Here is a 56,691-nt window from a genome sequence, read left to right as displayed (position 1 = left end):
TTCAAAAATCATTTCAAATTTTTGTTTTTCTAGGGAGAACTCATTGACAACAAATTGTCTTTCTAAAAATGATCCCGCCCACCTAGAGAGAAGTTTCATAAATTCGTCATCTATTTTGTCATATTCCAAGTGCCTTGCTTGCGCTGAAGAAAAATTTATAGTACCGTATACCTTAGAATTTACTCTAATGGGTGCACCGATATAAGATACAAGATTAAAATCTCTATGGCATGGATGACCAACATATTTTGATTTTGTAACATCGGTAATTGCTAAAACATCATCTATTTCTATGGTGGTTTTACAATATGTTGAACCAAGTACAAACAGCTGTCCATCAAATAGTGTTTCTGTGGGTGATGATTGGACATCTACCGTATAATCTTCCCCTACGATATGACTGACAATTCCAAACTCTAAGCCAAAATATTTCTTCCCAATTTCCAAAGCTTTTCTAAGAGTCTCTTTGGGGTTTATATCTGATATTGCTGCAATTTCGTTAAGTTCATGAAGTGCACTATTCTGGCGTTTAATTATTTGTAGTTTATTGGGCAACACACATCCTTCATTTACTGTTATATTGTTAGGATAGCAATATTTATCTTCTGCCTTTATAAAAATCAGTAAGGTTTGGTTCTTTTATTTACATTTAGAAGCAAGAGTACACCTTTTACTTTTTGATTAAAGTTTATGAATTTGTTTTGAAGTCCGCAGGTAGCTTAAAAGATTTCTATTGTAAAATAACATTGACTAATCTTGGAATTTTTAGGAGTCCATTATGTATGGTATCGAGTACTCTAAGCCCGAAGTAATTTTAATGCAACAAAGTGGTATTGGTGTGGCTGAGGTCGCGGCTAGAACCTGCTACGACTCGTTTGCTAATAGCGAAAATGAGGCTATTAAGTGTATTCAAAAGAGTATGCCAGATAATTCTGCGTGCCATGAGATAAATAATATAGATGAATCCTCACTTTTAGAGGATTTGGCTTGGACACATTTTCATCACTCTATTTTGGAGCATGCAACTCTTAGCTTTTTAATTCGTGGAACTTCAAGAGGTGTGTTACAAGAGCACGCCAGACACCGCATACAGGCCATCTCTGTGCGAAGTACTCGTTATACTATGAGCTCACTTATAAATGCTTTTGTTGCTTCTGGAGCAACTGGTAACAAAGAGTTTTTTGTAAATAAAGTCTTAGGGTTTGATATGCTGGTGACCACTGATGAGGAGTATAACAAGATAGAGCTAGGTGCGATTTACGATAAGCTTGCCTATCAATCAAAAATTATTGATGATTTCTATGAGATTGCAGTTGCAAAAAGTTCTTTGATATTTTTAGATGAGTATATTAACGACGAAGAGGGGCTATTTTTAGCGCTTGAGTCTGGTAAGAAAAAGCGGAATGTCGGCGATGCCTTTAAGCACATAGTAACCGATAATTGGAAAGTTGATATGGTCGTAACATTTAATCTTAGAAGCTTAAAGAACTACTTCACACTAAGATACAATGGGGCTGCATTTTTTCAAATCAGATGGTTAGCCGAAGAGATGATGAGAGTTACTCCAAAAAAATATTTAGATTTGATTATAAAACAAAGGTAGGCAAATATGTCAAAGTATCTCTTGGTAGCTATTTTTTTATTTAGTGGATGTTCGCAGTTTGAGTTTAATGTTGGAATGTGTGATAGAGATTTCACAGACCAGCAGTCAATTCCTCAAGAGTGCAGAAACTATAAAGAAGCAGAGGCGCAAAAAGCGTTTGATAAAGTTAAAGACAAAACTAAAGTTAGTGATCAAGAGCTTTTAAAAGTAAAAAAAGAGAATGAATAGGAGATTTAAATGAATACAGAAAAAGAGTTAATGGCAAGAAGTGGTGGGATTTGTGAGCTTTGTGGCTCTAGTGAAGGACTTAGTGTTTTTGAGGTTGAACCGTCAGAAGAAGGCGTTCTTGTCTGCTGTGTATGTAAAGGCCAAATTGAAAATTTAGACAGTATGGATGAAAACCATTTTAATTGTCTAAACGATAGTATGTGGAGTGAAATCCCTGCTGTTAAGGTTCTTTCATATAGACTTTTAAACATTTTAGGTCGCCAAGATTTATCAGAGATGATTTACCTTGAAGATAGCGAGAAAATCTGGGCAGACGCCTTGGTGAACAGTAGTTCATCTAGCGCAACAGTAAGAGATTCCAATGGTGTTTTACTTAGTGCTGGCGATAGCGTTGTTATTATCAAAGACCTAGAAGTAAAAGGCGCTGGTTTTACTGCAAAAAGAGGCACAATCGTTAAAAATATCTCTATACCATCAGATGTTGATGGTCATATAGAGGGTCGCGTAAATGGAACAAAAATCTACTTAAAAACAGAATTTCTTAAAAAAGCATAGGCAAAATATGAATCCATCTGATAGATTTCATAAAATAGATGCAGATTTTAGAAATCCTTATGCAAGAGATAGAGACAGGATTATTCACTCTGGAAGTTTTAGAAAACTTGAGTATAAGACGCAGGTTTTTTTAAATCAAGAGGGTGATTTTTTCCGCACTCGTCTTACTCACTCTATAGAGGTCTCTCAAATCGCACGCTCCATTACCTCGCATCTAGGACTTAATGAATCTTTAGCGGAGGCTATCGCACTGGCTCATGATCTAGGACATACACCTTTTGGTCATATTGGCGGAGATGCGCTTGATGAGTGTCTAAAACATGATGGGCATACAAATGGCTTTGAGCATAATTTCCAGAGTTTTAGAGTTGTCTCATCCATCGAGAAGAGATACAAAAACTTTAGTGGATTAAACCTTACATTTGCAACGCTTGAGGGGATTTTAAAACACTCATATCCATACAAAAAAAGCTTTTTACCGCCTATCATTGATGAGCAGTTTAATTTTGGGACTCATCCCTCCATTGAGGCGATGGTTGTTGACCGTGCTGATGAGATTGCTTACATGAGCCATGATATTGATGATGGCATAAATTCTGGGCTTATTAGTTTTGATGATCTACGAGAGAGTGAGTTGATTCAAGAGATTTTAGAGAAGGTAAAAAACGAGGAAATATCTGAAAATGAAGATGAGATGTTTCGTTATCGCTTTAGCTCGCATCTCATAAATCATCTAATCTACTCTCTTTTGGAGCATTCAAGTGATAAAGTTGACAACAGCAGGATTTTTAGTGCTTGCATTGACAGCAAAAGTGAACTCCCTATAGGTTTTGATGATGTGTTAGAGACAAAAATAAAAAAGTTGAAGAAAATACTATATATAAAACTTTATCAGCATAAAAAGATTGTTATAAAGATGTATGCTGGTAAACAGTCTATTAAGGGGATATATAAAGGGCTAATAGAGGAAGAGAAGATGCTTCCGAAGTTTTACTATGAACAGTTGGGTAGTAGAGAAAAACATAGGATAATAGCTGATTATATAGCTTCTATGAGTGATAGATATGCATTTAGTTTTCATAATGAAATGTACGGTAGATAAATAATTAGAAGCAAGGAAAAGATGATATAACCAAAAGGCTATATCATTTGTTACTAGAGGCGAGACTCATAGCGTCTCATCATATAAAGACGCTTAAGCATTTTTTTGCGAGAAGCAATTTTGAATTTTTTGCGTTTGTCTGTTTCAGTTTCGTGATAACGACGAGCACGAGCTTCAGTAACTGTTAGGTTACGGTCAGTCTGCTTTTTGAAACGACGGTATGATGCTTCAAAATTGTCATCACTGCGTAGTATAATACCAGGCATAATAAATCACCCACTTTCTTTTATAAATAAGCCGAAATCATATCATAACTAGCTTAAGTTGACTAATTTATGCTCTTTTTTATAATAAACATAAAAAAATTGTGTAAAATTGACTTATATCAATAATTATTATTCTAAATCGGATAAAATTCCTCTGATTTAAAAATATAGAGCGTAATGCGTTCTTACCAAAGGAAACAAAATGAAAAAGATCATTTTAATGGCTATGTTAACAATAGGTGCTCTTCAAGCTGATAATACTGTTCACTACGATGTAAGAGATGCTCAGAGTCCAATTAGTAAACCTAACCACCCAAGCACAGATTTATATTAATCATAAAGTTTTCTTTCTCCTTCTAAAACTTTATAGCGGGCTTTTGCCCGTTGTGCTATAACTAAAACTCCCCTTAACTAACAATTTAGTATAATCCACTATGATTACCCAAGACTCCATAGAAGCCCTAAGAGCACGCCTTGATATTGTTGATGTTGTTGGTTCCTATATTGAGCTTAGAAAAGCTGGAGTAAATTATAAGGCAAACTGTCCATTTCATAGTGAAAAAACTCCCTCATTTGTAGTTAGTCCATCCAAGCAAATATACCACTGTTTTAGTTGTGGTGCCGGTGGTGATAGCGTAAAATTTGTGATGGAGTATGAAAAGCTAAACTACCCTGAAGCACTTGAAAAACTAGCACTAACAAACAACTTTTCGCTCGGTTATACCGAGAACAAACAAAATAAACCAGCTTCCAAACTTATGCAAAAGCTCAACGATTGGTACAAAAACCAACTAACAACAAAACAAACAGCACTAGCATATTTAAAAGAGCGAGGAGTTTATGAGAGCGCATTGGAGAAATTTGGTATAGGTTATGCACCAGATACAAACGCGACAATAGATTTCATAAAAAATGGTCTTTTTAATATGAACGAAGCCATAGAAATGGGTGTTATTGGATATGATAATGGAAGATATTTTGCAAGATTTATAGAGCGAATAACTTTTCCGATCCACTCTGCAAATGGAGTGATTGTCGGTTTTGGCGGAAGAACCATAACTGGGCATCAAGCAAAGTATGTAAACTCTCCAGAGACTCCATTTTTTAACAAATCTCGCCTTCTTTACGCCTACCATCATGCCAAGCAGAGTATCCATAAAACAAAAGAGATAATCATAACAGAGGGTTATCTGGATGTTGTCATGCTTCATCAAGCAGGTTTTACTAATGCTGTTGCAACCCTAGGAACGGCTTTAACGCTAGAGCATCTGCCACTTCTTAGAAAAGGAGAGCCAAAAATTATCATGGCTTATGATGGTGACAATGCGGGACGAGCGGCAGCCCTAAAGGCATCAAGGCTTCTAAGTGTTAGTGGGTTTAGTGGCGGAGTTGTGATTTTTAAAGGTGGTAAAGACCCAGCGGATATGGTAAATGCTAACGCTGTTGAGGAGCTAGCATCTATGTTTAGGACTCCTCTTCCGTTTATAGAGTTTGTTATAGATGAGACTCTCTCGCTTTATGATTTAAGAGATCCAAAGGCAAAAGAGGGTGCTATGCACGAAGCAGTTGGTTATCTTAAAACTCTCTCGCCACTTTTAGCAGAGGAGTATAAATCATATCTCGCATCAAGGCTAGGCGTTAGCCAATCGTTCATTCGAGTGGGCGTTCAAACAAACACTAACCAAAACAAACCAATAACACAAAATAGCCGTTATAGAGATATGTGGGAGCTAACACTAATTAAAACTGTTTTAGAAAAACCGCAGTTTATTGATTGGATTTTGGATGTTTTGGATCCATCACTTTTACAATTTCACTCATCTGAATTTTTACTTGCACTTCAAGGTGAATATAATGAACCAAGTCTTATGGCTATTTTGGTAGATGAGCAGATAAGGGCATTAGAAGACGAAGAGGCACTAAAGAATGAGTTAATTACTTTTTTGGTGAAGTACTACGAAAGAGAGTTAAAAAAGATAAATAGTCACTCAGCAATCTCATTTGAAGAGAAAGCTTTTCATATTCGTAAGTATCGTGGGAAGATTTTAAGACTAAAACAGGGTGAACTGGTAGCTTTTAAGAGCTAGATTTATCTTCTTTTGGTTTTAGCGCTTTGATATTTATTTTTCTTCCAACTTTTTGCACGGTCTCTGGTGCTTCTTTGGCGCTTCCATCATAGCGATGATTTCTATCTTTACTCTTTCCTGAAAATATAGCTTTACCATTTTCATCTTTACCTAAAAATTTATTTTGTGGTCTATTTTTATCATCCCATTTTTTTGGTTTATTATCTGAAAAAGTACCTTGCTTTGCCTTGTCATAAGGTTTTTTATCGGATTTGAAATCATCTCTTTTTGTTTTGCCATAAGGCTTCTTTTCAGAATTAAAGTCAGCCTTTTTTGCTTTGTCGTAAGGCTTTTTTTCTGATGTTGAATCATCCCTCTTTGCCCTATCGTAAGGTTTTTTCTCAGATTTAAAACCATCTCTTTTTGGCTTATCATATTTTGGTTTTTCACCAGATGAAGCGTTAAATGCATACTCTTTTTTCGGCTTTTTGCTCTCTTGGATAACTTTAAATTTCTCTATATTCTGATACTCAAAACCAGTAATAATCTCTTGTTTGATGGCTCTTCCAAGAAGCGTCTCTATTGGGTACAGCTCTTTTTGCTCACTTGAATCTAGCAAGACAAGTGCCGTCTGAGTTGCCTTTGCCAATCTCGCCATATAGATAATTGCTCTATCTGGTAAGTCATAACTGATAAGAAGTTCGCTGATTAAATCGTTTGATTTTATAAGTTCATTGTCATCTACAACAGTGATATTCTCTTCATAAATGGCACCCTTTAACAGCTCAAGACTATTTGCTGTAACAATTGTGATCTTTGTTTTACTATTTTTTGCAATAAGCAGGTTAAGTAGTTCTAGTTTTTTTTCGTTTGGGCAAGGATGAACACGATGATTGTTGTGTTTTATGTTGATTTGAGTAGTTGACATGTGAAAATCCTAGTGAAGTGATATGGTCGATCTCTCAAAAAAAGAAGTCTAGGAATTGTATCTTATATCTAATAAATTATGCTACCATAGGCAAAAAATTAGGATAAACATTGTCATTTACCACATTAGGACTATCGGAACCACTACTAAAAGCTATTAAAGACCAAGGTTACACAGAACCAACGCCTATACAGCAACAAGCTATACCAGTTATATTAAGCAAAAGAGATATTTTAGCAGGTGCTCAAACAGGAACTGGAAAAACAGCAGGTTTTACTCTACCACTGTTAGAGTTGCTCACAAAAGTTAAGCCAACTAGAAATAAGTACGCAGTAAAAGCTCTTATTCTCACACCTACAAGAGAGCTAGCTGCACAGGTTGGCGAGAGTGTTGATACATACGGAAAATATCTTCCGTATAAATCAGCGGTTATTTTTGGTGGAGTAAAGATAAACCCACAAATAGCGCAACTTCGCAAAGGTGTGGACATAGTTATTGCTACTCCTGGGCGACTTTTGGATCTTATATCTCAAGATTGTATTGATTTGAAGGAAGTTAAATTTCTTGTTCTTGATGAAGCGGACAGAATGCTCGATATGGGTTTTATAAATGACATCAAAAAAGTGCTTGTACTTCTGCCAAAAGATAGACAAAATCTACTCTTTTCAGCAACATACTCTGATGAGATTAAAAGGCTCTCGGAAACTCTTTTAAACTCCCCAGTTCTCATAGAGGTCGCTCGTCGCAATACTGCATCAGAGAGTGTTAAGCAAGCCGTTTATCCAGTTGACTGCACTCGTAAAAAAGAGTTGTTATTGCATCTTATTGTGGATGGAAAGTGGAAGCAAGTTCTTGTTTTTACAAGAACAAAACATGGAGCAAATCGTTTAAGTGCACAGCTTGAAAAAGATGGTATAACATCTGTTGCAATCCATGGAAACAAGAGTCAAAATGCTAGAACGAAGGCATTGGCAGACTTTAAAGCCGGGGAAGTTAGAGTCTTAGTTGCTACAGACATCGCAGCAAGGGGGATAGATATAGACCAGCTTCCTCATGTTGTAAATTTTGAACTGCCAAATGTTCCAGAGGATTATGTTCATAGAATAGGGCGAACTGGGCGAGCTGGTAATGAAGGCGAGGCAATTTCGCTTGTTTGTGTGGATGAACATGAGTACCTTGCAAATATTGAAAAATTGATAAAAAAAGATATACCAAAAGTATGGTTAAAAGCGTTTAAGCCAGACCCAGCCATAAAAGCAGAGCCGATAAATCAAGGTGGAAATAGGGGAGGCAATAGAGGTGGAAATAGAAGCTCAAGACCTAGAAACTCTTCACCACAAAGCTCATCAAAAGATAGTTCTAAACGAAGATAAAACAACTTTTTTATATAATTTGCAAACTAGATAGAGGAAAAAACATGAAAGCAATCGCACTTTTTAGCGGTGGATTAGACTCGACTTTGGCAATAAAACTTATCATAGATCAGGGTATAGAAGTTCTAGCAGTAAACATAAACACTGGTTTTGGAAGTACAAAAGATAGGCTAGAGCATATGCAAAATATGTGTAAGCAAGTGGGTGCAGAGCTAAAAATCATAGATATAGAGAGTGAGTTTTTGCAAGATGTTCTCTTTGACCCAAAGCATGGATATGGTAAAAACTTTAACCCTTGTATAGATTGTCATGCAAAGATGTTTTCAGTTGCAAAAAGAGTTATGGAGGCGGAGGGAGCATCGTTTCTTATAAGTGGTGAAGTTTTAGGGCAGAGACCGATGAGTCAAAACAAAGACTCTCTTCAACTTGTACTAAACGAGAGTAACTGTGATGGTCTGCTTCTTCGTCCACTCTCAGCTAAAGCATTGGCTCCAACAATTGCGGAGTTAAATGGATGGGTAGATAGAGAAAAATTGGAAGAGATTGTCGGAAGAAGCAGAGATAGACAGCTTGAGCTTGTAAAAGAGATAGGACTTGACAATTTTGAGAGCCCTGGCGGTGGTTGTCTTTTAACTGATGCAAATTTTGCCAAAAAAATGTACGACTTTATAAAATATGATAAGTTTGAAGTCTCAGACATTCCACTTATGAAATTCGGTCGCCATCTAAGACTCTCTGATGGTGCAAAACTTGTGGTTGGTCGAAATCAAGATGAGAATGTTCATCTTCAAAATATAAAGAGTGAAAAATATGTTCATATCAAAACTATTGGGATTCCGGCTCCACATGCAATACTTAGTAAAAATGCAAGCAGTGCAGATAAAGAGTTAGCGATGAAGATAGTGCTTACTTACTGTAAAGCAAAAGAGGATGTTGTTTATACGCTATCTTGTGATAGTAGCGAGTTTAAGAGCTCGCCATTTGCTTCAAGGGGTGAGGTTCAGCCATACACAATAATGTGATGGCTATGCACTCCACTTATCTCATAAATATTGAAAATCTCATATTTCCACACGAAACTTCACTGTAGTTTTTGTTAGATGTACTGCAGTAATCCTCGTAAGATGTATTAAATCCTGAATAAAATGGTGCCTCAGTAGAAGCTATACAAACTTTTCCATACTTTCCGTTATAAAAATTATCCGTACATCTGCTTGAGAATTGCTCAAAACCATAATACACTTTTCTGTTTCTGTAGCTTTTGTTCGTGTAAGCATCTATCGCCTCAACTGTACTCTCGCCTCTGTTATATGCCATTGGGTGTTGAACTTTCCACTCTGCTGGCGTGCTGAAATAGTATGGGCTTATCTGTCTGCCGTTATTGTCAAAAGAGATCATAGTTTGAGATGATTGTTCAGTGAAACTGTACGAGACATCATAATCATATTGAGGTTGATTGTAATTTTTATCAGTTGCTTGCCAAACTCTAGTCCATCCGCCACCAGCGATTGACATTTCACAATATACTTTATTGTCTGTGTTGTCAATGATAATATCAAAGTACCCACTTTTTGACTCAGGAAAGGACTCTTTGATCTCCGCACAAGAGCTATAGCCACTTTTTACGACAGCCGTATCACGACTGAATTTCTTTTTTGATACTGGCTTTTCTTCTTGCTCAATGTATACTGGCCTATCAACTATCTTTTCTTTAACTATAACTTTTTCTACTACTACAGGCTTTTCAACAAATATAATAACCGGTTTCTCGACTATCTTCTCCTCAACTTTTGGGCAATCTCCATATTCACAATCTAGCCCTTTGAGAGCCTCTTTTGAAGCAGCATTCGCGCGACTATAATCAGAAGCACCAACCAAAATATACAACGACATTACCAAAGTAACAATCTTTATCATCTAATTTCCTTAAAATAAATTACACTATATTATAGCTCAAATTATTAGTTGCTTGTTCTTTGTAACAGAACCATAAAAACAATAAATATGAACGAATATTAACTCTCTAAAACCTGTTCAAATATATTTTTTGCTGTTTTCCAGCGGTTCTCTTTTGCATTCATCATTACAATAACACAATCTTTTTTACCTTTTTTCGCTCGTGCTATCAAACAAGGTCCAGCCTTTGAAGTGTAGCCTGTTTTGATTCCTACCGCATACTCATAACTGCTTAAGAGATGGTTGTGAGTGTTTGCATGAAATGGTCTATGTTTGCTGTCAAGTGAAGCGTATTTATGACTATTTAGTGAGCTAACGCTGTTAAATTTCTCATTTTTTATAGCATACTCTGCCATTTTTAATAAATCTTGTGGAGTGGAGTAGTGTTCTTTGTTGTCAAATCCGCAAGCGTTTGTAAAGTGTGTGTTTTTCATGCCTATTTTTTTAACTTTTTTATTCATCATCTCTACAAACTTAGCCTCAGTTCCACCAATGGCAATAGCAATTGATTTTGCTGCGTCATTATCAGACTCTATCATTGCGGCTTTTAACAAATCTTCCATCAAAATAACATCACCGACTCTGTATCCGGCTCTTGTTGGCTCAACTCTTGTCATTTCTCTTGTGATTTTCACCTCTCTGCCAAGGCTTTTTTTCTCGATGGCTAAAAGAGCTGTTATGATTTTAGTAAGGCTAGCAGGAGCTACTCTCTTTGTGGCTTCTTTTGAGTATAGTAATTTATGAGTGTTCATATCTTTAATGAGCAGTGCTTTTACTTCAAATTTATTGCACTCTTCCTTGTTTATATCAGCAAATAGGCTAATAGAACAAAGTAGAGAGAGTAGTAATATTTTCTTTTTCATGAGCTACCTTTTATTTTTGTAGTTGTATGAAGCAAACCGCATACCAATGGTGTCTGCTTCTATAATAGCACTATTTTTTACTATATGCAACTTTACGATTTTGCAATTTTTTATACATCTCTAAAATATTTAAATAATCCAGATGAAATTTTGTGCAAAAGAGTAATCCTTCGTTTGTTACTGCTTTTAGGGCTTTTTGGTACTTCTTGCTTGTAAAAATCTCTATCATACCCTCTTCATAATCCTCTAGAGATAGATTTTGCTCATCTGCTCTAAGAAGTTCAGCGACAATATATCCAAGCTTATTTGTTTCAAATTGTAACAGTTCCAGTGCTTCTTCTTTATTGCCAAGCAAGAGATGAGTTTGGGCTTTTAGTTCGCGCATACTAAAACTCTCTTCAAATATCACACCAATATACTTTCCAACATCCAAAGAATCATCTAGTTGTTCAATTTCAAAGAGTATATCTTCTGGGTCATAATTTGAGTAGTTTAAGACAAAATCACGGAGAAATTTTCCACTGTTTTTATTGTTGTATATCAAATCTTCAATAGGATAAACCTCTGAAAGCGAGGGAACTATCATTTGACATGAGTAAAACCCAAGGTAATCATACTCTCGCAGATACAGCTCTTTGCCTATTTTATCTAAGATATCAAAAAGAAAGTTATGTTCATCTTCGGTGGAGCTTCCAGCATACGCCCATGATGCGTACTCAAAACTTTTTTTAGAACTTAAAAATCCAAATCCAAGCTTTCCGTTTGAGTCAACAAAATGAGACTCAATGTTAAAGCTGTCTGAGACTACGCTCATGTCAAATGTTGGCGTTTCAAAAGTGTCAAGATTGTCTAAATTTCGACCTTGCATAAGTTCGCTCATAGTTCTCTCTAGTGAAACTTCAAGTATGGGATGAGAGCCGAATGAGACAAAGATGGTGGAATTTTTCTGATTAATGAGAGAAATGGCTGTAACTGGAAACTTCCCACCAAGAGATGCGTCAAGAACTTCCACTATATAGCCGAGGTTTCTAAGAGCTAGAATATCGTTGCTAACTTTTTCAAATTGCTCAAGTATCTCTTGTGGAAACTTTGGCAGAGTGTAGCCGTTTTTGATAATCTCTATTTTCGCGTATCTCTCAAAAATCTCACTTAAAGCCTGAACCTGCGCCTCTTTTGGTGTATTTCCTGTTGCTAGTCCATTGCTTACATATAGATTATTTAAGATATTTACTGGAAAATAGATGCTCTCTTTGGTTGAGTGTTTTACAAATGGAAGTGCGACAATTTTATCCGTAAAATCACTGTTGAAATCCACTAAATCTTCATAAGTTAACTGCTCAAGTGGATCATAAATATGAGTTAGTTCATTGCTGAGATAATTCCCACCAAACTCAAACGCGATCTCATCTGGATAGTGTTTTTCTCCACCAAGATAAAAATCCGTAAAAAAATTATTTGTCTGAAGTCTCTCTATATATTCGCCAAGCGCACTAGCAACCGAAGCCTGCTCAACAACTCCTTTGCCGTTTGAGTAGATATGTTTTGGAGCTTCAGCGGAGGCAAGATTTACAGAGAAGCAGTTTTGAAGTGGATGCTTTTGATGAGAAAATATTACCTCACATCCAACGGCTTCTAAAACACTCTTCATCTTTGAAATAGACTCTTCAAGTGGGGCACTTTTTGATAGCAGATCCATACTTTTCCTTGTTTTGGTGGTTGTTGAGAGTAATTTGATATTTTTGCTATTGTATTAAAATTTCTCACTAAAACCAAAATTAAGAGCGGATTTAGTACTATATTTGAATTAACAACAGGGGATTTAGATGACTGCAATGATTTTAGCGGCTGGACGAGGGGAGAGGATGCGTCCATTAACGGATGTTCTTCCAAAGCCCCTGCTTAAAGTTCATAATAAACCCCTGATAGTTTGGCATATAGAAAAACTCGCTTTTTTGGGCTTTAGTGACATTGTCATAAACATTGCACATCTAGGATACAAAATCCCAGAAGCACTAGGAGATGGCTCAAGATGGGGAGTTAGCCTCATCTACTCCGACGAGCAGATTTGTGGAGGGCTAGAGAGTGCTGGCGGAATTGTAAAGGCGCTTCCGCTGATAAAAAGTGAGACATTTTTGGTTGTAAATGGCGATATTTGGTCTGATTATGAGTTTAAAAATAGTTTTGATTTGGGCGAAGATTTGGCGCATCTTATTTTGGTAAAAAATCCAGAACATAACCAAAATGGGGATTTTGCTCTGCTCGAAAATAGAATTTTAAATGATGCAAAAGAGAAATTTACATTTAGCGGTATTGGATACTACTCAAAAAAACTATTTAATGATTTAGAGTGTGTAAAAGCACCATTGGCACCACTGCTCCGGCTAGTTATGCAAGATAAAAGAGTAGGCGGTTCATTTTATGCTGGAAGATGGCATGATATAGGAACAGTTCAAAGGCTAGAAGAAGCAAACATCACTTCTCTATAAACTGTCCACACCCCTTTACTTCGGTACCCTTGAATGTTTTGTAATCTTTGTTTCCATCTAAAAATGATTGAAATCTCGCGCAATCTTTACTTTGTAAACATATTTTGTTGTCGCATGCTTTATCTACCATGTTAAATCCTATCTATTATATTTTTTTTGAATTATAACAAATTTAATAGATAAATTTTATAGATTTGCCTAGTCTCAACTATTTGGTTAATGAGATTTTGACGCTAAAATTGTTATACTAAGGGGAAGAGGTGGAACTTATATGATTAAAATATTTTTATTATTAGTTGTTAGTATTATGCTTTTTGCAGATTATGGTTGTGAATTTGAAAATAAAAATTATTTAGAAATTTGCCAAAGAGCTATAAAAAGCGGTGTTTCAGGTGAATATGTAAATGAGTTTCTAACTTCACCATCAAAAATAGATAAGTTTGATGAAGCTAGCCTAAATGCGATGCAACCAGCATTGATTCCACTACACAAGAAGAATGAAAAAAAGGCAAATAATACGCTTGTTGAGAAGTATCTTCCTGAAATAGTTGCTCATCTAAAAGAGTATGCTGAGGTTTATGATTATGCTGAGAGCAGGTATGGAGTAAATCGTGAGATAGTGGCTTCTATCCTCATGAAAGAGACGAAACTAGGTAAGATTAAACTTACTCATGACGCTTTTACTGTGTTTAATACGATGGTTGTAAAGTCAAAGCCAGAGACAGATAGAGACAAATGGCTCATAAACATGGGAAAATCAAATATGGTCTCAATAATAAAGCACTGTTTTGATAGAGGCATTGGGGTAGAAGAGTGCACGCTTCCTAGCTCATACGCCGGAGCAATCGGGATTCCACAATTTATGCCAAATAATTTCGCGTATGCTGAGGGCTATAAAAAAGAGATTGGTGATTTGACAAATATGTCAGATGCTATCGTCTCAACAAGTAAATATCTATATAAAAAAGGGAGTTTTACACAACTTATAGATTGGGACAATATGCCAAATATTGCGGAGCTTGAATCAAAATGGTATGAGTTTCAGGAGAACAACGACAACGCCTCTTTTTGTTACGATAAAAATCCAAGATCAAATGAACCAATGGATTGTTATGCCTGCGATAAATCAGAATTGAACTCTGTTAGGGAGTGTAGTAAAAAAATTATGCGTTACAATAACTCTTCAAACTACGCTGTTGGCGTAATCCGTCTGGCTTATGATGCGCATAAAATGCTAAAATCACAAGATATTTCGCCATTTGAAACTAAAGGGTTTTAGTTAAATAGTGTAGAATATTAATGAATAAGTAGGTTAATTGAATAGATGTACATCTGTAAAAATTGAGGTTATTCCAGTTGAAGTTTTATAATATTAAGGATGGATAGTGCAAGACGACTTCCATCTGTGATGGCGTGTGCGGATAGAGTAGCACCACTTACTGTAGGAACATCTTGATTTAAATGTAACGCATTTGTACCATTCTTGTTAGCAAATCCGTCTAGCCAAGTTTTTGTAGGGAGGTACTCAATTGGTTCATTGAAAGCTACAATTTCAATTGATTTTATACTAGATTTCATATCGATTAAGTAGAGAGCTATAGCTGTCTTTGTTCGCACTTTCTTATTAAGTAGAACCCCATAGCCAATTGTTGACGACCCATTTTTTGCTATATAAACCCTATATAATTTTGTATCAATAGTTTGTTGCGAACTCTTCGAAAGCTGCTGCACCTGTTTTTCATTAAGTATAATGGTTTTCTGTTCGATTGATTTAGCATTAAATGCGTGCTGTGTTAATGCAACGGGATCACCCAGAATCTGGGCAAAGCCACTGTTAAAAATGATGAGTAAATATATAAGAGTTTTCATTAGAAAATAAATCCTAAAGCAAACGAGTATATTCCTTCATTTGCATAATTAGCTGAATTACTATCGTTTTTATTGTGACGCATAGTATATTCTCCTTTTAGCACCACTTGAGGATGAGGAAAATAGTTCATACCATATGTGAAACTTTCGGTTGTTCCAAAGGCGGCTTCTCCAACCACTGAATTGGCTAAATTATAATTTTCGTATTGAAAGAAAATAGGTAACTGCGTAGTTGTTTGTGTTAGATGCGAGAGAATATTGTATTCTAGATTGATATATCCTCCATCTGCTAATTTTGGATGGGTCGGAAAAACAAGAGAGGTATCGCCAACAGTATGGACTCCAAGATAAGCGTCCGCATGACTTAGATGCGCCTGAGTATAGAGCCCTTTGATTTTAAAACCATCTGTTTGATACTGAGCATGGAGCTCACCAATAGTTAATCGTCCCGGTTCTTTGCCATTTGTAGATGGACCAGCATCTCCGGTATAGAGACTAGTGCCTACAAGGAGTCCGTTGATGCCAGTATAGTCGATGCGCGCTACAAACCCTAGGTTGGAAGTCCGCGAATTTCTTTCATATCCTCCTCTGCGTCCATTTCTGATCCAGTTGATACCGTATGTATCTTTATCAAGAGATCCATCGTGTTCAGCCAATCCCATATCTAAGGCAACAATAGCGCCAATATAATAGTTTAATATATCTGTTTTGCCATGAATGGTTATTCCATTTTCATGCCATGTTGAGGGAATGATGTATGTTTCAACATCTGGACGATTGACTGTGTTAAATAGGATTGGTTCATGATTGAGATTGATTAATCCCATTGGAACAACTTGATGACCGATTCTGACACTAAATGCTGGATCGATTAAAAAATCAAGATAAAGCTGTTCTACAGATACTTCTTGTCCACCATGTTCAAATTCTATTTCGGAGTTTAGAATAATATTATCACTAAATTTGTAACCGATATAAGGAACAAAGCGAGTAGTCTCGGTTTCATTAGTGGCATTATTGGCATAGCGTGAAAAATGAATTTCACCATACCCACCAATAGAAAGAGGATTTTTCGAATAATAAACTTTTGAAGCAGCAACACCAAGTCCAGCTTCTGTTTTGCTTATATCAACTGTACCAAAAGAAGTTGCATTTTGTGTATTGATTAATTCATCGGCAAGAGCCTGTGTTTGTTCAGTGTTTGTTTTAGTATTGTTTTCTAGTGTTTCAATGCGTTTGTTAAGTTCTTGAAGTTGTGCTTTTAGGCTACTTATTTCATCGGCATTCACTGATGTGGATGCAATAACCATAGTAGCAACAGCACTTAGGAGGAGAGATTTACTCATGCTAAGCCTTTATTTTAGGTATTAATTTTTAGAAGTATAAATAAGTAAGCTTAAAATTATATTAATATTAAGAATTGGTATCATTTAGCATGCTAAGGTTTGTTTCTTAAGAATATTTTCGAGTAATGTCCTAGTTGAGATGTCTAAACTATTAGTACTATCATTCTTAAATTAATTAATTTTAGTTAAATAGTTGTGTTATGTAAAAAGTCAATTATCTCTTTCGCGTTTCCCTCAAACAAAACAGGTAGAGAACTTTTTGCCAATTGATAATCATACATTGGGTCGTAATATTCACTGAGTAAAATTTTAATCCACTCTTTATGTCCCTCGTTATTGTCGTTTGTATAACTTTGAGTTAGAATAGATTTTATATTTAGATGCCGCTCGCTTCCTAATCGTTTTTGTATCCTATCTAAGCCTGCAACAATATTTTCATACCAAAGGAGTTTTCCATCCTCTTTAAAAATAGCCTCATACTCTTTGATTGCATTAGTTATATACTCTTCATGTGTAATTTCTATGCGCTCTGCCAAAGGTGTGTGCAAAATCACGAGAGAGCCTTTGTTGAAGTTATCGAAAATAGGTTTTGGGATATAAACTCGTCCTATATTGTGGCTTTCGTGCTCAATAATTAACTGCTTATGTTGCCCTGCGTTGTGCTTAATGAGTTTATAATAAAGAGCATTTTCAAAATCAATTTGCGATGGTTGAGGTGAGATAAACTTTCCAAATGATGAACCTCTATGCTTGGCGATTGCCTCAAGGTCGATGGCATTGCTTAGTTTTTGAAGCAAAATAGTTTTTCCAGAACCAGTTCGTCCGCCGATAATTACTGTTTTTGTGTTAGCACTAATCTCTAAAGATTGCTCCGCTAAAAATCTACGAAACGCCTTGTATCCGCCTTTTAGCCTAGGAATCACTACGCCTGCTTCATCTAGCCAAGCTTGAGAGATGCGAGATCTTTGTCCTCCTCGAAAACAGTAAAGATACGCATCTGGATTTTCTTTTATGTAAGCCTTCCACGCCAAAACTCTCTGTTGTTTATCTACGAGTTTTTGACCAAGTTTAACGGCTGCTGCATTGCCATCTTGCTTATAGCAGGTACCAACAAGACGCCTCTGTTCATCATCTAAAATAGCTATATTTGTTGAGGTAGGAAATGCGCCACCCTCAAACTCAATGGGCGCTCGCACATCTAGTAAAGCTCTGTTTTCTAAAACGACAGATAAAAAATCATCCACTAAAACTAGGCTCATACAACCTCTATAAGATGTTTTGAACTCTCAATAGTCTCGCCTATTGAGCTAAGTTCTAAGCCTGATTTGGAGCATAATTCAAGGAACTCTTTTACGCTCTCTTTTTTCACAACACAAAGCAGTCCGCCCGAAGTTTGTGCATCACAAAGAATATTTTCAACATCTTCTCTCATTGGGCTGATGTGATGACCGTAACTCTCAAAGTTTCTTCTAGTTCCACCAGGGACGCATCCCATTGCTAGATATTTTTTAACATTTGCCAAAAGAGGAACATCATTAAAACGAACTCGTGCCGAGATGCCACTTCCATCGCAAATCTCACTCAGATGCCCCAAAAGACCAAATCCTGTTACATCCGTCAGCGCCGTTACACCCTTAAACTTTGAAATATCGGCTCCTATTTTATTGAGAGTACACATGGCTTCAATAGCAACATTTATATCATCATCGTTGATTTTACCCTGTTTTTGTGCGGTCGTTAAAATCCCAATCCCAAGAGGTTTTGTCAAAAACAGCTCACAACCAACGGTTGCAGTGTTGTTTTGTTTTAGATTTTTGTTCTCAACCAAACCGCTAACAGCAAGTCCAAAAATAGGTTCAGGAGAGTCTATGCTATGTCCGCCAGCAAGAGGAATCCCTGCCTCTTCACAAACAGAACGACCACCATCAATGACTCTTTGAGCAACTTCCGCACTGAGTTTTTCTATAGGCCAACCAAAAATAGCAATCGCCATCAAAGGTTTTCCTCCCATGGCATAAATATCGCTAATCGCATTTGTTGCGGCGATGCGTCCAAAAGTAAAAGGATCATCGACGATTGGCATAAAAAAGTCGGTTGTACTCAAAAGAGAGGTACCATTTCCAAGGTCAAAACAGGCAGCATCGTCTCTGCTTTCGTTTCCAACAAGAAGGGAGGGATAGTGAATCTTCTCTCTTGAGCTTGTAAGTATGGTATCTAGGAGTTTTGGGGAGATTTTACAGCCACAGCCCGCTCCGTGACTATATTGTGTTAGTTTTATATCTTGCATAATTCTTCTTTTTTTCTAATAATAGCTAAAAGTATAAATGAATACTCCAAAAAAAAGAAATTTGTACACTATTTTGGTTACACTTTTAGCTATTAAACAGAGCCCCACATATAAAAAGGAATCCAATGCGTTTTTTACTACTCTCTGCCCTTTTGATTTTTGCATTTGCCGGTTGTTCGCTAACCACCTATAACAGGCCGATTTTAAAAGGCAAAATAGATAATCCTGATATTATTATTACGGCTGTAGATAAAAGTTTTATCCTTAAGGGCGAGTTTACCTCACCATTTCAAAGTTCTGTTGGATATAACACTTTACTGATGCACGATAGTAGGCTTTGTGGCGCATATAGAGTTGCGTTAGAGAGAGACGCAAAGCATGTTCGTGTAAAAGTGCCAAACATAGAAAAAGAACTATATGGTATTTTAGCTCTTGACAAAGCAGATAAAGATGGGATTGGTCCTGGAACTGATTCGTATAAAATAGTTATTCCTCAGCCCTATATTGATGCCGTTAAGGGCGGAAAAATTTCAGTTGTTTATGAGTATTATAAGTTAAACAGCGATGGTTTGATGGATGTTAGTAAAATAAAAGAGCGTTCTTGGATTTTATGGATGAGTGATGAGGATATTTTCAGATGAAAATAGTTATTTTTTGTCTATTATGTATCACTTCTTATGCTAGTGAGTTGATTTTTGTATCTAGTAATACCGCGCCAGAAACTCTTCAAATGCTAAGCAGTAAATATCAACAGCCACTCTTGATTGATGGGGAAAATATATATCTTATTCCCAAAGAGTGCAAGTTGGAGCGATATTTTGGTGGTATTAGTCAAGGGAATTTAAAACTCATAACTGGACCAGCGCAAATTGAAGCTATGCAGGTTACGCAAGAGATATTTGATGCTAAAAATGATCAAGAGATTGAGAAGAAAATTGATATTGAGAAAGCTATTGCAATTGTTGAGGGGAAAGTTCCTAAGATATTTTTAGAGGATAGAGAAGGGCGAGGATTTGGTGGCTCAAGTCAGATAGTGCTTGATTTAACTTCTCAAAAAACAAAAGTAACCAATAATAGAGCAGAGAGCCATAAAGCTCCTGAGTGCCGTCTGTTAGATGATGGACTGGGATATCAGATTTTCTCGGCTAAAAACGCATATTTGTATATAAATACTCAGTCTGTGCCTATTTTTAACAACAAAGTTTTGTTTAAATAAAAAGGCAGTTTATTAAAGTAGATTTAGCTAGATTTGTGCAGAGATAAAATAACGGCTTCTAAAGTATGAGAACTATTTGGCTTTACTACAACCGCGTCATCGTAGGCATTTGAAGATTCTATACAGAGCATATTTCTGTATGCGTCTTCTCTCATGGCGCTCATTCTTTTTGTTTTTTCTATCCATGGATTCCAGACTACAACTGAAGATGAACAACTGTTCATAATAGTAATTTCTCTGTTTTTATCTCTTAAAATCACTTCGCCATCCACTTTTTGGTAAACTCTGTCAACTTCTGAGTTAAAGAAAATATCGCCATCTTGAATCTCTTGTTTTAGCGTGAGAGCATCGAGATATGGTTTTTTATTTAGTCCGTTTATGCTTACTTCGGATATATCAGAAACTGCAAAATAAGTGTGAAGCGCCTGGGTTATCGTGAACTCGCCCTCATCTAAGTTTGTTGTTTTTAGTTCTAGTTTTAGCGAGTCGTTTATTGTGATTTTTAACTCCAAATCAAACTTATGATTCCACATTTTCAGCGTCTCATCACTATGAGTTAGTCTAAATATAACTGATGATGTTTTTGCGTCTGGCTCATCACTACTAACAAATTTCCAAATGCTAGTTCTTGCAAAGCCGTGTTGAGGAAGAGTTTTATCTTTATGAAAACCAAACCACGGCCAGCAGATAGGTATGCCACCCCTGATTGCTTTGCCTTGTTCATAGTAGCTAATATCACTAAGCCACAAGAGAGGTTCCTCGTTAGTTTTACAGTAGTGAAAAAGATGTGCACCTTGAAGGGCAATCTTTGCAACCGCTGAGCTGTTTTGTACTAAAATATACTCAAAACCATTGGATAATTTCTCGATAGTCACCACAATGACTTCCATTTTGTTATTTTATGCCACTTTGTCGCATAAAAAAATATAAACGCATAACAGACTAAACCAACTAGGTATGTTGACTGCATATCGCCACTTGCTGAGGCTATTTTACCTACGAGTAGAGGGATAATCGCTCCACCAGCTATTGCCATAATGAGGAGTGCGCTTCCCTGAGCTGTATACTTTCCTAGACCCTCTAGTGCTAAAGGCCAGATAGTTGGCCAGATTAGAGCATTTGCAAAACCAAGAAATGCCACAAATGCAACAGTATTTGGAATAGCCCCTATACCACTCCATCCCCAAAGTGTCTTTGAAATTATGTAACTATCTGCAGATGATGTGACAACCCCGACTAAAAAAAGTGATCCTAAAACAGCGGAAGATATAAGTGCTTTTTCTTGAGAGATAAATTTTGGGATGCAAAATATTCCTACAAGGTAGCCAAGAACCATAAATGACATTGTGTAAGAGGTCAGTACCGTGTAGTTATCCATGCCAAGATATTGCCCATAAAGTCCTATGGTATCACCTGCTACTACTTCTATGCCAACATAAAAAAATAGAGCTAAAGCGCCAAGGACTGCTCGTGGAAATTCAAATATACTTTTTTCACCAAGCAACTTATCTTTCTCAAAATCAAGTTCTGGAAGTGATGAGAATTTAACTAAAATTGCAAGCCCACTCAGCGCTAGTGCCATAATTATATATGGAATTATAAGTTTTGATGCGACTGCTCCTTTGTCTATTGAGGATAAGCTATCTAAGCTACCAACGCCAGAGAGCACATAAGCCGTAAAAAGAAGTGGAGCAAGAACCCCCGCACTTTTGTTTATGACTCCCATAATAGAGATTCTCATGGCAGCACTCTCTGTCGGCCCTATATAAATCACAAACGGATTTGATGCTGTTTGTAAAATTGTTAGTCCTGTTCCTAGAAGAAACAGAGCAATCAAAAATACTATGAAATTTGCACTTATGGCAGCCGGTATAAAAATCAAACTACCAACAGCCATAATGGTTAAGCCAACAGCCATACCGTTTTTATAACCTACTCTTTGCAAGATAAATGACATCGGTAGAGCCATAACGGTGTAGGCTATATAAAAAGCAAAGGTTACAAAAAGTGCTTCAAACTCATTTAGTTCACAGATATCTTTTAAAAATGGAATGAGTGAACCATTTAGCCATGTGACAAATCCAAATATAAAAAATAAAACCCCAATAATGCTCATTGCAGCTAGATTTGACTTACTTGACATCATTCAACCCTTCTAAATATTTTGCAACAGCATCCTCATCATTTGTATGTGGAAGAACAATATTTGCAAGTTTTTTTACACCATCTTGAGCATTTGCTACGGCTACCGCATATTTTGCTAGCTCAAACATTCCAACATCATTAAAGTTATCGCCAAAAACAGTAAGTTTCTCCAAGTCAAACCCCATGTATTCACTCACACTTCTTATCCCATGTGATTTATCCGCATCTTTATGTAAAATTGTTAAAAAATAACATCCAATATAGGCTTCTGGAGCCAAAATATATTTTAAATTATTGCCAAATATTTTTTCTATATGCAAAGTTAATTCTCTTAAGATGGTCTCTTCTCCCATGTAGACAATCTTAAAATTGTTATCCATTGCGCGAATATTTTTACACTCCATAAGATTGTCATCGTTTGCATATCGAGTGAGCACCTCTTTTTGACTTGTATTGAGTATGTTAGAGTACAAAAACGCTTCATTTAGATTCTTATCAGCAAGAGCAAGAACAAAAGGATAAATCCCAAATTTAGCCCCCTCATCAATGATGGTGTCCGCAATATTTTTGCCTATAAATTTTGTATCAATTATCTTTTTGTCAACTGTGGCTATCAGGGCACCATCAAGAAGAATCATTGGTGCATTTATCTCTAGACCTTTTAAAAACTGGACTGTTTTCTTATAGGTTCTGGCAGTTGCTATACTCATAATAGAGTGTTTTGCTTTGGCATTCCAAATAGTTTTAGAAAAATTACTTAGTGAGAGATCTGTCCTTAAAAATGTGTGGTCTAAATCTGTAATATATATATTTTTCACCTATGTGCTCCTATTTGGCATGTGAGCATTCTCTCAACAAGAATTCGCCCTAATTCAATTTTTTCATCAACGACTGATGTGATTTTTAGATCTCTTAAATTTCTCTTGTCATCTAGTGTAGATATCTTTACAACTAGATTTATATCTTTTGTATGTTTTAAAATTGCCTCACAAACTGCTCTTTTTTTGTCAATATTGTCAAGCGTAACAATCACTGCTGCTGAATTTTTTGCATTTAGTGCCTCTAGCAAAGAGAGTTTTGACATATCTCCAAGATATGCCTCTTTTCCTTTTCGTAGCGCTTCTTGAACATGCTTTGGATTGTTGTCTATGATAACATAAGGAGCACCTATAACGTCAAGATTTTTAGCTACAAATTTTCCTACTGTACTGTATCCGCACAGGATTACATGGTCTTGTCTTGAACCAAAAACAGATGTGTTAAGCCCAAGGTATGGTCGCTTGCTTATGTTGTTTACAAAATTATTGATTCTGGTGATAAAAAATGGGGTAATAATCATAGACAAAATTACAACAAGAATAAAGAGTGATTCAAACTCCTTAGAGAGTATTCCTCCACTGTTTGCAACCGCAAAAATTACAAAAGAAAACTCCCCAACTTGTGAGAGTGCAAGAGCTGTTTTTATAGATAGAGTGGTTGATGAACTGACGCGAAGAATCGCAAAAATAACAGTTGTCTTTAAAATTAAAATAAGAGCAAAAATGCCCACAATTACCGAGAGATTGTCTATAAAAAAGACAACATCTATCTTCATGCCGACAACTATGAAAAATGTACCCAGAAGAATATCTTTAAACGGCGCTATATCAGATTCTACTTTATGATGATACTTTGTTTCAGCTATAATCATTCCTGCTACAAAAGCCCCAAGAGAGTAGGTAAAGCCCATATATGAAGCAAGCAGCGAAGCGCTTACGACTATAAAAAGAACAGAACCCATAAACAACTCGTCAACTTCGCTCGAAGCCGAGAAATGTAAAAGCCAAGTCATCACTCTTTTTCCGACAACAAACAAAAGCCCGATAACTACTATCGCGCTTATTGCCGTGTCTCTTAAGATAATGCCTATTGATTGATGCCCCTCATTTGATAAAAAACTAAGTAGAATCAGAATCGGAATAACAGCAATATCTTGAAAAATAAGTATTCCGGTTGCTTTTTGTCCATAGGGATTATGTATCTCTTTTGAACTCTTTAGATAGCTCAAGACAACGGCAGTGGATGAGAGTGCGAATGCGAGTGATATGATTATGGCCGGAGTTGATCCGAGATTAAAAAAATAATGACTAATTATATAAACAACAAAGGCGGTTAGGCTGACTTGTAAAAATCCATTTAAAAATATCTCCCTTTTCATGCTATTCATTTTTGCTAAAGATATCTCAAGTCCGATAGTAAACATCAAAAATACTATACCAAACTCAGCAATATGTTCTAAAAGGGCAGAGTCATTCATCTCTTTCAAATCAAAAGCATAGACTATAATAGTACCCGTAAAAATATAGCCTATGATTTGAGAAACACCAAAACGCTTTAAAATAAGATTTAAAACAGTTGAAATGCCCAGCGCAGCAACGATATAAAAAAGTACAAAATCCATAGAATTCTTTCAGATTATATTATTTTATCATTGTAGCAAAACATTCTTTTAGCCTAGCAGATACTCTACATTTTAAGGTGGTTTCCACTATAATTCCTACTTTAATTTAACATTCTGGAGCCATTTTATGACTAAATATATCTTCGTTACTGGTGGGGTTTTGAGTTCTCTTGGAAAAGGGATAACGGCAGCTAGTGTTGGTACTTTGCTTAAACACTCCGGCAAAAATGTTGGTATGTTAAAAATAGATCCATATATAAATGTTGATCCGGGAACCATGAGCCCCCTAGAGCATGGAGAAGTTTTTGTTACAAAAGATGGTGCCGAAACTGACCTTGATATTGGAAACTATGAGAGGTTTTTAGATACATCATTTTTAAAGACAAGTAACTTTACAACCGGTCAAGTTTACTCAAGCGTAATTGAGAGAGAGCGTTCAGGTGGCTATCTTGGGCAAACTATTCAAGTTATTCCGCACATTGTCGGAGAGATTGTAAAACGCATAAAAGAGGCTGGAGAAGGGCATGAAGTCTTAATTGTAGAGCTTGGTGGAACAGTTGGTGATATAGAAGGACTTCCGTTTATGGAAGCGATTCGTCAAATGAAGCATGATGATGAGGTTGAGGGAACATTTTTTATTCATGTAACGCTTATTCCTTTCATAAAAGCTGCTGGCGAGTTAAAGAGTAAACCAACACAACACTCTGTTCAAGAGCTTCGTCGCATCGGTATAACTCCTCAGATGATAATTGCTAGAAGTGAACTTCCTCTTCCAAAAACATTTAGAAAGAAACTTGCCATGAGTTGTGATGTCTCAAGCAATAGCGTCATAGAAGCACTTGACGCAGCTAGCATATATGATGTACCGATGTCATTTTTAAGACAAAATATTTTGGGTCCTATAGCAAAAGAGCTTGGTTTTGATGAGTTGAATCCAAATATGGAAGAGTGGGATGCTCTGGTTAAAAAGATAGTTCAGCCTAAAAAAAGAGTTGTAGTTGGATTTGTTGGAAAGTATCTTCAACTAAAAGAGTCTTACAAATCATTAACAGAGTCACTTATACATTCCGGTGCTCATTTGGATACTCGTGTTGAAATATGCTGGGTAGACTCCGAAGCTATAGAAGCACGAGGGGCACAGGAGCTCTTGAAGGATTGTGATAGTGTTTTAGTTGCAGGCGGATTTGGCAATCGCGGAGTTGAGGGTAAAATAGAGGCTATAAAATATGCAAGAGAAAATAAAATCCCATATCTCGGTATCTGTCTTGGAATGCAGCTAACACTTGTTGAGTATGCAAGAAATGTTCTTGGATTTGAGGGTGCGAACTCTGTAGAGTTTGATGAAAATACACCATATCCTATGATTTATCTAATAGACAACTTTTTAGATCAAAGTGGGAACACACAACTTCGTACTCATAAATCACCAATGGGTGGAACTCTAAGACTTGGTGAATATCCTTGTGATACAAAAGATGGTTCACTGCTTAGAAAGGCTTACGGTGGGGCAAAAACTATATTTGAAAGACATCGTCACCGTTACGAAGCAAATCCAATTTACAGAGAAGCTCTTGAGGGTGCTGGTATGATTGTAACTGGTGAGTCTGATGGACTTATTGAAACTGTTGAGATAAAAGGGCATCCTTGGTTTTTAGGAGTTCAATTTCATCCAGAGTTTACTTCAAGACTGCAAACTCCAAACCCTTCAATATTGGCATTTGTTCAAGCAACACTAGACGCTGAGTAATTTTTCTATATGGAAAATGCTCCACTACTAACAAAACAGACTCTCTTTGAACTGCTTTCAAAGAGGTTTGGTGATGGTGATAAAAAACTATCACAAATCCCAGATCCAAATCTACTTCAAGATGCAACAAAATCAGCAAAAAAAATTGCAGAAGCTATAAAAGAGAGAAAAAAAATAGTTCTTGTTGGCGATTATGATGTCGATGGCGTAAGCTCAAGTGCAATAATGGTTGATTTTTTTAGACAGATTCCTTATCCTCTTGAAGTTATAATACCAAACAGATTTAGAGATGGCTATGGAGTTAGTCCAAACTTGCTAGAGAGAATCGATGCTAATTTAATCATAACGGTCGATAACGGTATAACTGCAGTTGAAGCAGCAAATATCTGCAAACAAAGAGGCATTGAGCTTATCATTACTGATCATCATACACCATCAGATCTCTTGCCAGATGCTTACGCCATCATTGACCCAAAACTCCCAAATTGCGACTATCCATTTAAAGAGATTTGCGGAGCGCAAGTCGCTTGGCTACTTCTTGGACTTCTGAAAAAAGAGCTAAATCTAAATATAGATATGAGATTATTTTTGGATATTTTATGTGTTGCTATTATCGCAGATATTATGCCTCTTGTTGATATAAACAGAATTCTTGTAAAAGAGGGATTAAAGCTTTTGATGCACTCAAACAGGCCATCTTCTATCATTATAAGAGATTTTTTAAATAAATCCGTCATTAGTTCCGAAGATATTGGTTTTCAGATTGCACCTCGGATAAACTCAGCAGGAAGACTTGAAGATGCGAGCATTGCCTTAGAGTTCTTGACTGCCAAAACTGTCGAGAAGGCGTTTGTGCAGTTTGAGATACTAAACTCTCTAAATGAGCTTAGAAAAGAGAACGAATCAGCGACGACGAAAGAGGCACTCTTGTGCGTAAACGAGAATGATAGTGTCATTGTTGTCGCCGGAGATAATTGGCATGAGGGCGTTGTAGGAATTGTTGCATCAAGAGTTGTAAACCAGTTTGAAAAACCAGCAATCGTGCTAAGCTGTAAAGATGGTGTCGCAAAAGGAAGTGCAAGAAGCGTAGGCGAAGTCGATATTTACAAGCTTATCAAAGCAAATGAGAGCTATCTAACAAAGTTTGGCGGTCATAAAATGGCAGCAGGACTTGGGCTTGAGGTAAAAAATATAGATGAGTTTAGAGTTGCCATAAACAAAAGCGCATTGTCTTTAGACAAGAAAGATTTTATACCCAAAGAGAAGTTTATCGGAATAGTGTCTAGCGATGAGATAGATATAGAATTTTTAGAGTTATTGGAGAGTTTTGAGCCCTACGGTGAGGCAAACCTGCGCCCACTTTTTTTAGTAAAAGAGGCCGAAATCATAAGCATAAATAGTATGGGAAGAGATAGATCTCACTCAAAAATAACAATCAGACAATTCTCGCATGAGAGAAAAACTTTGGAGCTCATACTCTTTTATCAACTCCTAGAGATGCCCGAAAATAGAAAACTTACTTGTAGCTACAGAGTTACAAAAAATGAGTATAACGGGGCTGTATCACCACAGCTTATTATAAATAAAATCTATAATTATTAAGTAAATAATTAACTAGGTTTTATTGATACAAAAGCACTGAAAAAGAGATAAAATTATCAAAAAACTTAGTATTTTAGAAAATTTTAAGTTTTTCAAATGTAGAATCTATCGAATATTTCATTTACCATTCATTTACAGTATGAAAGTTTTTAGATGGATTTGGTAAAAAGAAGTTGCGCAATAGCTCCAGTAAAAAAAGGAAATCATAATGAGCAAAAATCAAATTTTAGAAGAGATTTTAAAAGAAGTTGATAAACATCCTGAGATTATGTCTCGTCGTGAAGCTTTAAAATATTTAACGCTCTCTCCATTGGCTGCATCTGTAATAGCGGGTACTACAATTGGAACATCTGAAGTTAGCGCTTCTTCCGATGTTAAAGGAAAGATAGTTATAGTTGGTGGTGGTTTAGGCGGAATGAGTACAGCAGCTCGCCTTAACAACTCAATTAACAATGCAGATATTACTGTAATTGAACCTGATCCGCTATCCGTATCTTATCAGCCTGGGCAAACTCTTGTAGCTGGTGGAATTTGGAAGATTGATGATATTCAATATAATAGAGATGAATTCGTACCTAAGGGCGTAAAACTAATTAAGGGTAGTGTTACTGCTTTTGATCCAAAAAACAACAAAGTAACTGTTGATGGAACACAGGTAATAGTTTACGATCAGCTTATTATTGCGACTGGTGTTATGCTTAATTATGCGGCAATTAAAGGTCTTGATGGCGTGATTACTTCAAATGGCAAGGATAATGCCGCAACTAAAAACACAATCACTAAAGATGGATTGCACTCAATCTACTTTCAAGATGGTGCAGTAGCAACATGGGCTGGTATTCAGGAGTTAGTCGCTAAGGCAAAAGCTCACAAAGGCCCTGATAAACTACAAGCACTATTTACTGAGCCTAATACACCTATTAAATGTGGTGGTGCACCTAAGAAAATTATGTATTTAACTCATGCTCGTCTTGTAGAAGCTGGTGTTCGTGATAAGGTTGAGTTAACTCTCTATCCAGATGGTGGAAAAATGTTTGGTGTTCCTGAATATCATGATGCAATTGTTAAGCAGTTTGAGGCAAGAGGCTTTAAATGGAACTATAAACACAATTTAGTAGCAGTAGATACAGCAACTAAAACGGCAACATTCGATAAATGGAGAATGGAGAAGACAGAAGTTGAAGACGAGATGGGCGATAAAATCGTAAAAGAGGTAAAAGTTAGTGAGCCAGTACAGGTTAAATATGACTTTATGCATGTTTCTCCGCCCATGAAAGCTCCAGATGTCGTAGGTCAATCGGAGCTTGGTTCGCAGGGACCTGGTTTTGTTACTGTTGACAAAGAGACTTTAAAATCTTCTTTCTTTCCAAATGTTTGGTCTTTAGGTGATGTTGTCGGTGTTCCGATGGGTAAAACAGGTGGTTCAGTTCGTAAGCAATATAAGGTATTGGTCAACAATGTTATTTCTGCGATGGGTGGCAAAGAGCCTACATCTAAGTATGATGGATATACTGTTTGCCCATTAATTACAGGCATTGGAACAGTTATGATGGCTGAGTTCAATTGGACTAAAAAACCAACTCCATCGTTCCCTCTTGATCCAACTAAAGAGAGATGGATAATGTGGTTACTAAAAGTTTATATACTTAAACCAATGACTATGTATGGAATGCTCTCAGGTAGAGCATAACTTAAGACTCTATTCTCTGCAAAGAGATAGAGCAACTTTTTTATTTCGCGAGATATCTGCGTTAGTAGTTTGTAAATCTTTTTAGGAAGCCTTATATTTATAGGGCTTCTTATTTAATTTTTACAGACAAACTATTTTTCATTCACAGTTGAATTAAAAGTGTATGAACTTACTTTTCCATCTTTATTAAACTTAATAACAAGATCTTTAGTGTCTGTTTCGCCTATAAGACGATAAGTGTAGCGACCATAAGTCCACATTGTGATGCCATTTTCCATTCCCTTGCGCCAAGGTTGCCCAAACATTAAAACAATATCACTTTGAGATGTTTCATCAACTTTAATTTGCTCTACACGGTGTGAATTAAAATCATTTCCTATCCTTGCGCATCCACTAAATGTTAAAAGCGAAATTGCCACAATCGATCCAAAAAATAATCCAGTTTTTTTGATACTACTGCTCATATTTAATCTCCATTTTTAGATAAGCAAATCATAACATAAAAATTTAGTTGTATAAAAACAGTAGGATGAATTTTTATTTAAAACGCCCTTAAGGCTTAAAAATGTAGAATCCTTGGAGCATATTTTATATATTCAGTTAGTTAAATTTGGTATTAAAATTAGGCTCATAAAATTAACACAAATAGGAAAAAGATGAAAAAAATTAGTTTTATAATCACAGCAGTAATTGCACTTTCGCTATCACTAAATGCTTTTACGCTTGGAAAGCTTGGAGAGTTCAAGTTTAAAAAAGTTACTAAAAATGTATGGATTATGCATGGCCCGCCAGAGAATCCAAGTGTTGAGAATGAAGGTTTCATGAATAATCCCTCATTTGTAGAGGGTAAAAACGGTACTATTGTAATTGACCCAGGTGGGAACTATAATGTTGGTAAAAAAATTGTCGCTGAATATAAAAAAGTTACAAAAAAACCAGTACTTGCTATTTTAAATACACATAAACATGGGGATCATTGGTTTGCTGGCAAGGCATTTCAAGAAGCATTTCCTAACGCGCAGAGCTATGCTCATCCAAATATGATTAAGGCTGCAAAAGATGGGGAAGCTAGAGTATGGTATAACATTCTAGAGGGTCTTTCAAAAAATTTAAAAGGCACAGATGGACCGTTTCCTTTCCCGACAAAAGTCTTAAAAGATGGAGATGTTCTTAAAGTTGATGGGCAAACTTTTAGAGTTTTTCATCCTGAACGAGCACACACTGATACAGACATCCTAATAGAGCATGTTGAGTCTAATACATTATGGTTAGGTGATAACCTAATGGATTGTCGTCTTGGAGGTATGGATGAAAGCTCTAGTATATATGGAAATATTGAGCTTCTTGAAGATATCCTTGCTCAAAAAAAAGGTTACAAAAAATATGACCTTTATGTTCCAGGACATGGCCCATCAGGTGAAATGCATAAAACTATTGATCCATTTTTAAACTATTTTAAAGTTGTTTTAAAGTGGGCACAAAAAGGTTATGCTGATGGTAAAGAGAGTTATGAAGTTAAGCCGGATGCATCTGCGGAGTTGAAAGATTACCACAACTGGGATGAATTTGAGCGTCAAATGGGTAAACACCTTATGAAAGCTTACTCAGAAGTAGAAGAAAAAGATAAATAATTTTATTTCGTGTTTGGTATAGATGAGTATCTAGTTGCAAAGTCCGATATAACGGATTTTGCAATCCTGGATGATGAAAATATAGTTTACAGCACAAAAAATGATGGTATAAACTTCTATAACTTTCTCACATTCCAAGAAAAAAAAGAGAAAAAAAGTCAATTTTTAAATCAAGATACAAAATTTTTTTGCTTTAGTCCAAATCATAAACTGTTTGCTTTTGTTGATAATCAATATATTTATATAATCAACATAAAAAAGAGAGAACTTATTCAAACAATCTCTGTTGCAAGTAACCCAATTTCAAAATTAAGCTTTGACGCATCTTCAAAATATGTAATAGTTGTAATTAATAATTTACAAGTTTTAAAATATAGATATGAACAGCAATTTTTGATATCCAGATTATATCCGCTACGAAATGTTATCCACAGTTTTAGTAACAATAAATATATAAATCTTTTTACATTTTATAAAAATTATATCGCACTTAGTTTTTCTGACGGCACGCTAGAAGTGATTGATATGAGTAGCAGAGTGGCTAGGCTAAAAATAGTTTACAATCGTATAACTGCACTCTCTTTTATAGATGAGAATAACTTAATTTGTGGAGATAAAAATGGTGGAATAGAGATAATTTCACTAGAAAATCCAAACTCAAAAAGAGTTATCAAAACAACATTTTCATCTATAAAAGAGATTATTATGATGCAAAACAGAGATTTCGCAATGATAATCACAGATGCAAAATTTGTCTCTATTATTGATATAAAAAATTTAAAAGTGGTCATAAAAAAGTATATTGAGTTTAGCTCAAAACCAATTAAGATAGATATCGCCGATAATGGTTTTTTGGTGGCTCTTCTGCAAAATAACAAAATTTCAACCATAAAGCTTCCAACTGAAGAGAAACTAAAATCATTAGCTCTTCATAACTGCATAAAAGAGGCGTATGAGCTTGTTACAAAAGAGCCTATGCTTCGGAATTCCCAAACATTTAAGACTCTAGAAGAACGCTACAGAAAGAGATATATAGAGGCAACTAAGGCATTAGAGAAAAATGACACTGCAAAAGCAAAACAGATGTTAGAAATATATGATGATGTGGAGAGTAAAAAAAATCAGGTTAAAGAGCTGTTTTTGGCGTTTAAAAACTACCCAAGATTTAAAGAGCTTTATAGAGAGGAAAAATACGCACTTATCTATCTTATTTCTGATAAATTTATACAATTAAGAGAAACAACAGAGTATAAAAAAACAGAACAGATTTTTAAAGATACACTTTTAAGTGCACAAAAATTACTTATAAGGGGAGAAAAAAGTGAAGCAAAAGCTCTGCTTAGTAGCTATAAAGCAGTTCCTTCAAAGAGGAATATTGTTAAGTTAATCTTAGCTCACAACGCGGATTTTATTGAGTTTTTAAGAGCAGTAAATGATAAAGATTATAAAAAAATAGATCAGCTTATAGCTTCAAATCCAGAATTAAGAGAGATTCCAAATTTTAAAACATTAAGTTCTGAGATTGAAATAGAGCTGGAGCGCATTGAGAGTTTCATAAAAAGTGGTGAGCTAAGTTTATTGGATAGTAGGATTGAAGCACTAGAATCAGCATTTGGGATTGAAAATAGAGTGCAAAAATTGAAGCTAGAGTATATAAATGCGCAAAAACTTCAAGAAGCATATCAAAATAACAACTTTAGGTTATGCTATGAGATTTTGGATGAAAATAGCTCGCTTAAAGGCAGTGTGTTGGGAGTACTTCTTGAAAAACACTGGTTTTTTATCATGGGCGAGTGCGAAGAGTTTGCTTTGAGTGGAAATATAAAAGATATTAAAAGTAGATTAGGTGAACTTGCAGAAATAAAAGAGAGACGAGTTAAGGTTGAGGAGCTTATAAAAGTTGGTTTTTATGCAAGAGTTTCGCAGCTTTTAGAGAAACAAAATTTTGATGGTGCAGAGGTGATAATTTATACATATATAGACACCTACGGATATGATTTGGAGATAGCTCAAATAATGAGAAGCTATGAGAGTTGCTCAGCTCGAAAGCTCGCAATAACTCAAAATTAGCTATCAGCTATACTCAAAAGCGAATTAACACTATCTTGAAATGGATTTTGAAGTGTTGAGCTTTGTGTCATAAACTCTTCCATTTCCTTTTTTTTATTTATCGCTTCATCTAATTCAGGATCACTCCCTTTCTGATACGCTCCAATGCGGATAAGCACCTCGTTCTCTTTCAAGAGCGTGTAGAGTCTTCTAAATTTTAAAATAGCCCTTAGGTGTTCAGGAGTTACAATGTCGCTCATAACCCTTGATGCGGAGTTTAGTATATGGATAGGTGGATAAATTCCAAAATCTGTCATTTCACGAGACAAGACAATATGTCCATCTAAGATAGAACGAGACTGATCGGCGATTGGGTCACTCATATCATCTCCCTCAATTAAGACTGTGAAAAAGGCGGTAATAGAGCCTTTTCCCTCCTCTTTCCCTGCTCGCTCCATAAGTTGGGGAAGAAGAGTTAGGGATGATGGTGGATAACCTTTTGAGGTTGGTGGTTCACCTAGAGCTAGTCCAATTTCCCTCTGAGCCATAGCAAACCTTGTGACAGAGTCCATAATAAAAAGAACATCTAAATTTTTATCTTTAAAATACTCAGCAACACTCATCGCAGCAAACGCACCATACTTTCTCATGAGTGGAGAATCATCCGAAGTCGCAACTATTATCACGGTATTTTCTAGATTCCCGCCTAGATTTTTCTCTATAAACTCAGGAACTTCTCTTCCTCTCTCGCCGATAAGCGCAACTACCTTTATGGGTGCATCAGCTCCTCTTACAATCATTCCCATTAGAGTAGATTTTCCAACACCACTTCCTGCAAAAATACCGAGCTTCTGCCCTTTTCCGCAAGTTAAGAGTCCATCAATGCTCTTTACTCCAACACTAAAAACTTCATCAATCATTCCTCGCTTCATCGCAGCAATGGGAGCTTTTATGATTGGAGATAATTTTGTTGAGATGATGGGACCTTTGCCGTCAATTGGTCGCATAAATGGATCTACAACTCTTCCAAGCAGACCCTCGCCGACTGGGATATTCATACCAGCCTGATCTAGAAAAACTCTATCGCCTGAACAAAATCCCTCTACAAAACTAAATGGTGTTATAAAAAAAGTAGCACCGTCTATCTCTGTAATCATTCCTGTAATCTCTTGAGCTGTGTCGTTTGAGACTATCCTTACCATATCGCTGATGCTGACTTTCAGCCCAGTTCCCGTGATGACGGTTGCGTTAATCTTTACAACTTCGCCAAACATCTCTGAATGATTTGTTGATGAGATTCTTTTTTTTAGGGAAGAGAGTGGCATCTGCTTAGTATCTTGTCCCAGTTGGAGAGTTTATAAGCGAGAAAAACTCACTTCTTGTCTTTTCATCTTTTTTGAAAAGTCCACGAAGAGCTGATGATGTCGTTGTTGAGTTTATCTTCTCAACCCCCCTCATCTCCATGCACATATGACGAGCTTGAACTACAACCGCCACACCTTTTGGCTTGATAGAATCCATAATAGCGTCCGCAATCTGCTCTGTAAGCTGCTCTTGAATCTGCATTCTCCTAGCAAAAACATCTACTACTCTTGGAATTTTTGAGAGCCCAACAACTTTGCCATCAGGTATGTAGGCAACATGAACTCTTCCGATGATTGGCAAAAGATGATGCTCGCAAGTTGAATAAAACTCTATATCTTTTAAAAGCACCATTTCATCATTTGAGCTTGTAAACATAGCAGACTCTAAAATCTCCTGAGCATTCTCTTTATATCCGCCAAATATAAACTCATGCGCTTTTCTGACCCTCTGAGGAGTTTTTAGCAGACCTTCTCTGGTTGGATCTTCTCCAACATAAAACATCATACTTTTTACAGCATTTTCAAACTCTAAATTCTTCTCTTTGGACATTTTTTACCTCAAACTTTTTATTACTGTAAGAGTATCAATAAGTAGCTGAGAAAATGGCGAAATTGGTTTTATACTCAAGCCAATGACATATTATGAACATCTTATTGTTCACTTGCTGCTGGTATTTCCACATCTGCCTTAGGTTCATCCTGAGCTATATCTTTATCTATTTTTTGCTCGTCGTTTTGTATATTTGTCTCATCCACGGCTTGAGCACTTTGGTTTTCATCTTTTACTATCTCATCAATTTTTGGCAGAGCCATTACCTCTTTAAAGGCAGATATCACAATACCGCGACGCATCATAACTTTGTAGATAATTGCGGAACGATTAATAACATATTTTTGGTTTCCAAGAGGATTGTATTTGATTGGATTTGGAAGGATTGTGGCTAGTCGTGCTGCCTCTTTTGCGTTAAGATTTTTCGCACTTTTGCCGTAGTAGTGGCGAGATGCTGCCTCTATGCCAAAAATCCCATCTCCCCACTCTGCGATATTTAGATATATCTCTAAAATACGGCGCTTTGAGAGGCTTTTTTCAATTCTGTATGTGATAATTGCCTCTTTAACCTTACGAATAGGGTTTTTACTAGGAGAGAGATATAGATTTTTTGAGAGTTGTTGAGAGATGGTGCTACCACCTGCAAGCACCCCTTTTTTTATACTCCGCTCTATTGCATTTTCCATGCCTTTAATATCAAAACCATCATGTTTGTAAAAACCATCATCCTCGGCAATAAGTACAGCTTTTATAAGATTTGGAGAGATATTTTTTATACTAACCCATTTTTGGTTAATCTTTATATCTCTATTTTCATTTGCCCACTCAGCAGTGCGGTATTCCATAAATGCTGTAGGAATTGGGTTGTTTGTCTTAAGAGAATCTACTGATGGATATACAAAGTAGCGAAGAATATCCAAAAGCATAACGATAAAAATAACAAAAATAACTCTTAAAAAGATTTTCATATTACTCCACTTTTTTGAAAGGATAGCATATATTGCTTTATTGAAAATAACATGTAATAGTAAATTTAACTGTTATAATATAAGCGATTTTTTTAAAAAAGGTTTACCATGAAAAAGAGTATATTTATTTGTTATCTTCTTGCTTCATCTGTTTTTGCCCTAACTCTTTTTGCACAGGAGGAGTATTTTGCAGATAAAAGTAAAATTTCTCTAAAGACAACAGATGCGCTAGAGATAGGAGTTCAGAGTTATTGGTATGAGTATGAAGAGAAAGTTAATGGGGCCTTTTTTATGTCAAACAAGGGTAGTAAATATGGAGCCTCGCTTACTGGGACCAAGAGTTTAGGAAGCGACTATTTTATTATTGGAGATGTCCGTTATGCAACTGGAAATGTCGAGTATAAGAGTGCTTCAGGAACAGGAGATGTAAGTGATAATATGTACGAAGTTCGATTAGCTGCAGGAAAAGAAGTGGTTGTTGATGGTTATCTTCTTTCAACTTTTGCTGGTCTTGGATATCGTCGTTTGGACAATGATTTAAGAGATTTGGGGAGTGGCGGATATAGAAGAACTAGCCAATATCTCTATCTGCCTATCGGTGTTACACATCGTTTTATGATTGACAATTCATCACGCATCTCCACTACAATCGAGTATGATTACTTGTTAAAGGCTGAACAAAAGAGCTATCTTTCTGATATAAGTCCTGCCGATGCAGCGCTTTTTGGTGATCCCGTAAATAAGCAGAAGAGTGGCTATGGAATTCGTGCAAGCACTGCATACGAAGAGAAATATTGGTCGGCGGGACTCTTTTTTAACTACTGGAAAATAGATGATTCAGAGATAAATTACTATGGTGTATGGAGCGTTATGGAGCCAAGGAATGAGACAAAAGAGATAGGAGTTCAGTTAAAGTATCGTTTTAACTAACAAGACATGGTATTAGTTATGATCTGCTAGTTCTCTTAGTAGCATAGCCAACTCTTTTGTTTCACTATATTTATTTGCAGCATCAAGCACATATTTTAGTGTTAGCGGTATATCTTTTAGGTAGCCATCTTTGGTGTCCCGGATGGATAGGCGAGAAAATACACCGAGAACCTTTATGTGTCTTTGAAGTCCCATGAAATCAAACCATTTTATAAATGTCTCATCATTAAAGCTTAACCCTTTTTTATCTCGAAACTCTAACGCGAGTTTTTTTATCTCTTGTTCATCAAAAGAGATATAACAATCTTTTAAAAGTGAAACTAAATCGTATGTAATCGCCCCACTCATGGCATCTTGATAGTCAATCACACCGATTTTACTCTCATCATAAAGCATAATATTTCTTGAGTGAAAATCGCGATGCACAAAAATGCCCTGAGGTTGCTCAAGCACAACTTTGGAGATTGCTTTGAGTGTTGTTGCGATTAGTTCGGCTTGAGAAGCAGTTAGTTTTACACCTAAAAGTTTTTCTAAATACCACTCTCTCATCAAATTCATCTCTACATGTAAGAATTTTTCATCATACAGCGGTAAATCAGTTGTATCTGTATTTTGCATATTCATGATGGAGTTAATCGCATTTGAATAGAGAGTTTTATAGTTGGCTTGAGTTAGTATATTTAAGTAGTGTATATTGCCAAAATCCTCAATTATTAAAAATCCATCTTCTAGGTTTTCTAGTAAGATTTTTGGTGCATTAATATTTGCGTTTAAAAGTCTTGTTGTTATGTCCAAAAATGGTTTTAGCGAGTATTTCTCTAGTGATGAATCCATTAAAAGTACACTATCGCTACCATTTTTTAATCTATAATATTTTCTAAAACTAGCATCGGCAGATGCAATCTCTACGCTATGGTTTTTATACTCTGTTTGAGATAACCACTCTTTTATCTTATTCATAAATACACCCTAAAATGGAATTTTCTCTAGCCCCTGTAACGGATTTGAGATTTACGCTCTCTTTGTGGATTCGTTTATACGCAAGCCACGCAAATGCCATAGCTTCCATAAAATCACTATTTACACCATATTTATTACTAGGCGAGACTTCAATATCTCTCAGATAAGCGCGGAGTTTTTGCATAAGAGCTATGTTTTTAACTCCACCACCACAAATGATTGCCAAATCAGCCGAGCTTTTTTTCACCTCACTGACTATAGTTTCTGCAGTGAATTCCAAAAGTGTGGCTTGAATATCTTCATCTATCAGATGCCCAAACCCTTCTAACTTTTTTTCTAACCATTTTTCATTGAAATACTCACGACCAGTGCTTTTTGGAGGCTCTTTTTGAAAGTATGGATCACTTAACATTTTGTTTAGCAAATTAGCATCCACATGTCCACTTGATGCCCACTCTCCGTTTTTGTCGTAAGTTTTGTTTTTTCTCTTGAAGATCCACAAATCCATTAAAACATTTCCAGTACCGCTATCGTAGCCGATAAGATTTTCTCCTAAAATGGTGATGTTTGAAAATCCACCAATATTTATAACAGCTACCTTACGAGCTAATTTTGAGAACATCTCTTGATGAAAAGCTGGAGCAAAAGGAGCACCTTGACCGCCAAGGGCTACATCTTTTTGTCTAAAATCGCTAACAACACTAACACCTGTTTGTGCTGTTAGTATGTTAGCGTTACCCAGTTGCATAGAAAATGGATACTCGCCAAAAGGCTCATGCCAGAGGGTTTGACCATGCAAACCGATAGCTCTAACACTCTCTTTTTTTATGTTATTGTGAGTCATAAAAGCTGTTGTTGCGTTAGCATATAATTTGCCTAAACGAGCATCTATTTGACCTATGACTCTTAGCGTTGTTTGGCCATTGATGGCATTTAAAATATCCTCTTTTAGTTTAGCATCAAAAGGATATTCAGCTGAAAATATCAACTCGCACGAGTTTGAGGTAACATTGCAAAGTACTATATCTAAGCCGTCTAAACTCGTTCCAGACATTACACCAATGTATAGCTCACTCATTTTTGCCTCCTAGTTGTACTATAGAAAATGCCACAGCAGTTGCGATAACCATTTGCCATGAGAAGCTGATATTAAATCCAAGAGTGTATGGCTGAAGTGCTAAAACGGTAAAAAAACCACCAGCTAGACCAAGTAAGACAGTTGTTTCGTTGCCGCGTTTTGTAAAAATGGCAGAGAAGTAAACTCCTAAAAGTCCAGTGTAAGCAAACGCCATAACACCAAGAGCAAACGAGATAAGAGGAAGGTCGCTATATCGCTGCCAAAAATAGCTAACCATAGCCATAAGCGATAAAATCAGGGCAAAAAATAGCACAGAAAATCGTGAGACTTTAACAAAATGCATATCATCTATTTCTCCCTGTTTTAGCTTCCACGGCTTGTAAATATCTTCAACCGCGACAGATGCCATGGCTGCAAGCACTGAACTTGTACTGGCAAGTGCTGCTGCAACGGCTCCAACAGTAACCAAACCACGCAGACCATCTGGCATCTCATTTAAGATGTAGTACATAAAAACGGTAATTTTCTCACCATTGAAACTTTGAACAACACCACTTTTTAGGTAAAAAAGATATAAAAATACACCAATAGTTAGAAAAAGAAGTACGACTGGAATTGTTATAAGGATTGAGAGAATAAGTGATTTTGTTGCCTCTTTTTTGTTTTCACAACACAAAATTCTCTGAGCCATATCCTGATCTAAGCCAAATGCAGCGATGTTAAGTAGAAGCCAACCACTAAAGAGTCCGATAAGGCTAAAATTACCATCAAGTGAATTATCTATAAAGTTTAGTTTATTGTTTGTTTGGAGTGTCTCTATGATTTGGATATTTCCTAGTGAGTAGTAGAGAAAAACTAAAACCGCAACACCTGCCCCTATATAGACAGTTGCTTGAAAAATATCACTCAAAACTATGGAGCGAATACCACCAAAATAGGCGTAAGCAAGGGAGCCCAGCATTAGAACAGTTATGGAGATAGCTACATGAGAGAATGATATATCGCTGAACAAAATCATAGAGATAGCGATTGCGCCAATGTAGAGTCTGGCTCCACTAGCAAGTACTCGCCCGATGAGAAACATTATCCCAGCGCCTCTTTTTGCCCTCGCTCCATATCTTTTTTCTAGCAACTCATAAACTGTAATTGCTCTCATCTCGTAAAATTTTGGGATAAACACAACTGCTATAAAAATGACAGCAATTAAAGCCGAGAAGTAAAATCCTATAAATGTAAAATCTTTGGTGTAAGAGTACTCCGGAGCGCCTAAAAATGTGGCGGCTGATTGGGAGGTTGCAAGAACTGAGATAGCAACGGCAAACATAGACAGAGAGGTTGAGCCTAGAAAATAGTCTCTTGAAGTCTTTATTTTAGTACGGCTTAGATATATGGATGAGGCGATTAAGATAAAAAAATAGGTACCAAAGACTAACCAATCAAGAGCTGAAAAAGCGCTGTGTATCATGGTTTTTTTAATTTTTTAAGAAGAAGTTCTACTCTTTTGTTTGAATCTTGAATTCTCTCAAATGGTATCGCTCCGCTTTTGATTTCACCTAAAATAACCTCTACTAGTTTATCGGTATCCACAAAACCCAACTGATTGCCAAAAAGTAGCATATCAACACCAGAATTTATGGCAAGTGCCACACTCTCTTGCAGTGAAAAAGAGCTAGAAATTGCACCCATTTGCATATCATCACTGATGATAACGCCGTTAAAGCCAAGTTTTTCTCTCAGCAGTTTTGTGTTTGTGTTGTATGAAAGTGTCGCGGGGTATTTTGCATCAAGATTTGAGTTAAAGACATGAGCTGTCATTATCATGTCGGCATCACCGCTGTTTATGAGCGTTATATATGGTTCAAGTTCAACCGTGCTCCATGTTTTAGAGATATCAACGGAGCCTTTGTGTGAATCATCAAGCGAAGAGCCATGCCCTGGAAAATGTTTTAAAACAGAGATAATCTGCTTATTTTTTTGCGCATCCATAAATATCTTTGCGTATCTAGTAACCGTTTTACCATCACTTCCATAAGAGCGATTTAACCCATAGATTACCTTGTTTTCTGGGTTTAGTGCCAAATCAACAACCGGAGCAAAATTGCAGTTTATTCCTGCTTCATGAAGTGTGTTTGCTAGAGCTGTATAGATATTTTTTGTCTCATAATCCGAGAGTTCTGATACTACTTTGGCTGAGGGAGTTGCCCCAAATCCATAAGCTGGTTTTAGTCTTGTGACTTTTCCTCCCTCTTGATCCACAGCAATAAGAAGAGGTTTGATTGCAGATGAGTTAAGTGTTGAGGTTAGTGATTTTAGCTGTTCTGGGGAGCTTATGTTTTTTATTTTTGTCTTGTCATTGTAAAAGCGGTCAAAAAGTATAACACCGCCGAGTTCGTAATTTTTTATATCTTTTATGATTTTGTTGTTATCGTTTAAGCTCTCACCCTCAAATCCGACAACAAGCATCCTGCCAATCATTTTTTTGAGCTCTCCATCATCTGGAAGATTGGCTGCTCCTAAGATTTGGGCGTAAAAAAAGAGAGTTAAAAAAAGTGTAATTTGTTTCAAAAAGATGCCTTGCTTGGTTTTGTTAATTACCTCTAGAGCCTGGTTTTATAGCTTCGCTACCGCTTTTGCAAAGAGGACAATCTTCTGGTGCATACATTTCGAATTCAAAGTCATCAAGTGCAAAAAATGGTATATTTTGTGGAAGTTTGCAGTTTGGCTTTGTTGTAACACTGCTATTTTCGCGTTTACAAAAACCACGATTTGCTAGTGCGGCAACACCAACTATCACTCCGCCAAAACTCTCTACAACTGCCGCTGCTTCCATAGCAGAACCGCCAGTTGTGATGATATCTTCACACATCAAAACTCTCTCGCCCTTACTCACCTCAAAGCCACGGCGGATAGACATTTCACCACCGACTCTCTCAGCAAATATATAACGACAATCAAGTGCTTGAGCAAGCGCAAAGCCAGCTATAAGCCCACCAAGAGCAGGTGCACAAACTGTATCAATCTTAAGTCCGCTCTCTTTTATTTGCACAGCTAAAGCATCAGCTAAAAGTTTTGCAGTTTTTGGATCTTCTAAAACTTTTGCAGATTGAAGATAAAATTGTGAATGATTTCCACTGCTAAGTTTAAAATGCCCCTCTAAAAGTGCGTTAGCGTCCATATAAATTTTTTTAACATCCATCTTTAAACCTTTAGTATTTCTGCTTCTTTTGTTTTTAAAATAGTATCAATTTGTGCAATATATTTATCTGTGGTTTTTTGTATGTTTTCTTGAGCAGATTTAGATTCATCGGTTGTTATAATCTTATCTTTTTCAAGTTTTTTTATCTTGTCATTTGCATTTTTTCTATCATTTCTTACTGAAACTTTTGCAAACTCCCCCATTCCTCTCATCTGTTTTGCAGATTCTTGTCTCTGTTCAACAGTCATGGCTGGAAAAAATAGTTTGATTTGATTGCCATCGTTATTTGGATTTGCTCCAATATTTGCTTTTAGTATCGCAGAATCAATAACAGATAAAAGATTTTTCTCCCAAGGGTTTATAACTATTGTAGTAGCATCTGTTGCTATGATTGAGCCAACTTGATCAAGAGCCGTCATAGTTCCATAATAGTCAATTTTTACATTATCTAAAACAGATGTTGTAACTTTTCCAGTTCTGAGTGTTTTAAAATCTCTAAGCATATGATCAATGCTTGATTTCATATTTACTTCACACTCGTTATGTATCTCTGTTAGCATTTGTTTGTCCTTGTTTGATGAAAATAGTGGCGTAATTGTAGCGAGAAATATTTAAAAAAAAGAAGAAATAGCTGCAAAATGCAACTATCTCAGTGGTGTTGTAGGGTTGTTTTTTGGAGCGACTGGAGCTGTTATGTTTGTTGATTGGACCATATTATCAACAACCGATGATGAAGAAGCTTTTGAGTAAACATACCCAAGAGCGATTGTGTTAGCAACAAATAAAAACCCAATAAAAAAAGTTGTTTTTGATAAAAAGCTAGCTGGACCTTTTGCCCCAAAAACAGAATCATTTGAGCCACTATATGCACCAAGACCGATGCTTGAGCTTTTTTGAAGAAGTACTGCTATTACTAACATTACGACTAGAATTATTTGAACTATAAGTAAAAAACTAGCTGTCATTGTATATCCTAAAGTTTTAAAAGTTGCGAATTGTACCCAAAAAATAGTCTATTACAAAATAGTGTTAGCTATTTTAGAGCTTTAGAGAATTTAAAAGAAATAGTCGATAAAATTTGAACATCTGTATTTTACAAATAAAAAGGAGCCGTTTTTGAATCAATGGATAGTAAATTTTGCCTATTTTCTAGATTCTTACGCTCCTTATTGTAAAACAAAAAAATTTATCTATAACATTTTAGAAAACAACAAATATCCATATAAAAAATATTTTGATTACTTGATGATGCTTATGGTTATCCTTAGTATCTATATCCTTATCCGCCATGTAAAGCATGAAGTCTCTTCCTCTTGGGTTTTTTTTAACAACTATATCATCTCTCTGTTTTTCTTGTGCGAATATATTTTACGACTATGGGCATATAGTAATAATTCTAAAATTATTATTGAGCAGTACGAAAGCGATCTCTTTTTGCACCGAAAATTTAACCTATCAGCCGCTATAAAGACAATCACCAAGCAGAAGATGGCTTTTATAGTCTCTCCTGCGGCAATTATCGACTTGCTCGCCATCATGCCATTTTTTCACGAATTTAGAGTTTTTCGTGTATTTATCCTTTTTCGGGTTCTAAAAATCTTTCGTTACGCAAAAGGGGTGCAACGACTAATCTCAATACTCTCCTCCAAAAGGTTTGAACTGCTTATACTAGGTATGATTACTATGATTGTTATTGTTGTTTCATCGGTTTTAATCTATGTCATGGAAGCAACAAATCCCAAATCACCGATTAACACTCTTTTTGAAGCGGTTTACTGGTCGGTGGTAACAATTTTTACCGTTGGATATGGAGATATAGTTCCGATTACTCCAGAAGGAAGAGTGGTTGCGATGCTTGTAATTGTCTCTGGTATCGCGGTTATCTCATTTGCAACATCAATCGTAGTGTCAGCTTTTACTGAAAAACTAGATGAGATTAAAGAGGATAGACTCATTGATGATGTGCGAGGGATGGAGAGATTTTACCTAATATGTGGCTATTCCAACCTGACTTACGCCGTTGTGGAGCGCTTTAAAAAAACAAACAAACAGATAATAATCGTTGAGACGGACCCAGTTAAAATCAAGCAGGCGCAAAATGAGGGAATGGTTGTTTTAAATTTTGACTCAGCATCACTTCACGCTTATCACTCGATGCAGATTCATCTTGATAAGCAAGTTATTGCCGTGATACTGCTACAAGAAAGCGATGTGGCAAATATCTATACGGCGCTAACAATCCGCGGATTAAGCAAGCATGTGCCGCTGTGTTCAGTTCTTCACTCACCAAAAAATCGTAAAAAACTCTCTCTTGCGGGGATTGACCAAGTTGTAAATCCACATGAGCTAGTTGGGATAATCAGCAGAAGAGTAGGAACTCAACCGGTCGTAGTAGATGTTATACATGCCTTGCAGTCTGGGCATGGCGGAACGATTGTTGATGAGATTGTGTTAGATAATGATATGTCGGAGCGTTTTTATGAGTTGCTTCTTCATCCGCTGTTTTATAGGCGTTTAAGCATGCTTGGGATTTATCAGACTAGGTTAGAGAATTTTGTTTTTAACCCCGATTCAAGTTTTAAGATAATTTCAGGGGATGTGGCAATAGTGGTTGCAAATCACTCTTTAATTAGTGAATTTCGCAATCTTTTACACAAAAAGAGGGTTTTATGAGTTTGTATAGTGCTGCTATATTTGGTTTTAATGAGTATGCTCATCAGATTATAAAACACGCGGGATTGCAGTATAAAAATATTGCTATATTTGTAATTAGTGAAGAGGAGAAAATAGCGGCTCTTCAAGCTGGATATAGCGCAGAGTTGATTGACTTAAGTGACGATTGGGATGAGATTCAAGAGCGCTTTAGTATGCAGAGACTTGTTGTTTTTTGTGCTTTAGCCGATGACGCCGAAAATGTTTTTTTGACTATCTCTTTGAGAGCAACCTTTGAGCATCTGCATATTATAGCGTTGGCTCAAAACGCCGAAAGCGTTCTTAAGATGAAAAGCGCTGGTGCAAATAAGGTGCTACCAAGCGTTGAGATTGCCGCAAATATTATCTTTGATATGCTTGAGAAACCAATTGTCACAAGGGTGTTGCATAGTGTAATATATGAAGATAATCTGTTGAATGTGATAGAGGTTAAGCTAGGAGAAGACTCATTTTTATGTGGAAAATATCTAAACGATATCTATTTTAGACGAGATTATGATGTTATTTTACTGGGCATCGTAGATCAAGAGCTAGGAACAAGTTTTAACTTTGCATCTAAGGGGCTTAACCACCACATAGATGCAGGAGATATTTTAGTTGTTATGGGTTATCAAGAAAAATTAGATGAGTTGATTAGAGTTGTAAGAGGAGAGAATAATGGTTAGAGTTGGAGTGATAGGCGCCGGTAAGTGGGGAGAAGCACTAGCTTTTGCGATGAGTGAGAAAAATGAAGTAGTTATTACTTCTCGCACCCCAAGAGATTGGAGTAACTTTAAAACACTAAGTGAAGTTTTGGAGTGCGAATATCTCATTATAACTGTTCCTGCGCAAGAAATCGGAGAGTGGTTACAAAGTAATTTTATTTTTTCTGGACAAAAAGTTTTGGTAGCATCAAAAGGGATTGAAGCATCAAGCGGAAAGTTCTTAAATGAGATTTATGCAGCTTATTTGCCAAATGAAAATCTAGCTTTTCTCTCAGGTCCATCATTTGCATCGGAAGTGATTAGCTCGCTCCCAACTGCGCTTGTCATAAATTCTGTTTCATCGTCCACAGCAGAGGAGTTTGCCGCACTGTTTCCTAGTTTTATCCGAACATATCTAAGTAGAGATGTGATCGGAGCAGAGATTGCTGGTGCGTATAAAAATGTTATCGCAATTGCGGCAGGGATTTGTGAGGGTTTAGCGCTTGGACATAATGCGGCGGCGAGCTTGATATCGCGAGGATTAGTTGAGATGGAGCGATTTGGTCGCAGCTATGGGGCAACAAGCGAGACTTTTTTAGGACTTAGTGGAGCAGGCGATCTATTTTTAACGGCAAGCTCTTCGATGTCACGAAACTATCGCGTGGGACTTGGTTTAGCACGAGGAATGAGTAAAGATGCCGTATGCACTGAAATAGGAGAGGTAAGCGAAGGCATAGGAACGGCTTACGCTCTTCATGAGATTGCAAGGCAAAAAGGCATCTATCTTCCTATCGCGGCAGAGGTGTATGCAATTTTGGAGGGAAAACCCCCTAGACAGAGCTTGAAAGATTTGATAGAGAGATAAGGTATAATTTCAAAAAATCGGAGAAATCATTGAGTTTTAAAAATATAGTTATTGCACTTACAATTTTTCAACTATTTATTACAAATCAAATTTTATACGCATCAAGCCAAAAACCGCTTGTTGCAACTAGTACATTTTCACTTTATGACATCACAAAGCATATCGCAATGGACAGGGTTGATACTTATATGATTTTGCCAGTTGGCGTGGATATCCATAGTTATGAACCAACCCCAAGAGAGATGATTAAACTATACAAAAGTGATTTAGTTATTTATAGCGGGGCAGGGTTGGAGCCTTGGATTAAAAATTTTGAGTTTAAAAAAAGAGTTATAAACATGAGTTTGTATGTGAAACTAATAAAACTAAAAGAGGACAATGAAGGGCATGGACACCATCATCATGACTCTGAAATGGACCCACACTACTGGCAAGATTTGCAAAATATGATAAAAGCGACAGAGCAAATCACAAAAGAACTTGCCGCATTATCCCCACAAAACAGAGAGTTTTATGCAAAAAATAGAGACGCTTATGTGACGATGCTTAAAAAACTGGATAGTGATTATAAAAGCAGACTCAAATCATGTAGGCTTGACACAATCATAGTCAATCATAATGCTTTTTCATACCTCTCAAACAACTACGGTTTTAGCGTTAAAGCTCTAAGTGGTTTTTCCACAGAAGTCCAGCCAAGCGCCAAAGATATGGCTGCTTTGATAGAATTTATAAAAAAATATAAACAAAAAACTATTTTTTTTGAAAATTTTACAAGTGATAAAGTTATGAAAAGTATTGCAAAAGAGGCTAAAGTCGGAGTTTGGGTTCTTCAGCCACTAGAAAATATTACTGCGGATGAAGTTGTAAAAAAACTGAGTTTTGAAGATATTATGAGAGACAACTTAACTAAAATTTCAAAATCATTAGAGTGTAGATGAAGTTTAAAATCCCAATTTTTGATATAAAAAACTTAAACTTTAGTGTCAAAGGTCAAAAGGTTTTATCGAATATCTCTTTGGAAATTTTTAGCTCTGAGTATATAGCCATCATAGGCCCAAACGGTGGCGGAAAAACAACACTTATCCGAATGCTTTTGGGATTAGAAAAGCCAACAAGTGGCGAGATAAAAATCTTTGGCAAAAAGTTAAATGATTTCAAAGAGTGGTATAAAATAGGCTTCGTTCCACAGCGAGCATCACATGTGGACTCCTCTTTTCCTGCGACTGTTTTAGATATTGTTAAGATGGGGAGAAGTTCACAAAAAACTATTTTTTCATCATTTGGTGAGCAAGACAGAGCTTTAGTTCATGATGCGATGGTAAAAATGGATGTGCTAGATCTGAAAGATAAGATGATTGGAACGCTTTCAGGTGGGCAAAGACAGAGGGTTATGATTGCAAGAGCGCTCGCATCAAAGCCAGAGATTTTGATTTTGGATGAGCCAAACACTGGCGTAGATATGGCGTCGCAAAAAAGATTTTACGCACTTCTTAGAACGCTAAATCAAGAAGAAAAAATTACTATTGTGTTTATAACTCACGATGTAGGCGTAATAGCGGATGACATAGCGAGACTTTTCACCATAAATCAAAAAGCTATAATCTGCAACAACCCAAAACAGACACTGAGTTGTGAGGAGATGAGCACGCTTTACGGTATAGATGCACATCTACTTCATAATCACAAGCATGAGCACTAAATGTTAGAGATGTTTGAGTACGATTTTATGCAAAGAGCTTTTATCGCTGGGATGATCATTGCCACGCTCGCTTCTATAAGCGGTACATTTGTTGTTCTTCGTCACTATTCCATGATAAGCGAAACGCTTGCTCACTCAGCATTAGTTGGTGTTGCCGTTGGTTTGGTTGCTGGATTCAACCCTTTGTGGATGGCGGTATTAGTTGCCATAATCTCCGCTTGGCTTATAGAGTATCTTAGAAGTGAATTTTCACTCTATAGCGATGCGGTCCTTGCAATTTTACTCTCAGGCTCTCTTGCAATCGCAGTTATAATTGTCTCATTGGGAGGAGCTTTTAACAACTCTCTCTTCTCCTACCTTTTTGGTTCAATTCTCTCTGTGAGCATAGAAGATGTCTATACAATTTCCATTTTTGGAACCATTGCGCTTACTTCACTGCTACTTTTTTCAAAAGAACTTTATTTTATAGCATACGATGAAGAGGTTGCAAAAGTTAGTGGCATAAAAGTGAGACTTCTAAACTTTCTGTTGGTTAGCGTCGTTGCAGTAATCATAGCTCTCTCCATAAGAGTAGTTGGAAGTTTACTTATAGGTGCACTTATGGTTATCCCAACTATCTCAGCGCTTCAATTTAAAGTAGGTTTTTTAAAGACGATAATCATCTCTTTGGTTATAGCGCTTCTTAGCGTTGGCTCTGGTATGACACTCTCGTTTTACTTCTCTCTTCCATCAGGTGCAACCATAGTTTTATGTGTACTAACAATTTTCATAGTATCTCTGCTAATAAACAGAAAATGAAAATAAGCTCAGAGTTTTCTAAGTTTGCACCAGAGTATGGGAGTTACAACACCATACAAAATCAAGTGCTAAAACATCTGCTGGGCAAGATAGTCAAAAAACCAAAACAAATCCTAGATTTAGGCTGTGGAGATGGTGGTGTCTGCAAGGCGATAGATTGGGAGTATGAACACTTTGTTGGAGTTGATTTTGCGCCAAAAATGTTAGAGTTGCATCCAAAGTCACAAAAGATAGAGTGTGTATATGGGGATTTTGGCAATGAAGTTTTTTTTGAAACTCTACTTGCATCCAAATATGACCTTATTACCTCGGCATCCGCCTTGCAATGGGCAGCTGATTTAGAGGCTATTTTTAAAAATATCAAAAGGTTAGATGCACCGATTGCTTTGGCTATTTTTACGGCAAACACCTTTAAAACTCTAAATAAGACAGCATCTATAAGTTCCATGCTAAGAAGTGCAGACGAGATAGAAGCACTTAACAAAAAATACTTTGGTGCAAATTTTGAACTTCAAAGTTATAAGTTAGAGTTCAAATCCACTAGAGAAGCGTTTAGGTACATAAAGAGAAGTGGAGTTAGCGGAGCAAGGAGAATATTAAGCTATAAAGAGAGTAAAAAGCTCTTAAATGAGTATCCTCTAAGTTATCTGGAGTTTGAAGTGGTTTTTATCTGCTCTTGTAGTATATAAACATCATCATCTACTTTTATCTCTCCGCCTGAGATGACTTTAGCAAAAATTCCTCTATCGTTTTTTAGAAGCGTCGGTATCTTTACATCTATAACCCCCAAGTGATTACATATTGTACACTGCTGGGATATTTCTAAAATGACATCGCCAATTTTTATTTTTGTTCCAATCTCTAAATTGTATGGATTAAAATCTAGAAGTATATTTTCACCAAGATAGCCAAATGGCATCTCTATACCATATATACTGACTAGATTATAGCTCGCAGTTGAAGCAATAAGAACTGATCTTTGAGAGTTTTTGTTATGAAACTTATCTTCAACAACACCACCACCATCTAAAGCAATAACCTCTCTTTCGAATCTATCAGAGGTTCCTGATTGTGAAATAAAAAGCTTTAAAACTTTGTCAACTTTGTGATCTGTCATCAATTAACCCTATTATTTTTTTATTAGAAATCTTAACATATTTTAAATTATTATTAATTTCACAAATAAGAAATATAATTCATATCAATGTGTAATAATAGCAAAAATGTGAGAAAATAATTATATTCTAATATTTTTTCTTGATAGTTTAAGAAAAGATGATATATAATCATCACATTGCATTTTGTACTATGCATATAAATCTTGTACTTTGCATACTATAAAAATAGAAGGAGGTAGGTATTAAATGAGTAAAATTTCTGAAAATAGTTTAGAAACAACTACAAACGCAGAGCAATCTAGTAGAAGAGAATTCTTCAAAAGAACTGCTGCTTATTCTGTGAGCGCTATCGCTGCTGCAAGCATATTGGCGCCTGCTAAATTATTGGCCGATGATGAAAATATCGTTCATCATACAAAATGGGGAACAACTTTAGGTGATGAGCTTAATAAGCATCCATATGGAATCCCATCTGCTTATGAGCATAATGTTGTAAGAAGAACTTCAAGTCTTATGTCATCCGCTGGAGATATGCATGCTGCTGTTTCAATGTCACCAATCCATGAGTTAAGTGGTATTATCACACCAAACGGTTTGCACTTTACTAGAACTCACAATGGTGTTGCACATGTTGATCCTAACAAATACAGACTTATGATTCATGGTCTTGTTGAAAAACCAATCGTTTTAACTCTTGAGCAGTTAAAAAAATACCCATCTGAGAGTAGAATTCTTTTTATGGAGTGTCCTGCAAATGGTGCTGCTGAGTGGAAAGGTCCTCAATTCAACTCTTTACAATTTGTAAAAGGTATGATGAGTAATGCTGAATGGACTGGTGTTCGTTTGTCAGTAATTCTTGATGAATTAGGCCTTAAGCCAACTGCAAAATGGATGCTAGCTGAGGGATCTGACGGTTCAGAAATGAGCAGAACTATTCCAGTTGAAAAAGTTTTAGATGACGCAATGATTGTCTATGCTCAAAATGGTGAAGCTCTTCGTCCAGAGCAAGGCTATCCTGTTCGTTTGATGCTACCAGGTTGGGAAGCTAACTTATGTATTAAATATCTTAAGCGTTTAGAATTCGGTGCGGAGCCTTGGTACTGTAAAGAAGAGACTTCTAAATATACTGTTCTTACAAAAGATGGTAGAGCAATCCAACACTTTTATCCATTAGAAGTAAATTCAATCATAACTAGCCCATGTCCTGAAAAACCATGGTCAGACCTTAAAAAAGGTGATTTGGTGGAAATTGAAGGACTTGCTTGGAGTGGGCATGGAACTATTAAAACTGTAGATATATCATTTGATGGTGGACAAAACTATGTTGAAGCAAACCTAAAAGGTCTGATTCTTCCTAAATCTTGGACTAGATTCTCGTATATGTACAAATACGAAGGTAAGCCACTACTGTTACAATCTCGCGCTATAGATGATGCTGGATTTGTTCAGCCTTCAGTTACTCAAGAAAAAGATATTATTGGTGTTGAGGGTGTTTATCACAGAAACTCAATTTGTACTTGGGAAGTTAGACAAGATGGTTCAGTTCATAATGTTCAAGTTAGAACAGACAATTGTGCAAGTAAATAAGGAAGGAGCATAGATTATGATTAAATTAAATAATAAATTAATTGTTTTAGGAGCTTCTGTAGTTGCTAGCACTGTTTTGTTTACAAACTGTTTTGCTGCCACAACAAGTGCCGATAAATCAAAGGTAAATCCTGCTGCCGCAGGTGTGTATAGTCCAATTAAAAATGCTTTGGACGGTGGTGTTACTTACAAGAGAGCGAATGGCACATATGCTGCATATCGTTACAATACACAAGCTACTAAAGGTGTAAATTTTGGTAGAACACCAACTGCTGCTGAGTTAAAAGCTTGGGATACAGATATTATGCCAGATGGTACAGGATTACCAGAGGGTGCTGGAACTCCTTCAGATGGAGAAGCGCTTTACGATAAAGACTGTGCTGTTTGTCACGGAGAGTTTGGTGCTGGCGGCAAAGGTTATCCAACACTAACAGGTGGAAGTGTAGCTTCACTTAAAAACCAAAGAACTTGCCCAGGCAAAGATGCTCCAAATAGAACTATTGGCTCATATTGGCCACAAGTAAGTACTCTTATTTGGTATATTCGTGATGCTATGCCGTACGCACATCCAAAAAGCTACTCACCTGACCAAATGTATGCTGTAACAGCTTACTTATTGGCTCAAAGTGAAATCAAGATAGATGGCAAAAAAATGGATGATGATTTTGTTTTAGATAAAAAGTCAATCATGAAAATTGTTATGCCAAATCGTAATGGTTTCTATCCAAATATTGATGGAGCAAAAGGTGTTGAAAATGTAAGAGCATTCTTCAAGAATCCTAAAAACTTTGGTGCAGTTGGTACTCGTTGTATGAAAAACTGTCCAAAAGAATCTGTTGCAAAAATTGTAAATGAGATTACTGCGGTTGTTCCTGCATACTCTGTAGTAAGAGATTTACCAAAAGAAGATGCATCTAAAGGCGGAGCAGTTTCTGAGGGTCAAAAACTATATGATGCTTCATGTGCTGTTTGTCATAAAACAGATGCTATGGGTGCACCACCTGTTGGAGACAAGAATGCTTGGGCTAAAGTAACAGCAAAAGGCATGGATAAGGTAAATCACAATGCAATCAATGGTGTTGGTGGTATGCCACCAAAAGGCGGCGCAATGGACTTAACTGATGCACAGATGTCAGAGATTGTTAATTATATGGTAGAATCTAGTAAGTAAAAGCTTACTAGATTTACTCACATTAAAAAAAGGAAAAAAAATGCAAAGAAGAAAATTTTTAACTTTAGGTGCAGTAGCTGCTGCTGCAACAGTATTACCAGTTGGCTTAAGTGCTACGGATTTCAGAGCAACTAATGCTAGCGCATGGGAAGCTCCATCAAGCAAGGAAGCTATTGAGGCACTATTTGGAAAAGGTGCTATGATTGAAGGCAAAATTGAGATTAAAGCTCCTAAATTAGCAGAAAACGGTGGTGCTGTGCCAATCGGTATCAAGTCAGATATAGAGTTAACAACTGTTGCTGTTTTTCAAGATGCAAACCCTAGAAGTGCTGTAGTTGTATTTGAATTATATGGTAATAAAATAGACCTTATGACTAAAATCAAAATGAAAAAAACTGCTGAAGTAACTATTGTTGCAAAAGGTGCAGATGGTAAATTATATAAAACTGCTCAAAAAGTAGAAGTTTCAATTGGTGGTTGTGGAGGTTGATTTAAACCCCTCAATAATTATCGTATAAGTCAATAAAATAAAAATAAAAATAAAAGGATTATTATGAAAGTAAAAGCAACTTTAAAAGGCGATTCTGCAGAAGTTAAGATTATGGCAGAGAGTTTGATGGCAGGTAAAGAAGAAGCAGCAGCAAAAAAATTGCCAGCTGAAGAATATATTACTCATATTACTGCGAAATTAAATGGAAAAACTGTGTGGGAGGCTTCTACTGGGCCATTCCTATCAAAAGATCCTTATTTCAAATTTGATATAAATGGTGCGAAAGCTGGTGATGAGATTGTTGTTGACTCTGTTGACAATAAAGGTAAAAAAGATACAGGAACTGCTAAAATTAAATAGATTTTATCCCCTATTTTGGGGATATTATTAGCTGATCTTACGCACTAAAATTTAATTTGAGTGCGTAAGATCAGCTATTAAGCGTAGATTTGAATTATCTAAAACTAAAAAACAAGTCTATTCTTTGAAAAAATAAATCACAAAAGGAGATGTTATGATTAAAAAGATATTAAGTCCACTGATGATTTCAGCAATTGCTCTTTTGTCTATTACAACTGTAAGTTCAGCAAGTGATAATAAAGCAAAAGTATCAAAATCAAAAAAATCAACTAAAGAGTTCCAGTATAATTTAGTGCCAAAAAAAGTTAGTGATAATGTATGGTGTTTCTTTGGGGCATTAGAGGCACCAACAAAAGAAAATGCTGGTAATATGTCAAATTCTTGTTATATAAAAGCAGATAGTTCATATATCTTGTGGGATACTGGTCCTTCGTATGTATATGCTAAGCAAGCCTACGCTGCAATGAGTAAAATTGCAAAATTACCAGTTTCAACTGTAATTTTAAGTCATGAACACGATGATCATTGGTTAGGAAATAATTATTACAAAGAAGTTCATAATGCAAAACTAATTGGACCTGAGTCAATAAACAAAAACTATAAAGTTGGTCAAACTGATACAAGAATGTTTCAAACTCTTTCGGAAAACGCTATAAGAGGAACAAAAATTATTCATGTTGATGAGTGGCATAAAGAAGGTATAAAATTCAAAGTAGATGGTGTTGAGCTTGAGTACGTTGCTGTTGGTAATGGACATTCTGCTGAAGACTTCTTTATGTATATGCCAAAAAATAAACTTATTTTCGCTGGAGACTTGGTTATGAATGGTAGAATTACATCAAATAGAGATGGTTCTGTTTTAGGCCAACTTAAAGCGTTGGAGATGATTAATTCAAAAGAATGGAATACTCTTATTCCAGGGCACGGATTTATAATCAATAAGACTGCTGCGAATGAATCTGTTCAATATTTTACTTTAACAAAAGATAGAATCTTAGAAGCAATGAAAAATGGTATAGATAGTACAGGTATAGTTGAAGCTGTTCCACTTTTAGAATTTAAAGATAAAGCAATGTATAAATTGTTAAATTCAATAAATGTTTCAAGAGCATACGACGAATTAAGTTTTTAAAGTAGTGATATTTGGCTTTTGTGCCAAATATCTTTTTGTATAAAATAATCATATTTTCAATAATCAAATCGTAATTTTTTTTACTTCATATAAAATATACTACTATTATTATTTTTAGTTTTGAAAGAATAAAAATTTGTTAATATTCTTTAAATAGAAATCTTCATAAGTAACTTCACCAAAAAATATCCTTTTCGATTGTATAGAGCTCATATCTAATCTGTTTAAAGTTTTCGCTATATTCAGCATTGCTTAGTTTATAAAGCTCTTCAAGTACTCTTGAAGACTCTTGAGCTCTTTTTAAATTAGCAATAATTATGTCATTAATATCAACACGATCTAGTTCGCTTTTTGTAGTTTTTCGAAGAACATCATTTATACTATCTCTATATTTTAATAGCTCAATTGTCTCTTTGATTTGTGATTTGTGCCGTAGTAGTTTTAATTTTGAGGCGATTGCTTTATTGTTATCTTTGTAGCGGAGTATATCTTCAACAACTCTAATCCCCTCTTTGAGACGATTTAAATTTGCATCAATCACCCGATAAAGTTCGGGTGAGAGTTGACTAGTCATCATTTCCAAATATTCCAAGCAGTTGAAGAAGAGCTGTAAATATATTTAAGAAATCTAGATAAAGTGCAATAGCTCCATCAATTGGAGTTTCGTAAGCACCTCTAATGATATTTTGAGTATCATAAGTAACAAGTATGCTAAACAAGATAACAACTGCGCCTGAGATAACTATTGACACTAGAGGGCTTCCCATAAATATATTAATTATAGAAAATGCAATAATCACAAATAGCGCAATCATCAAGGGTTTTCCATATCCGGAAAAATCTTTTGTCGTTTTAATTGCATAAAAACTCATAGCACCAAAAATTACAGATGTCATCATAAATGCATTGCCAATAATAACTCCTCCGCCATGCATACCAAGTGTACGAGCCAATAGTGGTGCCAACATTAATCCCGTCATAAAAACAAAACCAAACATAACAGCTAGATTAATCCCAGGCTTATGTTTTACAAATTGTAAACCTATTAGTAAACCTATTTCTAAAATAACTAAAGGCCAGAAGTATGATACAATCGCTCCTGACAAAGGTACTCCAACATAGGCGCCAACTGCTCCTGCCATCATAGAAGCAGCAAACAGCTTATATGTTTCCTTCACAAAAGATACTATTTGAGTATCACTTTTTGCAGCATTTCCATAGGTGTATTCCCCACCTCTTGCATAATCACGATCATAAAGTCCCATTTTTTCTCCTTCTTAGCATAGTGCTATCTCTTTATAGATATGAATTTTATTATATAAAGGGTTAATAGACAGCAACATTCCCAATTCCCCCCACCAATTAAGCCCTCTCTAAGCAACTCTTACCTATAATTCCCATCCACAAACAAAGCGACCTAAAGTTTAGGTTTAACGCTCTAAAAGAGCTGAAATTACTTCGTTTGAGATCATTGAAAACTAAGCAAGTAAATAGAACGAACGACTAATAACTTTTTCAAAAGTTGTTAAGTTTTTTATTCGTAACAAGTTTACTTAGAAATAACTAATAAATAACAACAACC

General features: G+C 36.1%; 59 protein-coding genes (1 of these 59 only partly in view). 30 read left to right on the top strand and 29 right to left on the bottom strand.

Translation table 11 applies throughout. The annotated features are described in order from the left end of the window. On the bottom strand, positions 1-555 hold the 5' portion of the coding sequence (locus tag PHV22_RS06645; protein WP_295022473.1) for a diguanylate cyclase. 867 nt of this gene lie to the left of the window's left edge; the window shows 555 of its 1,422 coding nt (coding positions 1-555); it begins with the start codon at positions 553-555; the stop codon falls past the left edge of the window. A gap of 223 nt (positions 556-778) precedes the next feature. Here PHV22_RS06645 and PHV22_RS06640 point away from each other — a divergent pair, with 223 nt between their 5' ends. The 4 genes from PHV22_RS06640 to PHV22_RS06625 are packed head-to-tail and all read left to right on the top strand — an operon-like array spanning position 779 to position 3,488. After that, the gene (locus tag PHV22_RS06640) at positions 779-1,603 is read left to right on the top strand and encodes an FAD-dependent thymidylate synthase (protein ID WP_295022471.1); all 825 of its coding nucleotides are present in this window, start codon (positions 779-781) and stop codon (positions 1,601-1,603) included. Positions 1,604-1,609: 6 nt separating this feature from the next. After that, positions 1,610-1,831: a hypothetical protein gene (locus PHV22_RS06635; protein WP_295022469.1), complete on the top strand. Its 222-nt coding sequence runs from the start codon at positions 1,610-1,612 to the stop codon at positions 1,829-1,831. Between the two features lie 9 nt (positions 1,832-1,840). Further along, on the top strand, positions 1,841-2,386 hold the full coding sequence (locus PHV22_RS06630) for an alkylphosphonate utilization protein (protein ID WP_295022467.1): 546 nt from the start codon (positions 1,841-1,843) through the stop codon (positions 2,384-2,386). 7 nt (positions 2,387-2,393) lie between these two features. Next, the gene (locus PHV22_RS06625) at positions 2,394-3,488 is read left to right on the top strand and encodes a dGTP triphosphohydrolase (RefSeq protein WP_295022465.1); all 1,095 of its coding nucleotides are present in this window, start codon (positions 2,394-2,396) and stop codon (positions 3,486-3,488) included. A gap of 53 nt (positions 3,489-3,541) precedes the next feature. Here PHV22_RS06625 and rpsU read toward each other — a convergent pair whose 3' ends face one another. After that, positions 3,542-3,754 (bottom strand): 30S ribosomal protein S21, encoded by a 213-nt coding sequence (gene rpsU / locus PHV22_RS06620; protein WP_295022463.1) that lies wholly within the window; start codon positions 3,752-3,754, stop codon positions 3,542-3,544. Positions 3,755-3,956: 202 nt separating this feature from the next. Here rpsU and PHV22_RS06615 point away from each other — a divergent pair, with 202 nt between their 5' ends. Further along, complete coding sequence (locus PHV22_RS06615) at positions 3,957-4,088, top strand: hypothetical protein (RefSeq protein ID WP_295022461.1); 132 nt, start codon at positions 3,957-3,959, stop codon at positions 4,086-4,088. A gap of 100 nt (positions 4,089-4,188) precedes the next feature. Further along, positions 4,189-5,841, top strand: coding sequence for a DNA primase (gene dnaG / locus PHV22_RS06610; protein ID WP_295022459.1), 1,653 nt, complete (start codon positions 4,189-4,191; stop codon positions 5,839-5,841). Here the strand turns inward: dnaG and PHV22_RS06605 are convergent. Next, positions 5,831-6,748: a hypothetical protein gene (locus PHV22_RS06605; protein WP_295022457.1), complete on the bottom strand. Its 918-nt coding sequence runs from the start codon at positions 6,746-6,748 to the stop codon at positions 5,831-5,833. The two genes, dnaG and PHV22_RS06605, sit on opposite strands and share 11 nt — an antisense overlap. Before the next feature lie 110 nt (positions 6,749-6,858). On the opposite strand from PHV22_RS06605, the gene PHV22_RS06600 reads away from it, so the two are divergent. Together PHV22_RS06600 and PHV22_RS06595 are read left to right on the top strand one after the other, a co-directional pair. Next, complete coding sequence (locus PHV22_RS06600; protein ID WP_295022456.1) at positions 6,859-8,121, top strand: DEAD/DEAH box helicase; 1,263 nt, start codon at positions 6,859-6,861, stop codon at positions 8,119-8,121. Positions 8,122-8,165: 44 nt separating this feature from the next. Next, positions 8,166-9,143, top strand: a complete 978-nt coding sequence (locus tag PHV22_RS06595) for an argininosuccinate synthase domain-containing protein (protein WP_295022454.1) — start codon at positions 8,166-8,168, stop codon at positions 9,141-9,143. Positions 9,144-9,159: 16 nt separating this feature from the next. Here the strand turns inward: PHV22_RS06595 and PHV22_RS06590 are convergent, their stop codons facing one another. From PHV22_RS06590 to PHV22_RS06580, 3 genes are all read right to left on the bottom strand, one after another. Then, a complete protein-coding gene (locus PHV22_RS06590; protein ID WP_295022452.1) occupies positions 9,160-10,038 on the bottom strand; it encodes a fibrinogen-like YCDxxxxGGGW domain-containing protein in 879 nt (292 codons plus the stop codon). A 98-nt stretch (positions 10,039-10,136) separates the two neighbouring features. Beyond that, entirely contained in the window at positions 10,137-10,940 is an 804-nt protein-coding gene (locus tag PHV22_RS06585; protein WP_295022450.1) for a D-alanyl-D-alanine carboxypeptidase family protein, read from the bottom strand. A gap of 70 nt (positions 10,941-11,010) precedes the next feature. Next, positions 11,011-12,636 (bottom strand): YcaO-like family protein, encoded by a 1,626-nt coding sequence (locus PHV22_RS06580; RefSeq protein WP_295022448.1) that lies wholly within the window; start codon positions 12,634-12,636, stop codon positions 11,011-11,013. A gap of 127 nt (positions 12,637-12,763) precedes the next feature. Here PHV22_RS06580 and murU point away from each other — a divergent pair, with 127 nt between their 5' ends. Then, entirely contained in the window at positions 12,764-13,426 is a 663-nt protein-coding gene (gene murU, locus PHV22_RS06575; protein ID WP_295022446.1) for an N-acetylmuramate alpha-1-phosphate uridylyltransferase MurU, read from the top strand. Here murU and PHV22_RS06570 read toward each other — a convergent pair. After that, a complete protein-coding gene (locus tag PHV22_RS06570) occupies positions 13,413-13,556 on the bottom strand; it encodes a hypothetical protein (protein ID WP_295022445.1) in 144 nt (47 codons plus the stop codon). The two genes, murU and PHV22_RS06570, sit on opposite strands and share 14 nt — an antisense overlap. A gap of 141 nt (positions 13,557-13,697) precedes the next feature. Here PHV22_RS06570 and PHV22_RS06565 point away from each other — a divergent pair, with 141 nt between their 5' ends. Next, on the top strand, positions 13,698-14,705 hold the full coding sequence (locus PHV22_RS06565; RefSeq protein ID WP_295022443.1) for a lytic murein transglycosylase: 1,008 nt from the start codon (positions 13,698-13,700) through the stop codon (positions 14,703-14,705). A 68-nt stretch (positions 14,706-14,773) separates the two neighbouring features. Here PHV22_RS06565 and PHV22_RS06560 read toward each other — a convergent pair whose 3' ends face one another. The 4 genes from PHV22_RS06560 to selD form a co-directional block, all read right to left on the bottom strand. Continuing rightward, positions 14,774-15,295, bottom strand: coding sequence for an FMN-binding protein (locus PHV22_RS06560; protein WP_295022441.1), 522 nt, complete (start codon positions 15,293-15,295; stop codon positions 14,774-14,776). Further along, the gene (locus PHV22_RS06555) at positions 15,295-16,641 is read right to left on the bottom strand and encodes a porin (RefSeq protein WP_299946554.1); all 1,347 of its coding nucleotides are present in this window, start codon (positions 16,639-16,641) and stop codon (positions 15,295-15,297) included. Before PHV22_RS06555 ends, PHV22_RS06560 begins: the two co-directional genes overlap by 1 nt. A gap of 185 nt (positions 16,642-16,826) precedes the next feature. Continuing rightward, complete coding sequence (mnmH, locus tag PHV22_RS06550) at positions 16,827-17,900, bottom strand: tRNA 2-selenouridine(34) synthase MnmH (protein ID WP_295022438.1); 1,074 nt, start codon at positions 17,898-17,900, stop codon at positions 16,827-16,829. Then, the gene (gene selD, locus PHV22_RS06545; protein WP_295022951.1) at positions 17,897-18,931 is read right to left on the bottom strand and encodes a selenide, water dikinase SelD; all 1,035 of its coding nucleotides are present in this window, start codon (positions 18,929-18,931) and stop codon (positions 17,897-17,899) included. Before selD ends, mnmH begins: the two co-directional genes overlap by 4 nt. A gap of 122 nt (positions 18,932-19,053) precedes the next feature. Between selD and PHV22_RS06540 the strand changes: the two genes are divergently transcribed. After that, positions 19,054-19,569: a hypothetical protein gene (locus PHV22_RS06540; protein WP_299946551.1), complete on the top strand. Its 516-nt coding sequence runs from the start codon at positions 19,054-19,056 to the stop codon at positions 19,567-19,569. Next, positions 19,566-20,144 (top strand): hypothetical protein, encoded by a 579-nt coding sequence (locus PHV22_RS06535; protein ID WP_299946548.1) that lies wholly within the window; start codon positions 19,566-19,568, stop codon positions 20,142-20,144. The genes PHV22_RS06540 and PHV22_RS06535 overlap by 4 nt, the downstream gene beginning before the upstream one ends. Before the next feature lie 23 nt (positions 20,145-20,167). Here PHV22_RS06535 and PHV22_RS06530 read toward each other — a convergent pair whose 3' ends face one another. The 4 genes from PHV22_RS06530 to PHV22_RS06515 are packed head-to-tail and all read right to left on the bottom strand — an operon-like array spanning position 20,168 to position 24,729. Then, positions 20,168-21,034 carry a D-hexose-6-phosphate mutarotase gene (locus tag PHV22_RS06530; RefSeq protein WP_299946543.1) on the bottom strand — a complete coding sequence of 289 codons (867 nt, stop codon included), beginning with the start codon at positions 21,032-21,034 and terminating at the stop codon, positions 20,168-20,170. Beyond that, positions 21,016-22,287, bottom strand: coding sequence for a sugar MFS transporter (locus PHV22_RS06525; protein WP_299946540.1), 1,272 nt, complete (start codon positions 22,285-22,287; stop codon positions 21,016-21,018). Before PHV22_RS06525 ends, PHV22_RS06530 begins: the two co-directional genes overlap by 19 nt. Beyond that, entirely contained in the window at positions 22,277-23,107 is an 831-nt protein-coding gene (locus PHV22_RS06520) for an HAD-IIB family hydrolase (RefSeq protein WP_299946537.1), read from the bottom strand. The genes PHV22_RS06525 and PHV22_RS06520 overlap by 11 nt, the downstream gene beginning before the upstream one ends. After that, entirely contained in the window at positions 23,104-24,729 is a 1,626-nt protein-coding gene (locus PHV22_RS06515) for a cation:proton antiporter (RefSeq protein WP_299946534.1), read from the bottom strand. The genes PHV22_RS06520 and PHV22_RS06515 overlap by 4 nt, the downstream gene beginning before the upstream one ends. Positions 24,730-24,856: 127 nt before the next feature. On the opposite strand from PHV22_RS06515, the gene PHV22_RS06510 reads away from it, so the two are divergent. From PHV22_RS06510 to PHV22_RS06500, 3 genes are all read left to right on the top strand, one after another. Beyond that, complete coding sequence (locus tag PHV22_RS06510) at positions 24,857-26,476, top strand: CTP synthase (RefSeq protein ID WP_299946531.1); 1,620 nt, start codon at positions 24,857-24,859, stop codon at positions 26,474-26,476. A gap of 9 nt (positions 26,477-26,485) precedes the next feature. Beyond that, positions 26,486-28,078 carry a single-stranded-DNA-specific exonuclease RecJ gene (recJ, locus tag PHV22_RS06505; protein WP_295022422.1) on the top strand — a complete coding sequence of 531 codons (1,593 nt, stop codon included), beginning with the start codon at positions 26,486-26,488 and terminating at the stop codon, positions 28,076-28,078. A 208-nt stretch (positions 28,079-28,286) separates the two neighbouring features. After that, a complete protein-coding gene (locus PHV22_RS06500) occupies positions 28,287-29,768 on the top strand; it encodes an FAD/NAD(P)-binding oxidoreductase (RefSeq protein WP_299946528.1) in 1,482 nt (493 codons plus the stop codon). Between the two features lie 131 nt (positions 29,769-29,899). On the opposite strand, the gene PHV22_RS06495 is transcribed toward PHV22_RS06500, so the two are convergent. Beyond that, positions 29,900-30,232: a hypothetical protein gene (locus PHV22_RS06495; RefSeq protein ID WP_295022419.1), complete on the bottom strand. Its 333-nt coding sequence runs from the start codon at positions 30,230-30,232 to the stop codon at positions 29,900-29,902. A 192-nt stretch (positions 30,233-30,424) separates the two neighbouring features. Here PHV22_RS06495 and PHV22_RS06490 point away from each other — a divergent pair, with 192 nt between their 5' ends. Then, positions 30,425-31,399 carry an MBL fold metallo-hydrolase gene (locus PHV22_RS06490; protein ID WP_295022417.1) on the top strand — a complete coding sequence of 325 codons (975 nt, stop codon included), beginning with the start codon at positions 30,425-30,427 and terminating at the stop codon, positions 31,397-31,399. 9 nt (positions 31,400-31,408) lie between these two features. Next, positions 31,409-33,469, top strand: a complete 2,061-nt coding sequence (locus PHV22_RS06485) for a WD40 repeat domain-containing protein (protein ID WP_299946525.1) — start codon at positions 31,409-31,411, stop codon at positions 33,467-33,469. Here PHV22_RS06485 and fliI read toward each other — a convergent pair. The 3 genes from fliI to mtgA all read right to left on the bottom strand — a co-directional run bounded on the left by fliI (position 33,466) and on the right by mtgA (position 36,330). Then, positions 33,466-34,773 (bottom strand): flagellar protein export ATPase FliI, encoded by a 1,308-nt coding sequence (gene fliI / locus PHV22_RS06480; protein ID WP_295022414.1) that lies wholly within the window; start codon positions 34,771-34,773, stop codon positions 33,466-33,468. The genes PHV22_RS06485 and fliI overlap by 4 nt on opposite strands. A gap of 4 nt (positions 34,774-34,777) precedes the next feature. Next, positions 34,778-35,362 (bottom strand): GTP cyclohydrolase I FolE, encoded by a 585-nt coding sequence (folE, locus tag PHV22_RS06475; protein ID WP_299946523.1) that lies wholly within the window; start codon positions 35,360-35,362, stop codon positions 34,778-34,780. 101 nt (positions 35,363-35,463) lie between these two features. Beyond that, a complete protein-coding gene (gene mtgA / locus PHV22_RS06470) occupies positions 35,464-36,330 on the bottom strand; it encodes a monofunctional biosynthetic peptidoglycan transglycosylase (protein WP_299946520.1) in 867 nt (288 codons plus the stop codon). 108 nt (positions 36,331-36,438) lie between these two features. On the opposite strand from mtgA, the gene PHV22_RS06465 reads away from it, so the two are divergent. Continuing rightward, the gene (locus PHV22_RS06465) at positions 36,439-37,260 is read left to right on the top strand and encodes a hypothetical protein (protein ID WP_295022401.1); all 822 of its coding nucleotides are present in this window, start codon (positions 36,439-36,441) and stop codon (positions 37,258-37,260) included. 12 nt (positions 37,261-37,272) lie between these two features. On the opposite strand, the gene PHV22_RS06460 is transcribed toward PHV22_RS06465, so the two are convergent. The 7 genes from PHV22_RS06460 to secG form a co-directional block, all read right to left on the bottom strand. Beyond that, positions 37,273-38,220: a phosphotransferase gene (locus PHV22_RS06460; RefSeq protein WP_295022399.1), complete on the bottom strand. Its 948-nt coding sequence runs from the start codon at positions 38,218-38,220 to the stop codon at positions 37,273-37,275. Continuing rightward, a complete protein-coding gene (locus PHV22_RS06455; protein ID WP_295022397.1) occupies positions 38,213-39,298 on the bottom strand; it encodes an anhydro-N-acetylmuramic acid kinase in 1,086 nt (361 codons plus the stop codon). Before PHV22_RS06455 ends, PHV22_RS06460 begins: the two co-directional genes overlap by 8 nt. Then, positions 39,291-40,763: a sodium:solute symporter gene (locus PHV22_RS06450; RefSeq protein WP_295022395.1), complete on the bottom strand. Its 1,473-nt coding sequence runs from the start codon at positions 40,761-40,763 to the stop codon at positions 39,291-39,293. Before PHV22_RS06450 ends, PHV22_RS06455 begins: the two co-directional genes overlap by 8 nt. Further along, positions 40,760-41,863 (bottom strand): glycoside hydrolase family 3 N-terminal domain-containing protein, encoded by a 1,104-nt coding sequence (locus PHV22_RS06445; RefSeq protein ID WP_295022394.1) that lies wholly within the window; start codon positions 41,861-41,863, stop codon positions 40,760-40,762. The genes PHV22_RS06450 and PHV22_RS06445 overlap by 4 nt, the downstream gene beginning before the upstream one ends. A 22-nt stretch (positions 41,864-41,885) precedes the next feature. Further along, positions 41,886-42,494, bottom strand: coding sequence for an orotate phosphoribosyltransferase (gene pyrE / locus PHV22_RS06440; RefSeq protein ID WP_295022392.1), 609 nt, complete (start codon positions 42,492-42,494; stop codon positions 41,886-41,888). A 2-nt stretch (positions 42,495-42,496) separates the two neighbouring features. Continuing rightward, the gene (frr, locus tag PHV22_RS06435; RefSeq protein WP_295022390.1) at positions 42,497-43,054 is read right to left on the bottom strand and encodes a ribosome recycling factor; all 558 of its coding nucleotides are present in this window, start codon (positions 43,052-43,054) and stop codon (positions 42,497-42,499) included. Positions 43,055-43,138: 84 nt separating this feature from the next. Beyond that, positions 43,139-43,459 (bottom strand): preprotein translocase subunit SecG, encoded by a 321-nt coding sequence (secG, locus tag PHV22_RS06430; protein WP_299946514.1) that lies wholly within the window; start codon positions 43,457-43,459, stop codon positions 43,139-43,141. A gap of 151 nt (positions 43,460-43,610) precedes the next feature. Between secG and PHV22_RS06425 the strand changes: the two genes are divergently transcribed. The 7 genes from PHV22_RS06425 to PHV22_RS06395 are packed head-to-tail and all read left to right on the top strand — an operon-like array spanning position 43,611 to position 49,940. Then, positions 43,611-45,167, top strand: a complete 1,557-nt coding sequence (locus tag PHV22_RS06425) for an ion transporter (RefSeq protein WP_295022387.1) — start codon at positions 43,611-43,613, stop codon at positions 45,165-45,167. Further along, a complete protein-coding gene (locus PHV22_RS06420; RefSeq protein WP_295022385.1) occupies positions 45,164-45,871 on the top strand; it encodes an NAD-binding protein in 708 nt (235 codons plus the stop codon). The genes PHV22_RS06425 and PHV22_RS06420 overlap by 4 nt, the downstream gene beginning before the upstream one ends. Next, positions 45,864-46,754, top strand: a complete 891-nt coding sequence (locus PHV22_RS06415; RefSeq protein WP_299946509.1) for an NAD(P)H-dependent glycerol-3-phosphate dehydrogenase — start codon at positions 45,864-45,866, stop codon at positions 46,752-46,754. Before PHV22_RS06420 ends, PHV22_RS06415 begins: the two co-directional genes overlap by 8 nt. Before the next feature lie 29 nt (positions 46,755-46,783). Then, a complete protein-coding gene (locus PHV22_RS06410) occupies positions 46,784-47,692 on the top strand; it encodes a metal ABC transporter substrate-binding protein (protein WP_299946506.1) in 909 nt (302 codons plus the stop codon). After that, a complete protein-coding gene (locus tag PHV22_RS06405; RefSeq protein WP_295022380.1) occupies positions 47,689-48,453 on the top strand; it encodes a metal ABC transporter ATP-binding protein in 765 nt (254 codons plus the stop codon). The genes PHV22_RS06410 and PHV22_RS06405 overlap by 4 nt, the downstream gene beginning before the upstream one ends. Continuing rightward, positions 48,454-49,251 (top strand): metal ABC transporter permease, encoded by a 798-nt coding sequence (locus PHV22_RS06400; protein WP_299946503.1) that lies wholly within the window; start codon positions 48,454-48,456, stop codon positions 49,249-49,251. After that, positions 49,248-49,940, top strand: coding sequence for a methyltransferase (locus PHV22_RS06395; protein ID WP_299946500.1), 693 nt, complete (start codon positions 49,248-49,250; stop codon positions 49,938-49,940). Before PHV22_RS06400 ends, PHV22_RS06395 begins: the two co-directional genes overlap by 4 nt. On the opposite strand, the gene PHV22_RS06390 is transcribed toward PHV22_RS06395, so the two are convergent. Continuing rightward, on the bottom strand, positions 49,895-50,368 hold the full coding sequence (locus PHV22_RS06390; RefSeq protein WP_299946497.1) for an MOSC domain-containing protein: 474 nt from the start codon (positions 50,366-50,368) through the stop codon (positions 49,895-49,897). The two genes, PHV22_RS06395 and PHV22_RS06390, sit on opposite strands and share 46 nt — an antisense overlap. 247 nt (positions 50,369-50,615) lie before the next feature. On the opposite strand from PHV22_RS06390, the gene soxC reads away from it, so the two are divergent. The 5 genes from soxC to PHV22_RS06365 all read left to right on the top strand — a co-directional run bounded on the left by soxC (position 50,616) and on the right by PHV22_RS06365 (position 55,109). Continuing rightward, complete coding sequence (gene soxC / locus PHV22_RS06385) at positions 50,616-51,956, top strand: sulfite dehydrogenase (RefSeq protein ID WP_299946495.1); 1,341 nt, start codon at positions 50,616-50,618, stop codon at positions 51,954-51,956. 16 nt (positions 51,957-51,972) lie between these two features. After that, positions 51,973-53,127, top strand: a complete 1,155-nt coding sequence (locus PHV22_RS06380; protein WP_295022373.1) for a c-type cytochrome — start codon at positions 51,973-51,975, stop codon at positions 53,125-53,127. A 40-nt stretch (positions 53,128-53,167) separates the two neighbouring features. Further along, the gene (locus PHV22_RS06375; RefSeq protein WP_295022371.1) at positions 53,168-53,617 is read left to right on the top strand and encodes a thiosulfate oxidation carrier protein SoxY; all 450 of its coding nucleotides are present in this window, start codon (positions 53,168-53,170) and stop codon (positions 53,615-53,617) included. Between the two features lie 63 nt (positions 53,618-53,680). Then, on the top strand, positions 53,681-53,977 hold the full coding sequence (gene soxZ / locus PHV22_RS06370) for a thiosulfate oxidation carrier complex protein SoxZ (protein WP_295022369.1): 297 nt from the start codon (positions 53,681-53,683) through the stop codon (positions 53,975-53,977). A 154-nt stretch (positions 53,978-54,131) separates the two neighbouring features. Further along, positions 54,132-55,109 (top strand): MBL fold metallo-hydrolase, encoded by a 978-nt coding sequence (locus tag PHV22_RS06365; RefSeq protein WP_295022367.1) that lies wholly within the window; start codon positions 54,132-54,134, stop codon positions 55,107-55,109. A gap of 175 nt (positions 55,110-55,284) precedes the next feature. On the opposite strand, the gene PHV22_RS06360 is transcribed toward PHV22_RS06365, so the two are convergent. Then, complete coding sequence (locus PHV22_RS06360; RefSeq protein ID WP_295022950.1) at positions 55,285-55,683, bottom strand: thiamine-phosphate pyrophosphorylase; 399 nt, start codon at positions 55,681-55,683, stop codon at positions 55,285-55,287. After that, positions 55,676-56,374, bottom strand: coding sequence for a Bax inhibitor-1/YccA family protein (locus PHV22_RS06355; RefSeq protein WP_295022365.1), 699 nt, complete (start codon positions 56,372-56,374; stop codon positions 55,676-55,678). Before PHV22_RS06355 ends, PHV22_RS06360 begins: the two co-directional genes overlap by 8 nt. Positions 56,375-56,691: the final 317 nt, after the last annotated feature.

Origin of the sequence: Sulfurimonas sp., from assembly GCF_028713515.1 — a bacterium.
Classification (GTDB): domain Bacteria; phylum Campylobacterota; class Campylobacteria; order Campylobacterales; family Sulfurimonadaceae; genus Sulfurimonas.
The sequence above is the reverse complement of the archived record's forward strand: the minus strand, read 5'-3'. Positions and strand labels throughout refer to the sequence as shown.

What these genes read in the sequence shown, in the direction of transcription:
- PHV22_RS06555 (WP_299946554.1), bottom strand. Translation starts at nt 16,641, where the DNA reads ATGAGTAAATCTCTCCTCCTAAGTGCTGTTGCTACTATGGTTATTGCA.
- frr (WP_295022390.1), bottom strand. Translation starts at nt 43,054, where the DNA reads ATGCTAACAGAGATACATAACGAGTGTGAAGTAAATATGAAATCAAGC.
- dnaG (WP_295022459.1), top strand. Translation starts at nt 4,189, where the DNA reads ATGATTACCCAAGACTCCATAGAAGCCCTAAGAGCACGCCTTGATATT.
- PHV22_RS06530 (WP_299946543.1), bottom strand. Translation starts at nt 21,034, where the DNA reads ATGGAAGTCATTGTGGTGACTATCGAGAAATTATCCAATGGTTTTGAG.
- mnmH (WP_295022438.1), bottom strand. Translation starts at nt 17,900, where the DNA reads ATGAGCCTAGTTTTAGTGGATGATTTTTTATCTGTCGTTTTAGAAAAC.
- PHV22_RS06455 (WP_295022397.1), bottom strand. Translation starts at nt 39,298, where the DNA reads ATGAGTGAGCTATACATTGGTGTAATGTCTGGAACGAGTTTAGACGGC.
- PHV22_RS06500 (WP_299946528.1), top strand. Translation starts at nt 28,287, where the DNA reads ATGAGCAAAAATCAAATTTTAGAAGAGATTTTAAAAGAAGTTGATAAA.
- fliI (WP_295022414.1), bottom strand. Translation starts at nt 34,773, where the DNA reads ATGCCACTCTCTTCCCTAAAAAAAAGAATCTCATCAACAAATCATTCA.
- PHV22_RS06580 (WP_295022448.1), bottom strand. Translation starts at nt 12,636, where the DNA reads ATGGATCTGCTATCAAAAAGTGCCCCACTTGAAGAGTCTATTTCAAAG.
- PHV22_RS06615 (WP_295022461.1), top strand. Translation starts at nt 3,957, where the DNA reads ATGAAAAAGATCATTTTAATGGCTATGTTAACAATAGGTGCTCTTCAA.
- soxC (WP_299946495.1), top strand. Translation starts at nt 50,616, where the DNA reads ATGAGTAAAATTTCTGAAAATAGTTTAGAAACAACTACAAACGCAGAG.
- PHV22_RS06490 (WP_295022417.1), top strand. Translation starts at nt 30,425, where the DNA reads ATGAAAAAAATTAGTTTTATAATCACAGCAGTAATTGCACTTTCGCTA.
- secG (WP_299946514.1), bottom strand. Translation starts at nt 43,459, where the DNA reads ATGACAGCTAGTTTTTTACTTATAGTTCAAATAATTCTAGTCGTAATG.
- PHV22_RS06590 (WP_295022452.1), bottom strand. Translation starts at nt 10,038, where the DNA reads ATGATAAAGATTGTTACTTTGGTAATGTCGTTGTATATTTTGGTTGGT.
- rpsU (WP_295022463.1), bottom strand. Translation starts at nt 3,754, where the DNA reads ATGCCTGGTATTATACTACGCAGTGATGACAATTTTGAAGCATCATAC.
- PHV22_RS06540 (WP_299946551.1), top strand. Translation starts at nt 19,054, where the DNA reads ATGCGTTTTTTACTACTCTCTGCCCTTTTGATTTTTGCATTTGCCGGT.
- PHV22_RS06565 (WP_295022443.1), top strand. Translation starts at nt 13,698, where the DNA reads ATGATTAAAATATTTTTATTATTAGTTGTTAGTATTATGCTTTTTGCA.
- PHV22_RS06355 (WP_295022365.1), bottom strand. Translation starts at nt 56,374, where the DNA reads ATGGGACTTTATGATCGTGATTATGCAAGAGGTGGGGAATACACCTAT.
- PHV22_RS06585 (WP_295022450.1), bottom strand. Translation starts at nt 10,940, where the DNA reads ATGAAAAAGAAAATATTACTACTCTCTCTACTTTGTTCTATTAGCCTA.
- soxZ (WP_295022369.1), top strand. Translation starts at nt 53,681, where the DNA reads ATGAAAGTAAAAGCAACTTTAAAAGGCGATTCTGCAGAAGTTAAGATT.
- PHV22_RS06515 (WP_299946534.1), bottom strand. Translation starts at nt 24,729, where the DNA reads ATGGATTTTGTACTTTTTTATATCGTTGCTGCGCTGGGCATTTCAACT.
- PHV22_RS06595 (WP_295022454.1), top strand. Translation starts at nt 8,166, where the DNA reads ATGAAAGCAATCGCACTTTTTAGCGGTGGATTAGACTCGACTTTGGCA.
- PHV22_RS06635 (WP_295022469.1), top strand. Translation starts at nt 1,610, where the DNA reads ATGTCAAAGTATCTCTTGGTAGCTATTTTTTTATTTAGTGGATGTTCG.
- PHV22_RS06560 (WP_295022441.1), bottom strand. Translation starts at nt 15,295, where the DNA reads ATGAAAACTCTTATATATTTACTCATCATTTTTAACAGTGGCTTTGCC.
- PHV22_RS06365 (WP_295022367.1), top strand. Translation starts at nt 54,132, where the DNA reads ATGATTAAAAAGATATTAAGTCCACTGATGATTTCAGCAATTGCTCTT.
- mtgA (WP_299946520.1), bottom strand. Translation starts at nt 36,330, where the DNA reads ATGAAAATCTTTTTAAGAGTTATTTTTGTTATTTTTATCGTTATGCTT.
- PHV22_RS06420 (WP_295022385.1), top strand. Translation starts at nt 45,164, where the DNA reads ATGAGTTTGTATAGTGCTGCTATATTTGGTTTTAATGAGTATGCTCAT.
- folE (WP_299946523.1), bottom strand. Translation starts at nt 35,362, where the DNA reads ATGTCCAAAGAGAAGAATTTAGAGTTTGAAAATGCTGTAAAAAGTATG.
- PHV22_RS06405 (WP_295022380.1), top strand. Translation starts at nt 47,689, where the DNA reads ATGAAGTTTAAAATCCCAATTTTTGATATAAAAAACTTAAACTTTAGT.
- PHV22_RS06640 (WP_295022471.1), top strand. Translation starts at nt 779, where the DNA reads ATGTATGGTATCGAGTACTCTAAGCCCGAAGTAATTTTAATGCAACAA.
- PHV22_RS06415 (WP_299946509.1), top strand. Translation starts at nt 45,864, where the DNA reads ATGGTTAGAGTTGGAGTGATAGGCGCCGGTAAGTGGGGAGAAGCACTA.
- PHV22_RS06375 (WP_295022371.1), top strand. Translation starts at nt 53,168, where the DNA reads ATGCAAAGAAGAAAATTTTTAACTTTAGGTGCAGTAGCTGCTGCTGCA.
- PHV22_RS06630 (WP_295022467.1), top strand. Translation starts at nt 1,841, where the DNA reads ATGAATACAGAAAAAGAGTTAATGGCAAGAAGTGGTGGGATTTGTGAG.
- PHV22_RS06360 (WP_295022950.1), bottom strand. Translation starts at nt 55,683, where the DNA reads ATGACTAGTCAACTCTCACCCGAACTTTATCGGGTGATTGATGCAAAT.
- PHV22_RS06400 (WP_299946503.1), top strand. Translation starts at nt 48,454, where the DNA reads ATGTTAGAGATGTTTGAGTACGATTTTATGCAAAGAGCTTTTATCGCT.
- PHV22_RS06510 (WP_299946531.1), top strand. Translation starts at nt 24,857, where the DNA reads ATGACTAAATATATCTTCGTTACTGGTGGGGTTTTGAGTTCTCTTGGA.
- PHV22_RS06465 (WP_295022401.1), top strand. Translation starts at nt 36,439, where the DNA reads ATGAAAAAGAGTATATTTATTTGTTATCTTCTTGCTTCATCTGTTTTT.
- pyrE (WP_295022392.1), bottom strand. Translation starts at nt 42,494, where the DNA reads ATGGATGTTAAAAAAATTTATATGGACGCTAACGCACTTTTAGAGGGG.
- PHV22_RS06390 (WP_299946497.1), bottom strand. Translation starts at nt 50,368, where the DNA reads ATGACAGATCACAAAGTTGACAAAGTTTTAAAGCTTTTTATTTCACAA.
- PHV22_RS06570 (WP_295022445.1), bottom strand. Translation starts at nt 13,556, where the DNA reads ATGGTAGATAAAGCATGCGACAACAAAATATGTTTACAAAGTAAAGAT.
- PHV22_RS06605 (WP_295022457.1), bottom strand. Translation starts at nt 6,748, where the DNA reads ATGTCAACTACTCAAATCAACATAAAACACAACAATCATCGTGTTCAT.
- recJ (WP_295022422.1), top strand. Translation starts at nt 26,486, where the DNA reads ATGGAAAATGCTCCACTACTAACAAAACAGACTCTCTTTGAACTGCTT.
- PHV22_RS06450 (WP_295022395.1), bottom strand. Translation starts at nt 40,763, where the DNA reads ATGATACACAGCGCTTTTTCAGCTCTTGATTGGTTAGTCTTTGGTACC.
- PHV22_RS06460 (WP_295022399.1), bottom strand. Translation starts at nt 38,220, where the DNA reads ATGAATAAGATAAAAGAGTGGTTATCTCAAACAGAGTATAAAAACCAT.
- PHV22_RS06380 (WP_295022373.1), top strand. Translation starts at nt 51,973, where the DNA reads ATGATTAAATTAAATAATAAATTAATTGTTTTAGGAGCTTCTGTAGTT.
- PHV22_RS06535 (WP_299946548.1), top strand. Translation starts at nt 19,566, where the DNA reads ATGAAAATAGTTATTTTTTGTCTATTATGTATCACTTCTTATGCTAGT.
- PHV22_RS06525 (WP_299946540.1), bottom strand. Translation starts at nt 22,287, where the DNA reads ATGTCAAGTAAGTCAAATCTAGCTGCAATGAGCATTATTGGGGTTTTA.
- PHV22_RS06625 (WP_295022465.1), top strand. Translation starts at nt 2,394, where the DNA reads ATGAATCCATCTGATAGATTTCATAAAATAGATGCAGATTTTAGAAAT.
- PHV22_RS06395 (WP_299946500.1), top strand. Translation starts at nt 49,248, where the DNA reads ATGAAAATAAGCTCAGAGTTTTCTAAGTTTGCACCAGAGTATGGGAGT.
- murU (WP_295022446.1), top strand. Translation starts at nt 12,764, where the DNA reads ATGACTGCAATGATTTTAGCGGCTGGACGAGGGGAGAGGATGCGTCCA.
- PHV22_RS06495 (WP_295022419.1), bottom strand. Translation starts at nt 30,232, where the DNA reads ATGAGCAGTAGTATCAAAAAAACTGGATTATTTTTTGGATCGATTGTG.